Consider the following 54,917-nt stretch of genomic DNA (forward strand, 5'->3'; position numbering starts at 1 on the left):
CGGGCCGCGGGGAGGGCCGGGCCGCAGGGAGGGCCGGGCCGCGGCCGGGCCTGCCGGGAGGGCTCGGTCGTGGGGGAACGGCACCGCGGGGAGGGCTTGGCCGTGGGGGTGCGGGGAGGGCTTGGCCGTGGGGGTGCGGGGAGGGACCGGCCGTGGGGAACGGTGCTGCGGGGAGGGGCCGGCCGCGGGGCAGCGGGAGGGCTGAGGGCGGGGCTGCGCCGAGGGGAGGCAGGGCCCGGGGTGGGGGAGAAGGCTGGGTGGACGGCTGAGGAAAGTGGGGCGGGGAGGTGCTTCTTCGGTGGGAAGCGGGTAGGAGGCGATCAACAGTCCCAACGAAGGGAGACTACGGATGAGTGTCGCGGCAGAACCGGCCACCGTTGAGCAGTGCCTGCGGACCGGGGGCGGGTTTTCGCAGGGTGATCTGAACTGGATCGCCGAGCAGTTCGCAACGCTCGACGCGCGGCTGACGTCGTTCCCCGCGGAGACCACCGCGCTGGAGATCTCGGTCAAGGATCGGGAAGCGCGCGGTCAGAAGGTCACCCTCGAGTGTTTCATCGCCGGCCGGCAGACGATCGTGACGACGTCGGCCGAGGAGGATCTGCACGCCGCCCTCAATGACGTACGTGATGACCTGCGGCGCAAGCTGGACGACTCCAAGACCAAGCAGGAGCCGCGGCACAACCGGCATCTGCGGGAGGGGCGCCCCGATCTGGCGCAGGACCCGGGTCAGTTGATCTGACGGATCTGGGGCAGCATGGTCGGGTGATCGATATCCGTATCGCCCGGCCGTGCCCCGATCTTGCCGTCACGACCCGGTTCTACACCGAGGGCCTCGGTCTGGAAGTGCTCTGGCAGGGCTCCGGTGAGCACGACATCGTGATGCTGGGCCGGCGCGACGCCGCGTGGCATCTCGAGCTGGTCGGTGGTTCCGGCGCCGTGCCGGCGCCGAGTGCCGAGGACCTGCTGGTGCTCTATCTGGGCGGTCCGGTCGACGATGATCTGGTACGCCGCATCGAAGCGTCCGGCGGCCGCAGGGTCTCGCAGAGCGACTATTGGGACCGCTGGGGTGTCACCTTCGAGGACCCGGACGGTTACCGACTGGTCCTGTCCACCCGGGCCTGGTCCAACGCGGAATGAGCGACCTGCGGATCGTTGTCTGCGGGGCGGGCCCGGCGAACGAGGTGGGCCGGCTCGTCGTGGATGCTGTCGAGCGGGGATGGACCGTGGATGTGACCGCCACCGCGGCCGCGCTCGGCATGATCGATGTAGCCGAGATCGCGGAGCTGAGTGGCCGGCCGGTGCGGACGACCTACGGGTACGCCCCCGACGGCACCCGGGTCTCGCCGGCCGCCGACGCGTTGATCGTGGCGCCCGCGACGTTCAACACGATCAACAAACTCGCCGCGGGGATCGCTGACACGTACCCGCTGAGTTCGGTCGCCGAGGTGATCGGGCGAGGGGTGCCGACCGTGATCGTGCCGGTGGTGAACGTGGCCCTTGCGGCCCGGGCGCCGTACCGGAACGCGGTCGAGGGTCTGCGGGGTGAGGGTGTGCTTTTTGCCGTTGACGGCACGCAGGCGCTCGCGCTGCTTCAGGCGGCGTCGTAGCGGCTCTGGGCCTCGAGCAGGTCCGGGGTGTGGTTGCCGAACCAGCCGAGCAGTGCGCAGAGCGGTTCCGCGAGGCTCATGCCCAGGTCGGTGAGGGTGTACGTGACCTGCGGCGGGACGGTCGGCTGCACGTCGCGCCCGACGAGGCCGGCCCGGACCAGGTTCTTCAGGTTCTGGGAGAGCATTTTTTCGCTGATGCCGCCGATCTTGTCGCGCAGGGCGGCGAAGCGGTGGGGTCCGGTGATCAGCGCGGCCACGATCAGCAGCGACCAGCGGGTGGTCACCTGGCTCATCACCGGGCGCGACGGGCAGGTGCTCTCGAACGTGTCGCCGGCGAGCAGGCGGTTCGCGGTGGCCATCAGGTCGGGTGTCTCCACGGGTAGGAGCTTACTGAAAAGTACGTACTTCCCGAAAGTTAGCTGCTTTCCTAGCGTTAGCCGCATGGAGAACAACACCACTGCCATCGTCACGGGCGCCGCCAAGGGCATCGGCGCCGGGATCGCTCGCGCTCTCGGGGCCGCCGGGTACGCCGTCGTCGTCAACTACCGCAGCGACGCCGAGGCCGCCGCGGTCGTCGTGAAACAGATCACCGGCAACGGCGGCCGGGCCGTCGCCGTGCAGGCCGATGTGAGCGACAAAGAGCAGGTCACCACGCTGTTCGCCGCCGCTCGGGACGCGTTCGGGACGGTCGGCGTGCTGGTCAACAACGCGGCCATCGCCACGTTCGGCCCGCTCGAGGCGATCACCGCGGAAGACTTCCACCACCAGCTGGGCATCAATCTGCTCGGCCCGATCCTGACCACCCAGGCGTTCACCGCCCAGGCCGACGGTCCCGCGTCGATCATCAACGTGTCGACCGCCGGCACCTCGACGCTGCCGGCGTACGCGGGGCTGTACGTCGCGACGAAGAGCGCGCTGAACGCGTTCACGGTGATCGCGGCCAAGGAGCTCGCGTCGCGGAACATCCGGGTCAACGCCATGGCCCCGGGCGTCTCCGACACCGACGGGACCCGGTCGAGCGGCTTCATCGGCTCCGAGCTGGAGGCGCAGGCGCTGACGGAGATCCCGCTGGGCCGGCTGGGCGTACCCGACGATTATGGCCCGGTCGCCGTCTTCCTGGCGTCGGCGGCGTCGCGCTGGATCACCGGGGATGTCCTCCTCGTTTCCGGAGGCCAACGCTGACCCCGTAACGTTGGACGACGTGCCCCGAACCCTTCGCATCACCTCGCGCAACGCCACCTTCCAGCAGTGGCAGGCGCTGCTCACCAACCGTTCGAAGCGGCAGCAGACGGGGGAGTTCCTCGTCCAGGGCGTGCGCCCGATCTCGCAGGTCGCCGAGCACGGCTGGCGGATCCACATGCTGCTGATGTCCGACGCCGGTGGCGGCCGGTCCCGGTGGGCGCGTGACCTCGCCGACTCCACGGACGCGCCGCGGGCGCTGGTCGCCGCGGAACTGATGGCCGAGCTCGGCGGCAAGGAAGAGGAGACCCCCGAGCTGCTCGCGGTGGTCGGCCTGCCCAAGGACGATCTTTCCCGGATCACCGTACGGCCACAGCTGCTCGTTGTCGTCTTCGACCGCCCCGCCACCCCGGGCAACGTCGGCACCCTGATCCGGTCGGCGGACGCGTTCGGGGCGACCGGGGTGATCGTGACCGGGCACGCCGCCGACCCGTACGACCCGCGGGCGGTCCGGGCCAGCACCGGTTCCGTGTTCGCCCTGCCGGTGGTCCGGGTGCCCAGCCACCGCGAGGTGCTCGACTGGGTGGCGCAGTCGAAGACGCCGATCCAGGTCGTCGGCACCGACGAGAGCGGCCCGGTCGACATCGCCGAGCACGACCTGACCGGGCCGACCGTGCTCGCGGTCGGCAACGAGGCCCAGGGCCTGAGCGCGGCCTGGCGGGAGTCCTGCGACCAGATGGTTCGCATCCCGATCACCGGCGCGGCCAGCTCCCTGAACGCCGCGTCGGCCGCCACCGTCGCGCTGTACGAGACGGCCCGTCAGCGGCGCACCGTCCGATAACGGCACCGTCCGATAACCGGCACCGGCCGGGGTGGGGGTCAGAGCTTGCCGAGGACCTCGGTGAGCCGGGCGGCGGTCTCGGTGCCGAGCCGCTCGAACTCGAACTTCATCACCGGCGTGGCCAGTTTCGCCACGCCGTGCATCTCGAGCACGAGGTGGTAGGTCACCTCGCTGCCCTCCCCGGCCGGGTGCACGGTGATGGTGTCGGTGGAGGTGGCGCCCTCGTTGCGGCCGACGAAGACCAGCCGGTCGCCGTCCGCCTCCTCCAATGTGTAGGTCAGCTCGGTGGTGATGCCCATGACCTTGCTGACGTTGTGCCAGCTGGAACCGGGCACGATCGGCCCGGCGTCGTTGCGGGTGGTCCGCTGGGTGCCCGGGTCCCATTCCTCGGTATGCCCGAAATCACGCAGGTATTCCAGCACCGGCCCGGCCGGGGTGGTCACGGTGAACGTCCGGTTGATTGTGATCATCGTTGTCCAATCTAAGGGATCGGTGTCGTCCGGCATGGTGAAATCAGATCTATGCCGACGCCACGGCCGCTACGACCGGTGCTGGCCGTAGCCGATCTGATGCGGACCAGCACCCGGCTCGGCGTGCTCGTCCTGGTGCTGATGATCCCCGGTGTGACGGCCTCGTACGGGTACGTCCGGGAGATGCAGAACAAGATCGCGTTCAGCGCCAGTGAACGGGACGGCCTCGAGGTGGTCCGTCCCACGCTGCTGGCGCTGGCGGCGACGGTCGGCGGCGACCGGCCCGACCTGACGGCCGTCCGTTCCGCGGCGGCCGCCCATCCCGGGCTGGGCCTCGGCGACGCGGTCTCGGCCCTCCCGGAACCGGTCAGCACCCCCACCGAACGGCTTGCACTCGCGACCGCGCTGGCCGAGCTGGTCACCCACGCCGGTAACACCTCGAACCTGATCCTCGACCCCGATCTGGACTCCTTCTACGTGATGGACGCGCAGATCGTGCAGTTGCCCAAGGCTCTGGCCGCCGCGGCCAAGGTCGCCGCGTCGGACGCCTCGGACGGCACCGGCGCGGTCGCGGACCAGGCGGTCCGGGCCGGTGAGCTCTCCTCCGCCGCCGACAGCCTCGGGTACGACGTGCGCACCGCGACGGCCAGCACCGCCATGAACAGCCTCGACACCCGGCTCGGCGCGGTGAACGAGGCCGCCACCGCGGTCGCGGCCCTGGCCACCGGGCTCACCGAGACCCTCTCCGATCCGGGACCGGCCGATGTCACCGCGGCCGCCACCGCCCTGAGCGAGGCGGTCCTTCCGCTGGCGGCCGTGCTCGACGACCTGCTGCGTACCCGGATCGACGGTTTCGCCCGGGAACGCCTTGTCGTCCTGAGCATCACGCTCGGCGGCTTCGCCGTGGCGGCCTGGTTCGCGGCCGCGGTGATGTGGCGGACCCGCCATGACGTCGCGCTTGCCGTCCGGGGGGTCACCGCGATCGCCGACGGTGACCTGAGCGACCGGCCGCTGCCCGCCAGCCGCGACGAGGTCGGCGACATCGGCCGGGCCCTCGCCGCCGCCCGTACCCGGATGCGCGACCAGGAGCGGGAGCTCACCCGTGGACAGGCCGCCCGGGACGAGGAGACCAGGATCAGCTTCCGGCACCAGAACCAGGCCGAACGACGGCTCCGTGACCGCGCCCAGGTGATCATCGACGAGTCCGCGACCGGGATCGCCGGGGAGCTGCGCCTGGTCACCGACCAGGTCGCCGACGTTCGGGATGCCGCCGCCACCATCGGCGCCCGGATCTCCGCCGCCGAGGCGGCGACCTCGGTGGTGACCGACCACGCCCGCCGCGCGGAGCAGGTCATCGGGTCGCTCCAGCAGAGCCTGGACCGGGTGGCGGCAACGGCCGCCCTCGTCAACGGCATCGCCGGGCAGACCCGGCTGCTGGCCCTCAACGCGACCATCGAGGCGGCCCGGGCCGGCGAGCTCGGCCTCGGCTTCACCGTGGTCGCCGACGAGGTCAAGGAGCTGGCCACCCGCACCTCCGAGTCCACCGATCAGATCGCCGCCACCATCGCCGAGCTGACCCGCGACACCGACCAGGTCTCCACCACGATCGCGGCCATGGTCACCGGGATCGCCGGGGTCGGCGCCGCCGCCGTCGCGCTGCGCGAGGTCGCCGTCGAGCAGGGCAGCGTGGTGGACCGGTTGACCAGCCGGATGGCGCGGACCATCGAGGAGGTCGACCTCATGTCCGGCCTCGCCGCCCAGCTGGAACGCCGCCTGGAGGAACGGGTCGCCACGACCGGCACCGTCCACCTGAACCCGGCGGACAGCTCCGGGGTGATCGACGCGCTCCTGGTCAACATCAGCCGCAACGGGTTGCGGGTGACCCTGCCACCCGGCACCCGTCTCAACAGCGGTCAGATCGTCGAGGTCAGCGGTCTGGGCCCGGCCACCGACCCGATCACGCTTCCGGCCCGCGTACAGAACCGTACGGACGATCAGGCCGGTCTGCAGATGATGATCGGTGACCCGGCCCTCGCCACCCGGGTCGAACGCTACGTGACCGCCCTGACCGACGGGAACATCCGAACATAACGACGCTGCCAGGGCGTTTCCACTGCACGCCGGTGGTAATGCGCCCGGACGTATTCGACGGCTTCGCGAGCCGGTACGCCGTCGAGCACGGCTAGGCAGGCCAGCGCCGTACCGGTCCGGCCCTGCCCGCCCCAGCAGGCGACCTCGACCCGCTCGGTGGCGGACCGTTTCCAGACCTCGAGCAGCAGTTCCGTGGCCTGCCGGCGGTCAACCGGGAGCAGGAAGTCCGGCCAGCGTGCCCACCGGCTCTCCCAGCCGAAGCCGGGCGGGGGCCGGCCCAGGAGATAGACCCCGAACTGGGGTGCCGGCCCACTCGGCAGCGGATGCCGGAGCCCTCGGCCCCGGACCCGGCGTCCGGAGGGCAGCACCAGGACGCCCGGACTCGCCGGACCCCAGCCGGCGGACGGTTCCGGGGTCATCCGACTGCCCGTGCCACGGCCTCGAGCCACAGGACGACCGCGTGGGCGCCCGGGTCGGGGTGGCCGATCACGCGTTCGCCCAGGTAGCTGGAGCGGCCCAGACGGGCGGTGATCGACGCGATCCGCTCGGTGCCGGCGCGGGCCGCCCCGATCGCCGCGGTCAGGTCCGCTCCCGAGGTCAACGCGTCCGCCGCCGGGGCCAGGGCGTCGACCATCGTGCGGTCGCCCACCTCGGCGCCGCCCACCTCGCGGATGCCGTCGGTCCCCGCCCGCAACGCCGCTGCCCAGGCCGTCGGTCCAGCTGCCTCCAGGGCGGCCGCGGCGCGCAGGAGCAGGATGGCGTAGAGCGGGCCCGAGGTGCCACCGACACTGCGTCGTACCGTCGCTGAAGCAGCTCGCAACACCGCGGCCGGCCCCTGCTCGCCGGGGTATTCCGGCCCCTCGGCGAGGATCGCGGCCGCACCCCGCGCGAGGCTGATGCCGAGGTCACCGTCGCCGACCTCGCGGTCCATCGCGGTCAGTTCGTCGCGGTGCGCGATGAGCGTCTCGGCCACCGCCTCCAACGCGCGGCGCAGCGGGTCCGCGGGCGTCAGCGTGCCCGTCACGGCCGGCGCGGCGGGCGGTGCGGGCCGGACCGCACCCTCAGGACCGGATACCGTACGCGGCCAGCCCGGCGCCGTGGTCGCCGCGTCCAGCAGGCCCAGCAACTCCTCGTCGACCGGGAGCAGGCTGATCGACACCCCGGCCATGTCCAGCGCGGACAGGAACGTCCCGGCCCACACCCGGGACGCGGTCACGCCCCGTTTGCGCAGGTCCCGTACGGCCGCGTCGGCGACGATGGACAGCTCCATGGGCGGTGTCGAGCCCAGCCCGTTGACCAGCACCGCGACCTGGTCGCCGGCGGTGATGCCCCGGTCGTCGGCGATGGTGGCGACGAGCCGGCCGGCCACGTCCGCGGCGGGTGGCAGCGTCGCGCGTTCCACGCCGGGTTCGCCGTGGATGCCCAGACCCCACTCGGCCTCGTCCGCGCCCAGCAGGAACCCGGGCTGCCCGGCCGCCGGGACCGTGCAGGCGCTCAGCGCGATCCCCATCGAGCCAACCGTGCCGGCCGTGCGGCGGGCCAGCCGGGCCACCTCGGCCAGGGGGAGCCCGGCGGCGGCCGCGGCGCCGGCGACCTTGTGCACCAGGACCGTGCCGGCGATGCCGCGGCGGCCGGTGCCGGAGGCCTCGGCGAGCGCGACGTCGTCGGCGACCACCACGGTCTCGATCTCGATGCCCTCGGTGCGGGCCAGCTCCGCGGCGAGGCCGAAGTTGAGCCGGTCGCCGGTGTAGTTCTTGACGATCAGCAGCACCCCGCCGGGGGAGGCGACCGCGCGGATCCCGTCGAGCACCGCGTCCACCGACGGGGAGGTGAACACCTCGCCGGCGACCGCACCGGTCAGCATGCCCGGGCCGACGTACCCGGCGTGGGCCGGTTCGTGTCCGGCGCCGCCGCCGGAGAGCAGGGCCACCTGGCCCGCGGCGCGTACCTTGTCGATGTCGGAACGGACCACGGTGGTGGATCCGGCGAGCCGGGCGATGCCGGCGCTGGTGAGGGTGAGACCGTCCAGGGCTTCGCCGACCACATCGTCGGCGGCATTGATCAGCTTCTTCACCCCGGCGATTGTCCTCGCTCCGGCCGTGAATTTCGCGCTAGAATCTCGCCGTGCCCAGCATCAGTCAGGAGCGACGCCGGATCATCTCCCTCCGGCTGAGCTGACGCACGTCCTCCACCGGCGGGTTACCCGCCGGTGTCGCAGGTGACTCCCGTGGGTCCCGCCCCTCGTATCGTCGACGGGTCCCACCATGAATCTCGAAGAACTGCTCACCACCCGGCTGGCCGCGGCCTTCCCCGAGCCCGCCGTGCGCCGCTCCCCGCACGCCGACTTCCAGTCCGGGGCGGCGCTGGCACTGGCCCGTGAGCTGGGCCAGCCGCCGCGGGAGATCGCCGCCGAGGCCATCGCCGGCGTCGACCTCACCGGGGTGGCCACCGCCGAGGTGTCCGGGCCGGGCTTCGTCAACCTCACCGTCACCGACGAGCTGATCGCCGCCGCGCTCACCGCGCTCGTGGCCGATGATCGGCTCGGGGTCGCGCCGGCGCCACAGCCACGGACCGTGCTGGTGGACTACTCCGGGCCCAACGCCGCCAAGGAACTGACCGTCGGGCACCTGCGCTCGACCGTCATCGGCGACGCGGCCGCGCGGATCCTGGAGTGGCTCGGGCACGACGTCGTGCGCGCCAACCACCTCGGCGACTGGGGCACGTCGTTCGGCATGCTCATCGAACACGTCCTGGAGGTGCCGGACGGCACGTACCCCGAGGCCCGGGCCCGGTTCGCGGCCGACGAGGCGTTCCGGGACCGGGCCCGGCTGCGGGTCGTCAAGATGCAGGCCGGCGACGCCGAGACGCTCGAGCTGTGGCGGCGGCTGGTCGACGGGACGAAGCAACAGCTGCTCACCGCGTACCGTAGGCTGGGGGTGACCCTCACCGAGGGTGACTTCGCCGGGGAGAGCGGCTATCACGACCTGCTCGGATCCGTGGTCGACGAGCTGACGGCGAAGGGCCTGCTGGTCGACAGCGATGGTGCGCTCTGCGCGTTCCCGGCCGGCTTCACCGGCCGCGACGGCGGTCCGCTCCCGCTGATCGTGCGCAAGAGCGACGGCGGATTCGGGTACGCGGCCACGGACCTCGCGGCGTTGCGGCATCGCACCGGGACCCTCGGCGCGACCCGGCTCCTGTACGTCGTCGGAGCCCCGCAACAGACCCACTTCGCGATGGTGTTCGCCGTGGCCCGGGCCGCCGGCTGGTTGCACGACGCGGTCAGCGCCGAGCACATTGCGTTCGGCTCGGTGCTCGGCGCGGACGGCAAGATGTTCCGCAGCCGGGCCGGGGGCGGGATCTCCCTCGACGCCCTGCTCGATGAAGCCGAGGCCCGGCCCGCCGCCCTGAACCCCGACCCGGCCGTGGCCGCGGCCATCGGCGTCGGGGCGCTCAAGTACGCCGACCTGAGCGCCGACCGGCGCGGCGACTACGTGTTCGACTGGGACCGGATGCTCGCCCTGACCGGCAACACCGGCCCCTATCTGCAATACGCATATGCGCGGATCAGCTCCCTGCTCGACAAGGCCGGGACCTTCACCCCCACGGTGGCGATCGGCGAGCCGGCCGAACGGGCCCTCGCGCTGGAACTCCTCGCGTTCGAGCCGGTGGTGCACACCGTGGCGGAGACACTCGACTTCCACCGGCTGGCCGGCTACCTGCACGGGCTCGCGGCCCTGTTCAGCACGTTCTACGAGAGGTGCCCGGTACTCAAGGCCCCGGACGGCGTACGCGAAAGCAGGTTGACGCTCTGTCTGGTGACCGGGCGCACCCTGCGGCGTGGCCTCGACCTGCTCGGCATCGCCACCCCGGCGCGGCTATGACCGGTCCTGGCGCTCCTTCGCGACACCGAGAAGGGGCGGGTGGCTGACCGGCGGATCCCAGGTCGGGCCGTTGGCCGGCCACTCCGGACGGCCGAAACCGGGCCAGATCCGCTGGGTCAGCGCGCGGGTGGTGTGCACCTGCTCGCCGGCCCGGCGGCGGCGCTCGGCCAGGACCGCGCTGAGGAACATCCACGGCGGCACCCCGGGCGGTGCCGTCCGGGCGATCCGGGCGGTCACCTCCGCGGCCAGGCTGTGTGCGAGCCGCGCGTTCATCGGCTCCCGGATGTCGCGTACCCGGGCCAGGAAATGCCGCGCGGCCAGGGCAAGATCGTCGTCGAGGTGCGTCAGGTCCAGCTGGGTCGCCCAGGGCCCGAGATGCGGCGGCATCGCCGGCACCCACCCCCACGGCACCGGGGTCCGCTCGTGCACCACGAACGTCCCGGCGGCCAGGTCCCCGAGCCGGCGGCCCTGCGGCGAGGCGATCATCGTGGCCAGCGCCACCGCCCACGTGAACGGCGGGAACAGCAGCCCCGGCCACTCCACGGCGACCCCGACCAGGCTGCGGGTCAGCGCGTGCCGCAGCCGGATCGGCCCGCCGTCCTCCCGCACCACCCGCAACCCCATCACCCGTTTGCCCAGGCTGCGACCATTGGTCAGGGTCTCCGAAACCGTCGGGTACGCGATGAAGGCCACCACCACGGCCACGGTCGCCAGCGCCTGGATGAGCGCCTCGTCGGTGTAACTGTTCAGCACCGTGCCCGCGATCGCGCCGGTCACCAGGAAGAACGTCAGGCCCAGCCCGACCTGCACCACCATGTCGACCAGCAGCGCCAGCCCCCGGGAGCCGACCCGGGCATGCCGGACGTCGACCTCCACCGCCTCGCCGTTGACTAGCTGTTCCCCAGCGGGCACCACCACGGTCATGCGGGTAGTTAACCCGATCGGCGCCCGTTACGCTGCGCCGGTGGACCTGGACGCGTATGTCAGTGAGCGGCGCGGCGAGTGGAACCGCCTCGAGGCCCTGACCCGACGCCGGCGCCTCGACGCACACGAAGCCGATGAGCTGGTGCTGCTCTACCAGCGGGCGGCCACCCACCTGTCTGTGGTGCGCAGCCACTCACCGGACCCGATCCTGCTCGCGTTCCTGTCCCAGCTGGTGCTCGCGGCCCGATCGGCGGTGACCGGGGGCCGCCGGTTCTCCTGGCAGCCGGTGATCCGCTTCTTCACCACGACCCTGCCCCTGGAGCTGTACCGCGCACGCCGCTGGTGGCTCACCACCATGGTGCTCAACGTCCTGGTCGTCGGCGTGCTGATCGTCTATTTCTCCGGCCGCCCGGATCTCATAGAATCGTTCTCGCCGGGCGTGCTGAGCAGCACATACGCCAGCGACGACTTCGTCGACTACTACAGCGAGTTCCAGTCGCAGAACTTCGCGGCCCAGGTCTGGACGAACAACGCCATGATCGCCGGCCAATGTCTGGCCTCAGGCGTGCTCATCCTGCCGGTCTTCTACGTCCTGTGGGAGAACATGCTCGGCCTAGGACTGGCCGGCGGTCTGATGATCTACTCGGGCCACGGCGACACCTTCTTCACCTACATCCTGCCGCACGGCTTCCTGGAGCTGACCTCCATCTTCGTGGCGGCCGGCGTAGGGCTGCGGACAGGGTGGGCCTGGATCGCCCCGGGCCCGCACCGCACCCGCGGCCGGGCGCTGGCCGACCGGGCCCGGGCGGGCATGCTGGTCGCGCTCGGCCTGGTCGTGATGCTGTTCGTCGCCGGCCTGCTGGAGGCCTACCTGACCCCGTCCGGCCTCCCGGACGCCGTCCGGATCGGCGTCGGCTTCCTGGTCTGGGTCGCCTTCCTGACCTACGCCCTCGGCGTCGGCTCCGCCGCCCACCACCGCGGCGAGACCACCGACCTGGCCCCCGAACACACCGTCGCCGAAGTGCCGACGGCCTGATCCCGGCGCCACCGTCAGAACAGTCCCTGTGCCGCCTCCGTCAGCTCCTTGACCGCCGCGGCCACCTCACCGACCGGACGGACACCTGCGGCCAGCGCGCTCAGCAGCGCGGTCACGGTGAAAGCGTTGGGCTTCTCGCGGCTGAGTTCCTGGGCGATCGTGCCGGTGGCGCCGAGCAGTTCCCCGCTGTTCGGCAGTTCCGCGGTATGTGCCCGGATCAGCTCGATCAACTCGGCCAACCGTTGTGACACCTCAGCATGAACGGGATCGGCCGAGGTCTCCTGGACGACGCTGTTCGTCGCGTGTGGGTCCCTGCCGACGGCGAACGCACCGGCGTTGACCGTGGCGTCGCCGCTCATGATCACACCATGGTTGGGTACGGGCTCGGTCATGCCTTCTCCTTCTGGTTCTCCTTTATGAAGGAGCGGACGGTACGGACCGTTCGGGCCCCCGCTCCCACGGCCACGCTTTCGGCGTTGACGGTGCCGCCGGACATCATCACGCCGCTGTTGATGATGGTCACCTGTTGCTGACGGGTGCTTCTCGTGTCGATGTGGTGTCTCTCGAGGAAGGCGTTGAGTGCCTCCAGGACACGCCGCTCGATGAGCTTCGTGTGCATGTCGTGGTCGACCCGCTGGAAGTAGTGCCGGAACGCCCCGGCCATGCCTTGTTCGCGGATGCTCGGCGGCGCACCGTAGTCGGCTGAGGTATGAGATCCGGTGGACTCCGGTAGCGAGTTCGAGGCAATGAGCCGGGCTACTCGCCCCGGCGCGAGGACGAGGTTCGGAACAGTCGCGACGAGGCTTTCCATGATGACGGTCAGCGAGGACCGGAAGCCTGGCCACGAGACCATGCGGTCCACCGTCCGGAAGCTGTCCCGCAGCGGCGGGACGACGCAGTAGGCGGCCTCGGAGAAGAGATGGTCGCCGGAGATGACGAAGCGGACGAACAGCGTCACCACCATCTCGCCGCGCCAGTCCGCCACCCGCACAGCCAGGTAATGCCGGACCTGGTGCGTCGGGGCGCCCATGAATCCGGCCAGGCGATCGCTGGGAACCTGAGTCTCCGGCCGCGAGCAGTTGCGCGGGAACAGCCATCGCTGATCCCGCGCGTCCGTGCCGTTGACGAAGAGCCGGTTTTCGACCGTCAGTGCGGGGATGCGCAGATCGAGGATCTCCGCGGTAACCGAGCGGTAAAGGGCCTCGACGGTGAACGTCTCCGGGATCCGCGTTCCCTCGGGAGCGGGCGTGCCCTGGCTGAGGTCGGTGATGAAGGACCAGCTCTCGCCCTTGACGCCGGACCCGGCGAACGGTGAGAAGTCGCTGTAGACCGTCACGTTTCCCTGGGCCAGGCGGCTCATCTCGCCGAGCCTGCGGGCATCGCTCGCAGACGGTTCGGGTGCCGAGGACGCGGCGAAACGATCTCGGTGGAACTGCGGGAGTACCTGGAACCGATCGAGGCAGGCGAGAACGAGCACCACCGCCCAGGCCAGTGCCAGCAGTCGGCCGGCCGCCGCGAGCAGGGGCATCCCGGACCATGCGGCAACGATCGCGGCACCCAGGAGCAGACTCAGGACGATGTCGCGTCTGGTGCGCCGGCCGGCCGAGGCCAGGCAGTGCCGGACCACGGGCACAAGATCCACACCGTAGTGCGGAGCGACGGCCCGGGTCTCGTCGCGCAACTGCTGGACCACCGAGTCGGCGAACTTGCTGTCCAGATAGGCCGCCGCGCACAGCAGCCGGGTCGACTCGGTCGCGTGGTCGTCGTCCTGCCTCTCGGAGTGCGCCATGTCAGTCGACGACCCATCCGGAGAATACGACTTCCGATACGGCGGTGAAGTCCCGGTTTGTCTTCCGGCTCGATGCCAGGATGGTCATCTGCACCACCAACACCTCCGCGTCGACGTCATTGGCCTGTGGCTCGGCCAGGTCAGCGTAGGTCCATTCGTAGCTCGCGGCGTCGAAATCGAACTGAGCCTGTGTGACCCGTCGATTCTCCTCGAAACGGTTGATACCTGACAGGGAGTCGATCTTCGCGTATCCGGGAATCATCGCGACGGAGGTGATGTGAACCCGTTGTGGGAAGGAGAACGTGATCTCCTCACCTACCGCAGCACCCGGAGCTCGCCACGCGGTGGTGGCATCACCGTCGATCATGTTTTCCGCGGCGAAGGTGACCACCTCGCCGCCGGCGTCCTTGCCGCTGGCCGCGGTCGACGTGGCGGTTGTCGTGAGCGGGCTGATGGTGACCACGGTGGGTGGCTCGGCCGTGCGCGGCGGCTCGGCAGTCCACGGCAGATCGGTGACGGTGGGGCCCGGCGACACGACCTCCGGGGTTTCCGGTGCCGTCACGATGAACACCCCCGTGATCATCATCGCGACCACGGATGTCGCCAGACCCGCCAGGCCAGCGGCTGAGGTGAGGCCTGCCGCAGTCGGCCCCTGGACGACCGCGATCAGACTGACGGCGCAGACGAGGCCGCCCACGGTGAGCGTGATCAGCGGCATGGGCGCCGGAATGACGGCGAGTACCAAGGCGACCATGCCGCCGATGCCGCTGAACAGGCCCAACTGGATGTCGTCCCGGTGAGCTTCGGCATGGATCGTCATCGGCCCCCCCGATCGTCGTGCGCCACGTCGTCGGGAATAACGGGGGCTGGGCGGCAGATGGCATGCGCTGTGCGGAGGAGAGTTCAGAACCGTGTCGGGTCTGACTCTTCAGTCGAACCCGTTAGGGTGCCGTGTCAGTATTATCTGCGAATCGCAGATTGCACTTGGCAGTCCTCCTAGGCTGCAGGAGAGAGCGGCGGAGGTATTCGCATGGTGGTTCCCAACTGGGTCTCGGGCCCGTACGCGCAGCTCCTGACGCTGGAGCGAGAGGCCACGCAGATCCTGCAGCGCCAGCCGTTTTTCGTCCCTGGCGTGCTGCAGACCGAGCGGTACGCGGCTGCGGTCGTCGGCGAGACCACCGGGCTGGCCGCCGGTGATCCGGAGCTCGGCAAGCGGGTGGCGCTGCGGATGCGGCGGCGGGCCGGGTTCCAGGCCCGGCTCGAGGGGGAGCGGCCGCCGGCGCTGGCGGTGGTGCTGCACGAGGCCGCGTTGCGCCGCCCGGCCGTGGCGCCCGCGACGATCCGGGAGCAGGTCGAGCATCTCCTCGAGGTGATCGCCGGCTATCCGTCCGTGCGGATCGCGATGGTCTCCGCGGAGGGGCCCGGGGCCGGGGGGACGTTCGAGGTCTTCGTCCGCGACGGGGTGCCGCAGGCCGCTTTCCGTGAGGACGCCGACGGCGACCGGCTGGTGACCGACCCGGCCGAGGCCGGCCGGTTGCGCGCGGACGTCGAGGCGCTGCTGGCGTCGGCCGAGGCCAGCGAGAAGGCGTCGCAGTGGCTCGAGCGGATCGCCGCGGGGCTCTGAGTCAGGACTGTTTGACGCCGGCCACGAATGCGCGGAACGTGGCCAGGTCGAATGTCAGCACCGGCCCGTCCGGGTCCTTGGAATCGCGCATCAGCACGCTGCCGGCCTCGACTGCGACCTCGTCACAGGCGCCGCTGGCGCTGCGGGTGCTCTTCCACCACAAAAGCTCACTCCGGTCGGTCATCAATTCACAATACCCGCGATCCGGTCGTACGCAGCGGTGCGGAATGCCTTTCTTTTCCATCATGGACACTGAATTAAGCGATTCTCCGCTAGAATCCCGCAGATGGAGTTCTGCCGTTTGCGTATTGCAGATCAACACCGGGGGAGGGCGGGCCGTGGCTGACCGTGGCCCGCACCCGGCGCCGGTCGGCCCGACGGTGGCGCGCGAGCGGCTCCGGCTGCGCCTGCGGGAGTTGCGCGACCTCAGTGGCCTGGCCACCGATGCCGTGGCCCGGCGGATGGACTGGTCGCCGTCCAAGCTGAGCCGCATCGAGAAGGGCGACGTCACCATCCAGCCGATCGAGGTGCGCGCGCTGCTCGCCCTCTACGGCCGGGGCGACGAGGAGGAGATGGCCGAGCTCACCAGTCTGGCCCGCCGGTCACGGACCCGGCAGTGGTACAGCCGGCATCGGCTCAACGGCGACTATCAGCGATTCGTGGCCTATGAGAACGAGGCCTCGACCATCAACATCTGGCAGGTTCTGTTCGTCCCTGGGCTGCTCCAGACCCCCGAGTACGCGCGCGCGGTCACCGCGTTGTCCATTCGTCAGGCCCAGAACCACCCCGATGTGACGACCCGGGTGGAATTGCGTCTCGACCGCCAGCGCGCGTTCCGGGAACGGCTCACGCAGCCCCATCCGCCGCGCATTGTCGTCGTCCTCGACGAGTCGATCCTGCGGCGCCCGATCGGCGGCCCGGCGGTCATGGCGGCCCAGCTCGGCCACCTGCTCGCCCTGGCTGAGGATCCGGTCTACACGATCGCGGTCGCGCCCTTGGACCTCACCCAGCACCCGGGTCTGGCCGGCACCTACGAGCTGCTCGAGTTCGCCGGGACGGGGGATCCCGACGTGCTCTTCGTGGAGGCGGCGGCGGCCACCGACGACCTGAGCCTGGATCCCGAGATGACCGCGCTCTACCGCGACATCACGGCCGACCTGCTCGCCGCCGCGCTGACCGGCGACGCCGCCCTGGAGCTGATCAGCACGGTCCGGACGGCGATGTCAGCCGGCTAACGGGTCGCGGTTGATCTCGAGGGCCCGGATGACCGCGCGGCGGACCTGTTCGAACTCGCGACGGTCGGCGCCGCTGAACAGCTCGACCTCGCCGCCGCGGTAGGTGACCCAGAGCTCCATCCGCCGGGGGCTGCGCCGCTTGTCGATCACCAGCCCGGCGGTGACGCCCAGGGCGGCCAGCAACAGGGCGGCCGGCAGGGTCGTGGGCCGCACGAGTGCGGCCAGGGCCAGCGCGGCGGCGCCCGCGACGAGCGCGACCGTGCGGGCGGGGTGGGTGCGCACGTGGACCCGGCGCGCGCCGGCCGGCATGCCGGCCGGATAACGGCCGACGGAGTTCTGCACGTACCAGCTCGTGACGGTGATGCCCGGCCCGTCGTAGAAGACGATCCAGCCGCTCTGTCCCGGAGCCTTGAAGTTGACTGTCATGGCTGCCTCCCGTGACCCATCCAAGAGTTCATGGTCAGGGGTGACATGCGCCGACAGCAATAGGCATTCGTGAGACAGCCGTCCGCACACCGCTATCTGCGATCCGCAGTTACGGAATTCTGGGCTTAATGTCCGCTCTACCGAGATCTGAATGGTGGTTAACTAGCCGAAAGCCTACGAAGCGGCCCAGCCCAAAACAATTTTGTCCGGTTGGTGCCTTCCTGCGCGGGGAGCCCGCTCCGGCCGGGACCGGAGCGGGACCGGGCCTTACTCCCGGCGGCCGGTGAGGGCCCAGGCCACCGGGAGCAGGCCCGCCGCCAGGGCCGCCTTGACCGCGTCGCCGAGCAGGAACGGGACCAGGCCCTGCAAGATGGTCTCCGAGAACGAGAGGCCGGTGGCGACGGCCAGCCACGGCAGGCCGAACGCGTAGATGAGGACCTCGGCGGTGAGCATCGCCGGGAGCGACTTGAGGATCGTGCGGTCCGCGCCGCGCTCGGCCAGCCAGCCGGCGGCGGTGGCCGCCACCAGGAAGCCGATGATGTATCCGAAGGACGCCGACGCGTAGCCGCTGCCACCGTGGGCGAACCACGGGACGCCCGCGATGCCGACGGCGGCGTAGACGGCGACGGTGGCCGCGGCCCGGCGCATGCCGAAGGCCGCACCGATCAGCAGGACCCCGAGGGTCTGCCCGGTGATCGGGACCGGTGTGCCCGGGATCAGGATCGCGACCTGGGCGAGCAGGCCGATGAAACCGGCACCGCCGGCCACGAGCAGGATGTCGCGCGCGAGCGCGCCGGGGATCAGGTCGGCCAGGACGGGGGTGCGCGGCCGGGGTAGCGTGGCTGCCTGCGACATGGGGGCCTCCGTGAAGGGGTGGGCGGTGGTGAGTGGAAGTTATCAAGCCGACGGGCCGGAAACCGTCGCCGATCTCACACCGATGCGATTCCTGCACGGTGAGTGGTCGGTGCACCGGGAGATCAGTGATCATCGCTCGGGACAGTCCGGGGTTTTTGCCGGAAAGGCGAGCTTTGCGTGGTCCGGCGACGAGCTGAGCTACCACGAGGACGGCGAGCTGAGTTTCGGTGCCCATCGTGGACCCGCGTCACGCCGCCTGATCTATCGCGCGGCGTCCGGGTACGCGGTGGCCGTACATTTCGGGGATGGTCGTCCGTTTTATGTGCTTGATCTGAGCGACCGGAAATGGGATGCCGACCATTTGTGCGGGGCGGATCTCTACACCGTGCGGGGGCGGGTCTCCGGGCCGGATTCCTACACCGAGCAGTGGCACGCGGGTGGGCCGTCCAAGGACTACGACCTGTTCACAACCTACCGGCGGCTTTGAGCCGCAGATAGACGTCCGATACCTGCGACGCGAAGTTCTCCCGGGGCTCGTCGACGACGATCACACCCTGCTGTTCCAGCAAGGCCCGCACCCGCCCGCGTTCGGCCAGCGCCAGCTCCGCGGCCGCCGCCAGGTGTACGTCGTCCGCGGTCGCGCCCAGCTCCGGCAGTTCGGCCAGCCGGGCCGTCTCCGGGTCACGGACGCTGGCCAGCACCACCCGGTGCCGGGTGGTCAGCCGGGCCAGCATGGGCAGCAGGCCCTCGACGATCGGGGCCGCGTCCAGCGCCGAGAAGATCACCACCAGCGCCCGTTTGTGGCCTCGGCGCAGCAGGTCGGCGGCGGCCGGGCCGAAGTCCGTCTCGACCAGCCGCGGTTCCAGTGACGCCATGCCGCTGATCAGGCGGGGCAGTCTGGTGCGGTGCCCGCCGCCCTCGACCCGCGCCCGGACCTGGGAATCCACGGCCAGCAGGTCCACCCGGTCGTCGGCCTTGGAGGCCAGCACCGCGAGCAGCAGCGCCGCGTCGATCGCCGCGTCGAGGCGGGGTTCGTCGCCGATCCGCGCCGCCGAGGTGCGACCGGTGTCCAGCACGCAGACCACGCGCCGGTCGCGTTCCGGGCGCCAGGTCCGGACCATCACATCATGGGTACGCGCCGATGCCCGCCAGTCGATCGACCGGACATCGTCGCCGACCACGTACTCGCGCAGCACGTCGAACTCGGTGCCCTGCCCGCGTCCCCGGGTGACCACGGCGCCGTCGAAGACCCGCAGCTTGGCCAGCTTCTCGGGGAGCAGCCGCCGGGACGGGAAGCGGGGCAGCACCCGGAGCGTCCACTTCGGGGTGACCTGGTCGTACCACCGCTGCCGCCGTTGACGGTAGGCCAGCCCCAGGGGCCCGTACGAGCGCATGGTGATCCGTACCGCCGACCGGTCGCCGTGCCGGGTCGGGGTGAGTGTCGTGGTGAGCTGCTGTTCCTCCCCGGCCAGCAGGCTGAGGCGGTGTTCGGCGCCGTCCGCACCGGCCGAGGGCACCCACCGGTCCCGCAACCGTAACCAGATCGGCCGGCCCGCGGTGTTGCCGACGGTCAGCGTGGTGATCGCGGTGCCGCCCAGCCAGACCGTCTCCGCACCCTCGCGGCGCAGCGTCACCGCGGTCAGCGGCGCCGCGACCAGCACGTCGAGCACCGCCGCGCCGACCGCCAGGGCCAGCACCGCGGCGGTCAGCAGCCACGGCGACGGCAGCAGCGCCGGCAGGGGTATCCCCAGCGCCAGCAGCAGCGCGAAACGCCTGGTGATCATGGCCGGCTCAGCGGGGCGCCGGCACGGCGCCGAGCACGGAACGCAGCACCGAGTCGGTGGTGACGCCGTCCAGCTCGGCCTCCGCGCGCAGCCGCACCCGGTGGCGCAGCACGGGGATGGCGAACGCCTTCACGTCGTCCGGGATGACGTATTCGCGGCCGCTGAGCCAGGCCCGCGCCTTCGCGACCGCCAGCAGGGCGGTGCTGCCCCGGGGCGAGGCGCCCAGCTCAAGCGCGGGGGAGACCCGGGTGGCCCGGCACAGGTCCACGACGTACTCCAGGACCGGTTCGGTGGCGGCGACCCGGCGCACCGCCGCCCGGCCCGCGGCCAGGTCGGCCGCGGTGGCGACCGGGCCCACCCCGGCGGCCTTGAGGTCGCGCGGGTCGAAGCCCTGGTGGTGCGCGCGGAGCACACCGAGCTCCTCGGTGCGTTCCGGCAGCGGCACCGCGAGCTTGAGCAGGAACCGGTCCAGCTGCGCCTCGGGCAGCGGGTACGTCCCCTCGTACTCGATGGGGTTCTGGGTCGCGACCACGATGAACGGCTCCGGCAGCCGGCGGGTCTCGCCGTCGGTGCTGACCGTGCGTTCCTCCATGGCCTCCAGCAAGGCCGCCTGCGTCTTCGGCGGCGTGCGGTTGATCTCGTCGGCGAGCAGCAGGTTCGTGAACAGCGGCCCGGCCCGGAAGTTGAACGCGGCGGTCCGGGCGTCGTAGATCAGCGAGCCGGTCACGTCGCCGGGCATGAGGTCCGGGGTGAACTGGACCCGCTTGGTCTCCAGGTCCAGCGACGCCGCCAGTGCCCGCACCAGCAGGGTCTTGGCCACCCCGGGCACGCCCTCGAGCAACACGTGGCCGCCGCAGAGCAGCGCGATGATCACGCCGCCGACCACCGCGTCCTGGCCGATGACCGCCTTGGCCACCTCCGCCCGCAGACGCTGCAGCGCCTCCCGGGCCGCGAGGGCCTCCATCGGTACCGCAGACGTCACGTCGATTCCCCTCGTTCGGTGCCGGTGACCCACTTCACCAGACGCTGTACCCCGCTCGCCGCACGGGCCAGTTCCTCGTCGCTGTCCTCGACGCCGCCGCCGAGCGTGTGCCGTACCTCGTTCTCCGGCAGCCCGGTCCGCGCGGCCACCCGTACGGCGAGCTCGTCGATCTCCGTGTCCGGCGGCAGCCCGAAATGCTCGAGCAGACGAGCCCGCGCGGCCGCCTGCACGGTGGCCAGCGAGGTGCCGCGCGCCCGGGCCCGCCGATACAGACCACCCAGCCCGCGTACGGTCTCCGCGGCCCGGACCTGGGCCGGCAACGGTTCCGCGACCGGGGTGCCGAGCCGCCGCGCCGACGCCAGCGCCAGGGCGATCCCGGCGAGCGCGAGCAGCAGCAACGTCGCCCACACGGCCGGCGGGAAGGCCTGGGCCAGCGGACTTTCGCTGTCGCCGCCCTCGCCGTCGCCGGCCTGGGTGCCCTCACCCGGCTCGGTGTCGCGCGGCTCGCCGTCGTCCCACGGTTCGCCGGTCTGCTCCGGATCCGGTGTCTCGTCCGGTTCCACCGTCGGGTTCGGTTCCCGGGGCGGCTCCGACGGCTCGGGCGGCAGCTGCTCACGTTCGTGCAGGTCGACCCAGATCACCCGGGAGTCGCGGCCCAGCAGAGCGACGGCACCGGCCTGGTTGCTGTGCTCGCCGGCCCGGTCGTTGCGGAACGGGTCGGACGCGCCGACCAGCGTCAGGTCCGAGGTCAGCGCGGGACGGAACCGCACCACGCTGCTGTCGTAGCAACGGACCGGCTCGTCCCCGGGCACCGAATACCGCCAGCGCAGCGACGCCATCGGGCCGGATTCCGCGAACTCCTCCGCACACCCGGCCTCCGGGGCCGCGGCGGTCCAGCGGGGCCCGCCCACGGTCACGTCGACCCCGGCGTTGTCGAGCTCGTCCTGGCCCGGCGCGACCATGACCACGCTGACCCGCGCCGGCAACGTGGTGAGCATCCGCAGGTACATCGGGTGCACGAGCTCCGGGGTGGTCACGAACAGCGTCACCGGGTCGCCCTGGCCGATCGCGTCGAGCGCCTCGGCGGTGCCGGCCCGCACGTCCACCTGGACACCCCGCTGGACGAGCTGCTCGGCGAGCAGGCGCGCGCCGTCGCCCGCGTCGCTGGTGGGGGACAGGAAACTCGATTCGTACGGGTCCGGCTGCTGCACGAGGTGCGCGGTCACGGTCAGCGTGACCAGCCCCAGGACGACCGCGAACGGGGTGATCATGCGCAGGCGGCGGGGGTTCCTCATCGCGTACCCCCGTCGGTCATCCTGGTACGGACCTCGCCGGTCAGCGTGCGCATGTGCTCGTCCTGGACCCGCTGCGCCGGGCGATCGGCGTACCAGACCTGGGAGAACAGCTCGGTGGCGTCGCCCAGCGGCTGCGACAGCGCGGGCCGCTGGCCGGCCGCGTCGGCGGCGACCTCGGCCGCGGTCGCCCCCGGCAGCGGATTGATCACCCCGGCCACCGTCAGGTCGCCGACCACGTCGCGCAGCCGCTGCCGGATCGCCTCCGCGAACCGGCCCTCCGCGGCCAGGCGGTCGGCGAGCAGCATCCCGTCCGGCAGCACCACGGACGGCTCGAACGCGGGCTCGGGGACCGCCGGTACGACCTCGGGCGCCTTCTTCTCCTTCTTGGCCTTCTTCGCTCTGCGCTGCCGTTTCGGGCGCTTCCTCAGCCTCGGCAACCGGATCCGGGGCCAGCGCCGCGGCACCCACCGCGGGAACCAGTACCAGAGCGAACCGATCACCCCGGCCGCCACGAGCAGCAGCAGGAGCAGCAGTGCCGGCGGGATCCGGTCGAAGACCGACGCGGCGAACTCGTCCCAGGTCCTGGTCACAGCGTTCTCCCGGTCACGGCGCGTATGTCAGGGCGGTCGCGGGATCCTCGCCACGGCTGCGGGCCCGGCTGATCGCGATGTCCAGGCCCTCGGTCCGGATCCGGGTCTCCAGCACCAGCACGGCGTCGACACAGGCCAGCGCGGCGTACGCGACGGTGTTGGCCAGCCCCCACGCGACCGGCACCAGCCACTGCTGCCATCGCGGCTGCCCACCGGCGAAGACGTCGAACGCGGCCACCCACCCGGCTCCGAGCACGAGCCGCACCCCGAACCAGGTCAGATACGCGGCGAGCCGGGCCCGCATACCCCGCAGCCCACCACGTACGGACAACCGCGCGGCCCGCCCGAACGAACTCCCCGCCCGGTCGATCGCGATGACACCGCTGACCAGCCCGAACAGTCCGTACACGAACAGCCACCCGACGAACCCGGTGAACGCGGCCACCCCGCACGCCGCCCCGAGCACGATCGCGGCCACCAGCGTCGTGACCGGCCGCATCCGCGACCACAGCTCCCTGTTCCGCAGCGGCTGCCGGACCAGGGCGGGCCCGGCCGCGGCGGCGGCCACGGCGCCCAGCACGCAGATGATGAAACCCTCGGTGGCGAACCCGGCGGCCACCAGCGTCCACCAGGACCCGACATCGCCCCGGACCGGCCCGTACAGCGGTGGGGTCGCCCCGGCGAAGGACCGCACCGGCCACAGCACCGCCTGCTCGAGAGCGGCGAGCACCCCGGACGCGGCGAGCAGGGGCAGCGCCCGCGCCCGCAACAGCGTCATGGCGGCATCCAGCAGCTCACCCAGCGTCATCGGACGCAGCGGCAGATCGGGCTGCGCAGACATGGCGGCGATCCTATGGGATGCCCGTCACGCCACGGACACGACACGGGCCATGCGCCTTCCAGCTCCGGATTACCTCTGAGCTGGGTCACGTTCATGGTGCCGGCCTCGCCCATCGATACATTCGCGGTTATCGTGCGTCGGGTGGGTGCCCACGAGGTGCCCCGACCTCCCTTCGAAAGGCTCGGGCATGATCCTTCCCGCGGGCGTATCGCGACGCAGTGTGCTTGGTGCCGCTGCCGTCGGTGCCGCAGCTCCCGTTCTGCTTTCCGGTGCCGCCGAGGCACACGGCAAGGGACACGGCGGCGGTGGCGGTGCCGCCAGGACGTACGACCTGACCGTGCTCGGCACCTCCGACACGCACGGCAATGTCTACAACTGGGATTACTACAAGGACCTGGAGTACGACGACAGCGCGCACAACGACGTCGGCGTCGCGAAGCTGGCCGCGCTGGTGAACCAGATCCGCGCCGAACGGCGGGGCAAGGCCACGCTGGTGCTCGACGCCGGTGACACGATCCAGGGGACCCCGCTCGCCACGTACTACGCGAAGCAGGAGCCGATCACCGAGACCGGTGAGCGGCACCCGATGGCCCGGGCCATGAACGTGTTGAACTACGACGCCATCACGCTGGGCAACCACGAGTTCAACTACGGGCTGCCGCTGCTCAATCTGTGGATCCGGCAGCTCGGGTTCCCCGCTCTCGCCGCCAATGCGGTCAGCGCGCAATCGGGGCGGCCGGCCTTCACGCCGTACGTCATCAAGAAGGTCTCGCTCGGTAAGGGTGCGGCGACGCTGCGGGTCGGGATCCTGGGTCTCACCAACCCGGGCGTCGCCATCTGGGACAAGGGCAACGTCGAGGGCAAGCTCGTCTTCAACGACATGGTCGCGACCGCGGCGAAGTGGGTGCCGATCATGCGGGCCCGCGGCGCCGACATCGTGCTGATCTCGGCGCACGGTGGCGACAGCGGCACCAGCAGCTACGGCACCGCGCTGCCCAACGAGAACCCCAGCGCGCTCATCGCCGAGCAGGTCCCCGGCATCGACGCGATCCTGTTCGGCCACGCGCACAACGAGGTCGCCCAGCGGTTCGTCACCAACCTCAAGACCGGCGCGCAGGTGCTGCTCTCGGAGCCGTCGAAGTTCGGCCAGCGGCTCACCCGGATGGACTTCACGCTGGTCCGCGACCGCAACAAGTGGACGATCACGGCGAAGAAGTCGGCCACCCTGAACACCAACACGGTCACCGCCGACGCGAAGGTGCTGGCCGCGGTCAGGTCCCAGCACGCCAAGACCGTCACCTACGTGAACCAGGTCGTCGCGACCTCCACCGAGGAGCTCTCCGCCGCCGAGTCACGCTACAAGGACACGCCGATCCTGGACTACATCAACAAGGTCCAGACCGACACAGTCACCACAGCCTTGACGGGTACGCCGTACGCGTCCCTGCCCGTCCTCTCGATCGCGGCGCCGTTCAGCCGGACCGCGGTCTTCCCCCAGGGCGATGTCAAGATCAAGGATGTGGCGGGGCTCTACATCTACGACAACACGCTCGAGGCGGTCGTGCTGACCGGTGCCGAGGTCAAGGCCTACCTCGAGTACTCGGCGAAGTACTTCGTCACGCTGCCGGCCGGCGCGACCCCCGACCCGGCGACCATCAGCGACCCGGCCGTGCCGGACTACAACTACGACGTGTTCTCCGGCGTCGACTACGACATCGACATCAGCCGGCCGGTGGGTGCCCGCATCACCCGCCTCGAGATCGCCGGCGTCCCCGTCGCCGCCGACGCGCAGTTCGTGGTCGCGGTGAACAATTACCGCCGCAGCGGGGGCGGTGCCTTCCCCGGCATCGTCAAGACCCAGGTCTACAACGCACAGCAGGAGATCCGCCAGCTCCTGATCGACTGGGCCCAGGCCAAGGGCGCGATCGACCCGGCCGACTTCTTCACGCCGAACTGGCGCCTCGTCCGGGCCGGCGTCCCGGTTTTCTGACCCGGTCCTGCTGACGCTTTGGTGGTGCACCCGGCCCCCCGGCCAGGTGCACCACGGTCCATCAATCGGTCGTCAACGGCTTCCAGTTCCCCGCCTTGTCAGCGGTCACCATGACCTGACCGTTCTTCCCGCTGCCGAGCGTCAACCGGCACAGATAATCCCGCGTACCATCGGCCCGCCGATCACTCGACGCCCGGCACTCGGCAGCACTGGCGGTAATATTCGCCTTGGCCAACTGCCCATCATGGAGCACATTGCTCTCCACCGCCTTGAGCCGGGCACCCTCGATATAATTGTCGACGGCGGGCACGATGACGGTGGCGGCCAGCACCATCCAGATAAAATGCGCGGCGACCACCGAGATCGCCCACGTGATCCAATACGGCGCGGCACTGTTGCCGCCCCGCTTGGCCCGCCCCGCCCGCCGGACCGCCGAGACGATCCCCAGCAGCCCGAACGGCACAAAGGCAAAGGTCAGCACGGCAACCGGCCAGACCGTCGGCGCTTGCGCCCGGGACACTTTCCCCATCTCCTCCGGGTACGGAACAAGCAGCCCCCCGACGACCGGAGCAGCACCCCCACCCGGCTCGGCCCCGGCCGGCCCGCCATCATCCGACGCCTCAACGGCCGGGGCGGTGGCCCACGGCGGATTGGTCGGATAGACAGCCGGCTGCGGGTAAGGAGTCGGCTGCGGATACCCGGCAGCACCTTCCTGAGGATAGAACGGCTGCTCATAACCGGGCTGAGCCTGCTGCTGCCCCGCCTGAGCCGGTCCTGCCTGCGCCGGACCGTGCTGCTGAAGCCCCGACGGAGCCAGGGAAACCGCAGGCCCCGCCGCCTGATGACCGGGCTGCCCGATACCCATCTGCCCCGAGCCTGCCTGCCCCGAGCCTGCCTGCCCCGAGCCTGCCTGCCCCACCGTCGGCTGCGGCTGCGCTGCCTGGTTGATGTCTTCCTGCGACTGAGCGAACGCCTGCCCATACCGCTGCGGCTGATGCGTAGCGGCCCGCTCGTACGTCGGCTGCGACCCGTCCACCTGCCCATACCCAGCCTGCCCGCTGCCGATCAACCCGCTGGCGGCCTGCCCGTGCCCAGCCTGCCCGCCGGTGGCCTGCCCGTACTCAGCCTGCCCGCCGGTGGCCTGCCCGTACTCAGCCTGCCCGCCGGTGGCCTGCCCGTACTCAGCCTGCCCGCTGGCGGCCTGCCCGTACTCAGCCTGCTCATAGCCGGTCTGCCTGCTGCCGGCCTGTCCATATGCGGCCTGCCCAGACCCGGCCTGCCCGCCGGCGGCCAATCCACTGCCGGCCGGCCCCCACCCGGCTTGTCCGCTATCGGCCGACCTACTCCTGGCCTGCTCCCAACCGGCTTGCGCGCTGCCGGCCAACCCGCTGCCGTGCTGCCCAGACCCGGCCTGCTCGTACCCGGCCTGCCCGCTGCCGGCCCAACCCTGGTACGCCTGACCACCGCTGGTCTGCTCGTAGCCAGCCTGCCCGAGGCCGGGCGGTGCGTGACTTGTCTGCCCATATCCGGCATGTCTGTAGGCGGCGTTCCCCGCGCCGGCCAGCCCGTGGTCGTTCTGTGCCACCCCGTTCGGCGTGTACCCGTTCTGGCCGTACCCGCCGCCCTGCCCGTGGCCGCTCGGTGCGTTGCGGTGGCCGGCCTGGTCGTTGCCGTTCTGGCCGTATCCGCCCTGTCCGTATCCGTTCTGGCCGTATCCGTTCTGGCCGTATCCGTTCTGGCCGTATCCGTTCTGGCCGTACCCGCCCTGGGCGTACCCGCTCTGACCGTGCCACCCCTGTGTGCCGCTCGCTTGCCCGTGACCCGTCTGCCCATCGGCGGGACGGTCGTAGGCCGGTTGGTCGTGTGTCGGCGGCTGTGGAGTGGCGTGCCCGGATGTCGGTTGCTGCTGGTAACCGGCCGGCGGATACTGCGCGTGACCCGCGGAGAACTGCGGATACTCCACGTTGTCGGGGCCGTACGGGACCTGCGTCGTCATTCGGGGGGCCTTTCCAGTAGCGGCCGGGGTGCAGATCCGAGCCGAGGACAACTGGATCGGCCGCGATCGCGCCGATCTGAGCGGATTGGATGTCACTGCCGTCCGAGTGCGTAGAACTTGCTCACCTGGTCGGCGGTCAAGGCTTTGTTCCAGATCGCGACCTCGTCCACGGAACCGTTGAGCCCGGTGGAAGCGTTGTCCTCGGAAACCGTCAGCGGAATCGTGGGATCCGATGCGAGGGCGCCGGTCGCCGCTTTACTCGCGGTCTGGACGCCGTCGATGTAGAGCCGGATGAACGAACCGTCGTAAACGCCGACCACGAAGTGATACTTGCCGTCGGTCGGCCACTTCGACCGGGCCTCCTGCCGGGTCCCCGCCGCGTCCACCAGGAATCGCATGTCGACACCGGAGTCGCTGCTCCAGGAGAGCAGATAATTGAGCTTGCTGGCATCGGGCTTACCTTTGAAGACCAGTCGCCAGTTCGTGTTGGCCGTTCCATCGGTCCAGGCCGCGACCGACATCGGGCCGGCTATGGAGAGTGCGGTGTTGCTGGCCCCGGGAATGGCGGCGTAGGACCGTGCCGAACCGTTCTTGAACTTGAGCGCGGTGTCCGGATCCACGCTCACCGCCCCTACGGCGCCGGCGGTCGGAGCACCGTACAGCGTGAGCGCGGCCCCGCCCATCTCGTCGGGGGCCAGGGTGGTGCTGGTGCCGCCCATCCGCCAGTATGCGACGGGGACGGTAGCTTTGATCGCGGCTTGATAGAAGTAGGTCGATTTCCAGGCGTTGGGCTGGGTCGGGGTGGTCGCGGTGTACAGAGCCGCGGTCCCCGGCCGGCTGATTCCGGCCACGGTGGCGACAATCAGCACCACGGCGATCGCAACGGTGACCCGACGGCGCCCGGCCCGCCCCACCCGGATGGGAGTACGCCCCCGGGGCCCGGTCGTCGTCAGAGCCCCGTTCCGAGACGCGGTCCCCGCCCCGACCGCGGCCGGCAGACCACCAAGAACCGTCCCACCAAGAACCGTCCCACCAAGAACCGTCCCACCCTGTCTCGTCCCGGCCCGTCCCGTCCCGTCCTCGTACGACTCGGAACCGTCCGGTCCGGAACCGTCCGACTCCTGGTCGTCCGACTCCTGGTCGTCCGACTTGTAACCGTCCGGTCCGGGACCGTCCGAGTCCTGGTCGTCCGACTTGTAACAGTCCGACTCGTGACCGTCCGACTCGTGACCGTCCGACTCGTGACCGTCCGACTCGTGACCGTCCGACTCGTGACCGTCCGACTCGTGACCGTCCGACTCGTGACCATCCGGGCCGTGACCATCCGGGCCGTGACCATCCGGGCCGTGGTGGTCCGGGCCGCCATCAGCATGCAGGCCGTGATCGGTCGGGTCGTCTTCGGCTGGGTCACCGTGCTTCGAGGCTTCTCGGCTCTCACCGTTTGCGTAAGTGTGCAGTTCACCATCGGCGGACCCTTCCTCCGCAGGTGAACCCGGGTCCGACGAGAGCGGAGGCGCCGGGTCGTGCTGGGGCTGAACCGCGGTCCGGCCCCGGAAACGGGGGAGCCGTCGCCGGGTCAGGGCGAACGTGACGAGGGCCAGGCCGGCTAGCGTGGGGGCGATCGGTCCGCCGTGGAGGCGTACCAGACCGGCCAGCGGGACCACGACGTGGCCGACGCCGATCAGCTGGTCCTTGGCGACCAGCCGGGAGTCCGGTTGGGCGTTGGCGTCGCCCCGGGTGCGGTAACGACCGTCGGGGAGCTGCTCGACCACGCGGTGGGTGACCGGTTCGCCGCCGGGGGTCGCGGGCCCGATCACGACGACCTGGCCGATCCTCGGGCCTGAGCCGACGTGGGGCGATGCGATCACCACGTCGCCCGGGCGGACCAGGGGGGACATGGAACCCGAGGTCACCGTGTACGCCTGCCAGCCCCACAGCAAGGGCACCACGGTCCACGCCGTGAGGGTGAGCACGGTGGTGACAACCATGATGAGCAGACCGCGCCCGATGGCGCCCGGCCAGGTCACGATGCCTGGGCCTCCCAGTTGAACACCGCGGTCCCGTTGCCGTTCTGTGCGCCGGCCACGTTCTGCACGGTGACGGTGAAGCGGTAGGTCAGCGAGTTGTTGAGCGTCGCGTTCCACGCCCCGAGCCCGTTGGTGTAACTGTTGTTGGCCGATCCGAAGCTCGCCACCGTGCCGCTGTTGAACAGGGTGGCGCCGCTGACGAAGTTGGTGCAGTCGTTGGCCGTACCCGTCCCGGTCTCGATCTTGAGGTCGAGGTATCCGGTCAGGGCGCCGGAGACGCTGCTGCCGTAGAGCTTGATCTGTGCCGGGGAGTTACCGGTGTACTTGACCGCGATGCATTTTGTCACCGTCTGACCGCCGGCGAGCAGGCTGTCGTTGGCCTGGCTGAACACGGCGCTCGCGGAGATGGCGCCGTCGTTGCTGATCGCGGCGCCGCCGGTGGTCCAGGTGTTGGCCTGGGTGGCGGTGTTGCTGGTGATCACCGCCTGGGTGGTGCGGACCACCATCGTGGAGGTCAGGGCAAAGCCCAGCAGAACGCCGGCGACGGTGGCGACGTGGGTTCGGCTGAGCTGCATTGTTACTCCCGGTGAGTCCGTGGGCATCTGCCCGACGGGGATCGGCACGCGGGAAAGCATCTTGAGAGGTCCCCGGACCCGGAGTAATCCCGGTGACAGGGATCACAAAAGTTAATTACTGGGAGTAATTGGGGACCTGACAATGCGTGGCGACGGGAGTCTTGTCGGCCGGGAGGGCTCGACGGTTTAGACCTTTTGCCCACCCAGCCGCACAGCCCGGCAACGCCGGGAGCAACGGCCGGCGGAAGAGGTCAGCCGATGCCGAGGATGGTGCCGGCCGCGCCACCGGCTCCGTCGTCGTCGCCACCGCCGGTGCCCACGCTCGGGGTGTTTCCCGGCGGGCTCGAGGTCTCGGTCTCTTCCGGGGCGGGGGACGAGGTCACCGGGTCCGCCGGCTTGCTGGTGGTCGGCGGCGACGAGCTGGGCGGCGGGGACGACGACGCGGTGGTCTTCGACGGCGTCGGGGAGCTGGAGCTGGTGGGGCGGCTCGTCTGCGGCGGGAGCGGGAGCTGGTTGTCGGGCTGCTCGGGAGCCTGGGTCTGTTCGTCGGCCGTGGGGTCGGTCGTCTCGGGCGTCTCCTCGGGCGTCTCGGACTCGGCCGGGATGATGCCGGTGCCGGGGGACTGACGCTCGCCCGCGTTGCTGTCGCCGGACAGGTAGATGGCGACGCCGAGACCGCCCGCGAGGACGAAGAGGGCGATGACCGTGATCAGCACCGCGAGTTGGCTCCGGGACTGGCCGGAGCGGGGCGGGAGCTGCGGTGGCGAGGGCTCCAGCAGGTTGCGCTGCGAGGGCAGGACACCGCGGGGGCCGGCCGGGCTCATCGGGCGGGTCAGGGCCGTGCCGGTGAGGGACTGGCCGGGCATGGGCTGACCGCGCAACGGCTGGCCGTGCAGGGACTGGCTCGGGATGGGCTGGCCGTGCATCGACGAGCGGGGGTCGAGGCGGGTGCCGCTGGTGTACGGGACCGAGCCCGTTCCGGACAGCCCGGTGCCGGTGGTCGAGGGGCGGACCAGCGCGGTACGGGACATCGAGGTGCCGGTGCCGGTCTGGGTGCGCCAGTCGAGGGCACCGGTCGCGGCGAGCGCCGCCGCGGCGAACTCGGCACCGCTCTGGAAGCGGTCGGCCGGGTTCTTGGCCATCGCCCGGGCGATCAGGTCGCGGACCGCCTGCGGGGCGAGGCTGTCGGGCAGCGGCTCCGGCTCGTCCTCGAGGTGACGCAGCGCCACCTGCAGGGCATTGTCACCGTCGAAGGGCGGGACACCGGAGATGCAGTGGTAGGCGACCGCGCCGAGCGCGTAGATGTCGGTGGCGGGGGAGACGTTGCCCTTCGCGACCTGCTCGGGGGCCATGTACAGGGCGGTGCCGACGATCGCGTTGAGGCCGGTCACGCTGGTGACCTGGGCGGAGCGGGCCACGCCGAAGTCGACCAGGATCACGGTGCCGTTGGGCTTGACGATCAGGTTGCCGGGCTTGACGTCGCGGTGCACCGTGCCGTTCTCGTGCGCCGCGTGCAGCGCCTCGGCGGCCTGGGCGACGACCGACATCGTCTCGGCCACGCCGAGCCGGCCCTGGTCCTTGAGGCGGGCGGACAGCGGCTCGCCGTCGACGAACGCCATGACCAGGTAGGCGCAGCGGTCCGCGTCGCCCTCGTCGCCGGCGCTGTAGTCGTAGACCTCGACGACGCCGGGGTGCCGGAACGCGGCCATCATCCGGGCCTCGCCGTAGAACCGCGCGGCGAACTCGGGGTCGGAGAGCATCGCGGTGCGCAGCACTTTGACGGCGATCGTCCGGCCGAGGACCACATCGGTCCCCCGCCACACGTCACCCATGCCACCGCTGGCGATGTTCTCGTCCAACCGGTAGCGGTTGTCCAGGAGACTTCCCGAACCAAGCACCAGTTGACCTATCTACTCAAGTGTCGCCACAAGCTGTCATAAACGGACCAGGAACCGCCCTACCATCGAGCCGCGCACAACTGTACAGATTCCCCGCCCGTCACGGCGAGGTCGGTGCGTTGCTAAACGGGCACGGGGAGAGGCTCCTGGTCATCGGCGCGATAGGGCGGAGAAGGACGCCTCGGGTACGACAGAAGCGGGCCGCGGATGTCCGCGGCCCCGCCAGATGAAGCAGCTCAGTTGTCGTACGTGGGGGTGGTGATGATCGCCGTCTCGGCCAGCTCGAGCTCCTCGAGCTCGGCCCGGCGCTCGGCCGCGGCCCGCAGCGTCGTCGCGGCCAGCCAGCCGGTGGCCACCCCGATCAGGCTCGCGCCGATGATCAGGCCCCACGGCAGGCCCGGGCGGCGTCCGGCCAGCGCGTCGGCGGCCCGGTTGGCCCGCGTCCACGCCTCGTCGGTCACCGCGTTGACCCGCGATCCCGCCTTGCCGGCCAGCTCATAGCTCTTGTCGGACGTCTTGCCGACCAGCTTCTGGCTCTTCTTCGACGTGACCCCGGCCAGCTTGTGGCTCTTCTTGGAAGCGACCCCGGCCAGCTTGTGGCTCCGCTTGGAGGCCGCCCCGGCCAGCTCCTGGCTCTTCTTCGAGGCGGTCCCGGCCAGCTCCTGGCTCCGCTTCGACGTGGCCCCGGCCAGCTCCTGGCTCTTGCGGGAAGCGACCCCGGCGAACTCGGACGCCTTACTGCCGGCCAGGCCCCCGGCGTCCTTGACCGTCGCTCCGGCCGTGGCCATCGCGGACGACAGGTAGTCCCAGGCCTGAGCCGTGGTGCGCTCGGCAGTGCTCTTACGCGAGAACATGTCTTGTACCTCCTGCGATCGCCGTCGGCGGCGCTCGGTCGACGTAGATCGCTGTGCCCACCTGCCCCGATCCGCAAACGTCGGGTGTACATCGGGTGCCGGTCGGATGTGGACGCGGCGCGGCCGGGAAACTGGTGGACATCACTGGGTACGCTTGTCGCGGTTCACGGGTGGCACACAGCCACCTGCCAGGTTCGGCCACTAGTGTCCGGTGCAGTTTCACCGGACCCGACGGGGGTAGTCAACGCCGCCCCCGGCGAGACGGCGTCGCAGGTCAGCGCCTCTCGTACTAAGGAGAAGACGCCCGGGTTCAGCCCGGGTGGGTGGAGGTAAAGGCGTGACGCTGTCGATAACGACGTCGATGAAGGCAGTCGGTGTGGTGGAGGTCTCACCCGCCGGCGAGATCGACGTCGAGAACGCGTACGAGATCAAGGAAGCAGTGGCGGAGCAGCTGGCCGCCGGGACACCGGAGCGTATCGAGCTCGATATGCACGGCGTCTCGTTCATCGACTCCGTGGGCATTTCCGCCCTCGTGGCCGCTTTCCAGCTGGCGAGTATCAGCGGGGTGAAGCTCGTGGTCACCCGGCCGAGCAGGTTCGCCCACCGGCAGTTGTGGGTGACCGGCCTGCTGGGGCTCTTCGGCGCCCCGGAGCCGTGTCTGGACTGCGGCGACCCGGCGCACCGCACACTCGTTCCCTAGACCGGACGACCGAGCCGTCGGTCGCGTCATCAACCTGACGCGACTGGCGGCTTTTGCGTGCCCGTGCGGCGTGGCTCGCGCGGCGTGCACGCCGGTGTGCCCGCGCGGCGTGGCTCGCCGGTCAGATCGCGGGCGTCTGCACCACGATGTTCTCCAGGTTGATCTTCACGTCGGTGGCCTCGCCCGGCGCGCGGATCGGGGTGACCACCGCGAAGCCCTCCGCGAGCGCCGCCAGGTCGGTGCCCGGCTCGAGGGGTTCGTCGGCGGCCTGGACCGCGGTCCGCACGAAACCCTCCCCGGCCTCGGCGATGCTCATCTGGACCTGGCCGAACCGGGCCAGCGACGCCCGCCGCAGCCCGCGGATGCCGTCGACGTGCAGGTCCGGGACGTTCACGTTGAGGACCGTGCCGGGCGGGGTGTGGGTCAGGGTGGGCAGCAGCTTCACCGCGAGCTCGGCCGCGCTGGTCCAGTGCCGCTTCTCGTCGTCGGCCTTCTCCAGGTCGGCGATCGCCTGCCCGCCGCTGGCCGCGGTGCCGTTGGCGGGGTTGAGCACGTCCAGCGAAACCGCCATGCCGTGCAGGCCGGCGTGCGAGGCGGTCAGCGTCGCTCCCACGGTGCCGGAGTGGATCACCGCGGCGCCCGCGTTGGCGCCCCGGTTGATGCCGGAGAGCACGATCTGCGGCGGGGCGCCGAACGCGTCGCGCAGGGCGAGCAGCACGATGAACGCGGGGGAGGCCGCCACCCCGTACGCGGGAACGTTCTTGACCCCGGGCAGTTCGCGGGGCTGCACCACGATCTTGCCGTGCTGCTCGACCGCGGTCATGGCCGCGCTGCTGCCGCTGGCCTCGGTCAGCGGGGCCGCGACGACCACGTCGAAGCCCTGGCGGGCCACCGCACGGGCCAGCCACCTGATCCCCGGCGCGTCGATCCCGTCGTCGTTGGTGATCAGAATGCGTGGCGTCATGCGGGCACCTTCGCGTCGACGGGGGTCAGCTTCACCCGCTCGGTCAGAACCTGGACGGCGTCGATGCGGCCGGTCCCGAGGCCGTGGCGGGTGACGTTCAGGGCACCGGCGGCGGCGCCCGTACGCACAGCGTCACACAGCGTGCCGCCCTGGGCCAGTACCGCCGCCACCCCCGCGGTCATCGAGTCACCGGCGCCCCGCGACTCGGCCGCGACCATCCTCGGCATGTCGACCTCGTAGACCCGGTTGTCGATCAGGGCCAGGGCACCCTCGTCGGCCCGCGAGACCAGGGCCATCTCGGCACCGTCGTCGTGCAGCTTGTGCAGCGCCTTGGTGAGGCTGCGGGTGGTGCCGTCCTTGACCATGCCGTCGCGGATCAGCTCCTCGTGGCTGACCTTGACCACGGCCGGGCGGCCCTCCAGCGCGGCCGCCAGATGGGCCGCGGAGAGGTCGACGATCACCTTGCAGCCGTTGGCGCCGAGGTCGGTGGCGAGCCGGCGATAGACCTCGGCGGGTACGACGGACGGGTGGGCCGGGCCGCTCAGGACGGCGATACCGGCGCGCAGGCCCTCGGCGAGCGCGAGGCTGTACAACTCGTCCATCTCGTGGCGGGACAGCGGATGCCCCGGCTCCTCGGCGAGTTCCTGGCGCTGGCCACTGCGCCGGTCATGGACGTACCAGCCCGTACCCGTGTCGCGCTTGATGGTCTTGAGGGTGACGCCGTGGAATTTGAGCAGGGGTTCGAGCACCCGCCCGACCTCGCCGCCGACCGCCGCGCAGAGCGTGACCGGCGCGCCGAGCAACGTGATCATCCGGGCCTGCCAGACGCCCTGGCCGCCCGGATGCACGTGCAGTTCGGATTTGTCGTGCTGCTGCTCGATGGTCACCGTGAGCTGGGGCGCGGGCACGAAAACCATCACCCCTTTGTTACTCATACGCCCAGTATCAGGCACGCCCACGGGCGAAATGAGGGTTTTTACGGTTTGCGGCCCAGGACCGCGCCGTTGGCGCCGGGTGCGTCGAAGTGGACGGTACGGAGGTCGGTGAAGCCCGCTCCGGCCAGCCATGCCGAGTACTCGGCGTCCGAGTAGTTACGCCCGCCGACGGTCTCGACCAGCATGTTCATCCCCATCAGCGCGGCCGGGGCCGGTCCGGTGCGCTCCTCGTTGAGCAGCAGCTCCGAGATGATCACCAGCCCGCCGGACGGCAGCGCCGCATACGCCTTGGCCAGCAGCTCGCGGTTCGCCGGCTCGTCCCAGTCGTGCAGGATCATGCTGAACAGCACGACGTCGTGGCCGCCGGGCAGGTCGCCGGCGAGGAAGTCGCCCGCGGTGGTGGCGATGCGGTCGCCCAGGCCGGCCGAGGCGATCTTGCGGGCGGCGATCTCGCACACGTGCGGCAGGTCCAGCACGGTCGCGCTCAGCCCGGAAAAGATCTGACAGAGCTCGATCGGGAAGGCGCCGGATCCGCCACCCACATCCAGGATCCTCCGGTACGGCGTGAGCTCCACCGCCCCGGCCAGAGCACGCGCCGTGAAGATCGACGTGGAGTACATGGCCTCCCAGAACGTCGCCAGCATCTGCGGGTCCTCGCTGGTGAACATGGACTCCTGGGTCTGCGGATCCCAGGTCAGCGGCTTGTCGCCGCGCAGTGCCTCGCCGACCCGGTGCCAGGGCAGATAGGTGCGCTGATCGCAGTAACTGACCTGGCCGCCGAAGTAGTACGGCCGGCCGCGGACCAGGAACTCCTCCGCCAGCGCGGTGTTGCGGTATCCCTCGCCCGCCCGTTCGAGCAGCCCGAGCGACGCGCAGGCGGTCAGCAGCAGGTCGGCGGGGCGCTCGGGCAGGCCGAACACCTGCCCGGCGTCGGCGACGGTCAGGGTCCGGCCGCCCGCGAGGCGGGAGAACAGGTCCAGCTCGACCGCGGCGGCGAAGGTCTTGAAGCTCCAGAAACCGGTGACGAGGTCCATCAGGGGCGTCGGCGTCAGCATGCCGCAGATCATGGCAGCCGGACGGACGGCACCAAAAGGTTCGACGGGTATGAATTCAGGCGAGGGTCGCTCACCAACCGACAGGGGTGCACCGGCCGCCGCCGACCCCGACCGGCTCGACCTGCAGCGTGGCGTGCTCGATGTGGAAGTCGTCGTGCAGCGCCTCGCGGGCATGGGTGAGCACGTCGCCCAGCTCGGCGGACGGCTCGAGGCTCAGGTGCGCCGAGGCCACGTCCATGCCCGAGGTCAGGGTCCAGACATGCAGGTCGTGCACGTCGCAGACGCCGGGGACCTGGGCCAGCCGGTCGCGCACCTCGGTGATGTCGAGGTGCTCCGGAGCGGCCTGGACCAGGATGCGGACCGCCGAGCGGCCCAGGGCGAAGGTGCGCGGCAGGATCATCAGCGCGACCACCACCGCGACGATCGGGTCGGCGTAGGTCCAGCCGGTGACCGCGATGATGCCGGCCGCGACGATCACGCCGACCGAGCCCAGCAGGTCACCGACCACCTCGAGGTAGGCCCCGCGCACGTTGAGGCTCTCCTGCGCGCCGGAACGCAGCAGCGCGAACGCGACCAGGTTGATCAGCAGACCGCCCACCGCGACGATGAGCATCCACCCGGCCGGGACCTCCTCGGGGTGCGAAAAGCGACTGACCGCCTCGATCAGCACATAGACGGCAACGCCGGTGAGCAGCAGCGCGTTGGCGAGAGCGGCCAGCACCTCGAGCCGGTAGAGACCGAACGTGCGCTGCGAGTCGGTGGCCGCGCGTCCGGCAGCATGGATCGCGGCCAGGGCCATCGCGATGCCCAGCACGTCGGTGAACATGTGCCCGGCGTCCGACAGCAGCGCCAGCGAGCCGGTCATGAGCGCGGCAACGGTCTCGACCAGCATGAACGCGGCCAGCAGGCCGGCCGCCCACCACAGGCGGGAACGGTGCCGCTCGCCGGCGCGCAGCGCCTGCCCTCCGTGGTCGTGCCCGGCTCCCATGCGCCCACCTTCCGTCGCGGCTCGTCGCCTCCGCCAATATATGTTCACATTGCTATGTGTGCAATCTGAACGGTACCCCGCGTCCCGGGGTATGGACTGGTTGACAACCCGACCCCGCCTGGAGGGATCCACCCCGTGTCCAGACGCACCATCGCGATTGTTGCCCTGACCACCCTCGCCGTAACGGCCGCCACCCCGGCCGCCGCAGCCGCCCCACCAGCCCGGTCCGCGCTGCCCGGCCAGCCCGCCCTCTCCGGCCAGCCCGCCCTCTCCGGCTCGGCTCGGCACGGTTCCTGGCCTGCCGTGTTCGACCTTCCCGCCGGCTTCCAGCCCGAGGGAATCGCTATCGGCGAAACGCCGTTTGCGTATTTCGGCTCCCGCGTGGACGGCGACATCTACCGCGCCGGCCTCGCCACCGGTAAGGGAAAGGTGATCAGCGAAGGCCCCGGCACCCCGTCCCTCGGCCTCAAGATCGACGGTCGGGGCCGGCTGTTCGTGGCCGGCGGCAGCGGTGGCGACGCCCGGGTCCTCGACGCCGCGAGCGGTGCGGTGCTCGCGTCCTACAAGCTGCAGACCGTGCCCGCGTTCATCAACGATGTCGTGCTCACCCGGGACGCGGCCTGGTTCACCGACTCCACCAACCCGGTGCTGTTCAAGCTGCCGCTGGGCCGGCACGGCAAGCTGCCCACCGCGGCCACGCGGGTGCCGATCACCGGAGACCTCGTCTACGCGACCGGCAACAACGCCAATGGCATCTCCCGGACCCCGGACGGCCGCGGCCTGATCGTGGTGCAGTCCAACACCGGCAAACTGTTCAAGACGTCGTACGAGGGTGTCACCACCGAGATCGACCTGGGCGGCGAGTCGGTGCCCAACGGTGACGGGCTCTGGCTGCGCGGCCGCACGCTGTACGTGGTGCAGAACCGGCTCAACGTCATCGCCCGGATCGAACTGGACCGCGCCGCGACGTCGGGCACCGTGGTCACCCGCACGACCAGCCCGGCGTTCGACGTCCCGACGACGATCGCGGAGTACGGCAAGCGTTTCTACCTGCCGAACGCCCGCTTCACCACGCCCCCGACCCCGGAGACCACCTACACCGCGGTCAGCGTGCCCCGCCCCTGAGCGACGCGCGCCGGCCGTCCTGATCACGGACGGCCGGCGTGTTCCCAGCCCAGGTGCGTAAGCCGAGCGAGTCAGACTGGGCACGCTCAGGCCGGGTGCGCTCAGGCCGGGTGCGCTCAGGCCGGGTGCGCTCAGGCCGGGTGCGCTCAGGCCGGGTGCGCTCAGATTGGGTGCGCTCAGATTGGGCACGCTCAGGTCGAACGCGCTCAGGTCGAACGCGCTCAGGTCGAACGCGCTCAGGTCGGGTGGCTCAATCCGGGTGCGTGAGGCCGGAAGTGCTCGGGGCGGGTTTGTTCGTCAGGTCTGGCGCCGCCGTCGGGTGCCGAGCATCAGCATGAGGCCGGCGATCAGCACCGAGACGCCGGCGACCGCGATCCCGGCCGCGGGTGCCCCGGTGATCGGCAGCGAGCCGCCGCCTTCCCCACCGCTGCCGGTGTCCGGATCAGAGCCGCCGCCGGCGTTCGGGCCGGAGCCGTCTCCGGGTGCGGAGCCGGGGCCGCTGCCCGCGCTCGGGCCGGGGTTCGTGGCTTTCTTGCCGATCAGAGTGGTGGCGATGTCGTTCGCCCTGGTCGGGTCGTTCGGTAGCCCGGAGGCGGCCACGATGACCCGGCCCCTCGTGCCGGCCGGCGGGCGTACGTCGAAGTCTGCCCGGAAGGAACCGCCGACCGTCAGATCCTGCCGGCCGACGCAGCGGTAGACGAGGCCCTGCGGTTTGCCCTGCTCCCGGATCGAGGCCGGCCACAGCGGGCGGCCGTTCACCACCGGTGCGCACCAGGCGTCGTACTCCGGATTGAAGTTCTTGATCGTGACGACCGTGGTGCCGGCCGGGAACGTCACGGTGAGCGCCAGGAACATCGTCGCACCCGCACGGCCGGCCTTGGCGAAAACGTGGGCCGGACCGTGGTTCGTCGCCGCCACCGTGACGGTCGACAGTGCCGGGTTGTCGAGCGACTCCTCGGACGCGGACACGGTGGCGCCGGCGTCGGCCTTGTTGGGGCCGGTGCGGAAGCGGAAGCGGGCGTCACCGTCGTAGATGTCGGCGTCCGGCGGGTCGAGCGCGGCGCGGCTGCCGGGTAACGGCTCGAACGCCAGGTCGGGCCCGTCGCCGAACTCCCGGCCCCAGGACTCGCCCAGCGCGGTCTCGGCGCCCACGTAGTAGCGCACCCCGGCGACCGCCTTGTGCGGGGCGGATCCGCGCAGCGTCAGGCCGATCGGTGCGGTCGCGCGGACGGACTCGCCGGGCTGGATGACCAGCGGGAGGTAGCACTCGGCGGAGTCGTAGTCGTCGTACTGGGTCCAGTAGTAGCAGTTCCCGTAGTGCGAGTCGAAGTCTGCGAAACGCTGCGGGCCGTCGACGGTGGTGTCGTAGGCGTTGTCCAGGTAGAACCCCACCCAGGTCGTCGGCCGGTCGCCGACGTTGGTGAGCACCGGCCGGAACGACGTGTGCCCGCCCGGCTGCACGGTGCCGGTCGCGCTGGTGTCTTGCGTACGCAGGTCGGGGCCGTGCCCGGTGACCTCGATCGGGCCGCTGACACCGCTCCAGGCGGCCAGCTCCGGGCCCTGCACCGTGAACGCGTACGAGGCTCTGCCGCCGACCGCCGCGTCCGGAGCGGCGGCCGCGGTCAGCATGATGCCGGTGTCGACGATCGTGGCCGCGGTCATCGGGACGCGGCAGGTCGTGACGGTGCCGGCGGTCGTGCAGCCGGGGCCGGACACCGTGGTGGTCAGCACGCCGGCGGCCCCGGCGGCGTCCACCGTGACGGTCAGCTGCCCGGTGTACGCGACGGGCTGGCCCGCGCCTGTGCAGCAGACGCTGGTACGGACCGGGATCGTCTTCGTGGCGCCGAGCGCGACGGCCGTGGCGTCGATCGTGGCGACGCCGTGCTGATCGGCTGCCCGGGCGAGCGCCGGGGCACCGGACAGGCCGGCAAAGGTGAGGAATATGGACAGAGCGAGAGTGAGCCGGATTCGCAACACCGCGAGCACGGTAGTGAGCCGACCGGACAAGCGCGCCTACGCGAGCGTGAACGCCGAGCGAACCACTCACGCAGAATGAGAGGCGAACCACTCACGCAGAATGAAGGGCGAGGGCCAGCGAATGCTGGGCCCCCGCCCGGCCTCGGCGTGAGCGACGGTCCGCACCCACCACCGAGCTACGACATCTGCCTTACCAGTCTTTCGATCCTACGGTCGTCAGACGTTGCGTCGCTCGCGAAAGAGCGACGTACAGCGTCCGCACCCCGCTGGCGTCGGTCGCGATCTCCGCGGGCTCGGCCAGCACGACCGCGTCGTACTCCATGCCCTTGGCCTCGAGCGCGGTCACGACCTGGACGCGTTCCGGGAGCCCGGCCACCCACCCGGCCATCTCGTCGCGGCGCGGGACCGGCGTGATGACCCCGATCGTGCCGTCGACGTCGGCCAGGTGTTTCTCGGCCGCGTCGCGGACCACCTGGGCCAGCTCGGCGGCCGCCACCATGTGCTCGACCGGCTCGACGCCGGTGCTGCGGACCGCCCGGGGCAGCCGCAGATCGGGCATCAGCTTGCGGATCACCCGGGCGGCGACCTCGAAGATCTCCGACGAGTTGCGGTAGTTGGTGGTCAGCTCGTAGGTCTGGCGCTTGCGGGTCGCGAGCGCGCGGTCCCGCGCCGCGTCGAGCTCGGCCAGGTCACCCGGCCACGCGGTCTGGGCGGGGTCCCCGACGATGGTCCAGGAGGCGTACTGCCCGCGCCGGCCGATCATGCGCCATTGCAGCGGCGACACGTCCTGGGCCTCGTCCACGACGACGTGCGCGTAGTCGCGGTAGTCCTCCTCGCGCTCGGCCCGCTGCTGGCCGGCGTTCTGGCGCTCGATGGACATGCTGACTTCCTGGACCCCGTCGCGCACGTGGAACGGGCTGCCGGTCCGGCGCTGCTGCGGCTTGCGCGGCCGGCCCATCAGCTCGTCCAGCTCGTCCAGCAGGGCCACGTCGGAGATCGTCGGGCCGTGCTCGGCGAGCGCGTCGAACGAGCCCTGCAACAGCGTGATCTCTTCCTTCGAGAGCAGACCGTTGGTGTACGACCGGAGCCGCGCCGGGTCGGCCATCCAGCGCAGTACCCGCATCGGGGTGAACCGGGGCCACCAGGCCTTCAGGAAGTCGCGGAAGTCGGTGCGGTCGGCGAGCTCGGACTCGAACTCCTTCTTCTCGGGCATGGTGCGCACCGAGCCCTTGGCCTGCGCCCAGAGCGCGTCGAACAGCCGGTCGAAGCCGACACCGCGCATCTCGTTGCGCCGGGCGCCCTTGGTCAGCACCTTGCGCCGGATCCGCTCGAGGTCGGCCGCGTCGAGCCGCAGCAGCGCGCCGCGGTACAGCAGGCGCAGCTCGGTCGGGGCGCCGGGCACCGCGTCGTGCGAGGCGCGTTCGAGCACCCGGCGCATCCGCAGCGAGCCTTTGATCGCCGCGACGTCGGTCGGGTCGACCCGGGTCGCGTCGTAACCGGGCACCAGCGAGCCGAGCGACCGCAGCGTGGCGGTGTCCTCGCCGAGCGACGGCAGCACCGTCGCGATGTAGTTGACGAAGACCCCGGACGGGCCGACGACCAGGATGCCGCCGCCGGCGAAGCGGTTGCGGTCGGCATAGAGGAGGTACGCGGCGCGGTGCAGCGCCACGGCGGTCTTGCCGGTGCCGGGGCCGCCGGTCACGATCGTCACGCCGGACGCGGGGGAGCGGATCGCGTCGTCCTGCTCCCGCTGGATCGTCGAGACGATGTCCCGCATGCCCTTGCCGGTGGCCTTGGAGAGGCTGGCCAGCAGCGCGCCGTCACCGACGATGCGCATGTCGTCGGGGGCGGCCTCGGGGTCGAGCAGGTCGTCCTCGATCCCGTTGACCTTCTCCCGGGCCGACTGGATCATGCGCCGGCGGACCACCCCGAGCGGGTCGGCCGGGGTGGCGCGGTAGAACGCGGCGGCGGCCGGTGCCCGCCAGTCGACGACCATGGACTGGGACTCCGCGTCACGGATGCCCATCCGGCCGACGTAGTGCTTGGCGCCGGTGTTCATGTCGAGGCGGCCGAAGACCAGGCCTTCGTACTCGGTGTCGAGGGCATGCCGGCGCCGCGCGGCGTGGAACACCATGGCGTCGCGTTCCACCAGGGCGCCGAAGGTGCCGACCCCGGCGAGCTGGTAGCCCTCCTTCTCGGCGCTGGACGCCTCCCGGCGCAGTTCACCGAGACGCTTGTACACCCGGTCGACGTGCTCCTGCTCGACAGCTATCTCCTGCTGCAGGACGTGGGCGTCGCTCAAGTCGGTCATGCTCCCCGCTGGTGGTTCTGAAAGTGCCCCCCCTGTGTGCAGGGGCAATCGAATTTACTCCTGCACGGTCAGCTACGTCGACGGCGGCACGCCCGTCAGCGGCTATGCGGCCTTCTCGTAACCACGGCGGCGCCCGGGTTGTTCCAGGACGACCTTCTCGAGCACGCCGTTCAGGGCGGCGGTGACCTCGTCGCGGCGCTCCATCATCAGCATGTGCCCGGCGCCCGGGAAGACCGTCAGGTCGGTGCCGGCCAGCGCGCCCGCGATCGCTTCGGCGCAGGCCGGAGGCGTCAGACGGTCCCGGTCGCCGACCAGGGCAGCCGCCGGGACACCGGCGAGCGCGGTCAGGGTGTCCACCCGGCGCTGGGCGCTGACCGAGGGCCGGAAGCCACCGATCGAGCGCAGCGACGCCTGTCCGAACGCCGACATGGTCGTGGCCAGGTCGGCGGGGTCGTATTCGTCGCCGAACAGCAACCAGCGCACCACCGGCTGCAGCGCGGGACGCATCGCCTGGTGCGGGCGCCACGCCCCGAGCCGGGCCAGGATGCCCGCCCCGGTCTCCTCCAGCGGCCGCAGCAGCGGCGTGAGCTGGGTGGGAAGCCCGTAACAGGTGCGCGACGACCCCTCGGCGGTGGTGGAGACCAGCAGCAGGCCGGCGACCCGGGCGGCGAACTCGTCCGGGCGCGACGCCGCGTACTCCATGATCGTCATGCCGCCCAGGGAGTGCCCGGCGAGCACGACCTTGCGGCCCGGCGCGTACGCGTCGAGCACCTCGGCCAGGTCGTCGCCGAGTTGCGCCAGGGTGGCCGAGCCCAGCCGGGTGCTGCCGGAACGCCCGTGGCCGCGGGCGTCGTACGTGATCACCCGGGTCCTGGTGCCGCGCAGCGCGTCGGCCTGATGCCGCCAGGTGCGCTGGTTCAGGCACCATCCGTGCAGGAAGACAACGGTGACCGGCGCGTCGACCGGTCCGGATGTCTCGACGGACAGACGGACACCGTCGGCGAGCGTGAACTCCGAACGCTCGGGCATGGGCACCTCCGTGGATCGCACGGCCCCGTAGTACCCACGGGTAATAAGCGTCACTCCCGTACGCCCGAAATGCCATCCGCCACATGGATCATGCTTTTTGCGACGTGATGTGGATCCCACCCGGTGCCCGGCGGCGGTCACTCGTAGAGAATCAACGCCATGACGGGCCCCTCACCTGCAGATTCCCCCACGCGGATCGTGCGACCGGCCGACGCGCTGGCCGAACTGCTCGCCGGTAACCGCCGTTTTGTCAGCGGCAAGCCGGTGCACGGTCATGAAGTCGCCGCCGCGGCGTCCGCGTCGGGCGGGCAACTGCCGCACGCGGTCGTGCTCGGCTGCATCGACTCCCGCGTGCCCCTGGAAGCGATCTTCGACCAGACGTTCGGCTCCATCTGCGTGATCCGCTCCGGCGGTCACGTGGTGGACCGGGCGGTGCTCGGCTCGGTCGGCTTCGCGGTCTCGGCGCTGAACGTCCCGCTGATCGTGGTGCTCGGCCACGTCCGCTGCGGCGCCGTGGACGCCACGGTGTCGTCGCTGCGGGCCGGCACCCGCCCCGAGGGCGACGTGGGCTACCTGGTCGACGAGATCGCGCCGGCGGTGCTCGGCGTCGGCCTGGGCGACCCCGACGTGGGGGCGAAGGCCATGCGGGCCCACGTGAACCGCACCGTACGACGCATGCGCGACGTGGCCGGGGTCCCGGAGGCGGTGGCGGCGGGCCGGGTCAGCATCGCGGGCGCGGTGTACGACCTCGACACCGGTTGCGTCGACCTGCTCACCTGATCCGTCCGCCCGTGACGCGGGCACGACAAAAGGCGCTCCGGGTCTCCCGGAGCGCCTTTTGGTGCATAGGGCCGATCAGGCCTCGAAGACGCCCGCGTCCACGAGGCGCTTCTCGGTGGCGTCCCAGCCGTGCTTCGGGAAGGACGTCTGGTAACCCTGCAGCTCGGCGCGGATCTTGGCACCGTGGCCCGCCGCGGTGAGGGTGCGGATCTCCTCGACGAACGCGTCGGAGTCGGTCTTCATGCGGTTGGTCTTGCCGTTGGTCAGGTTGCGCACGTACGCGAAGCGGCCGTCGGCGAGCGGGATGAGGTACTTGAACTCACCGAGCACGCTGAGGGCGCCACCCGCGCCTGCCTGGCCGGCGCGGACGGATGCGCGGGCGGTCTTTGAGGTGTTGCCAGCCACAGCGGTACTCCTTGAGAAGGACGGGTGTCGGCAGAAAATGCCGCAGCCAGCCTACACGATTTACCCCGGGCCATACCGGGGACCAGGCTCGGGACGTTAGGTCTGATGTGCCACTACGGCAATCCCCAAGTCGATATTGCGGTTTCTCTGGCGCACCATCCGTACCACGCGGCATCATGGAGCACGATCAACCGCGGTCGAGGTCGTAGGGGAAGACGCACCTCGGTCTCCGGGAGGTCACCGTGCCAACGTGTGGCGTCGTATACGTCCACTCGACCCCACTCGCCGTGTGCCAGCACGTCGAATGGGCGATCGCGCGCGTCCTGACCGCGCCGGTCAATTTGCACTGGAGCGCGCAACCGGTCGATCCCGGCATGCGACGCTCGGAGTGCAGCTGGACCGGACGGCCAGGAACTGGCGCAGAGCTGGCGGCTGCCCTCCGGCAGTGGCCCATGATCCGTTTCGAGGTCACCGAGGAACCGAGCCCCGGCGTCGACGGGGAGCGCTTCATGCACGTGCCGGGCCGCGGCCTGTTCCGCGGCACGATCGGCGCCTCCGGTGACATCCAGATCGGCGAGGACCGGCTCCGCTCCCTCATGGCGGCGGCCCGGGCTCCCGAGGCGCTGTCGCATGCCCTGGAAAAGGCACTCGGCACGGCCTGGGACGCGGAGCTCGAGCCCTACCGCTACGCGGGCGACGGCGCCCCGGTCACGCTGCTCACCAGGGTGGGCTGATGGCGGCGTCCCTGCTCGGCTTCGTCGCGGTGATCGCTCTGCTGACCGTGACCCCGGGCATGGACACCGCACTCATCCTGCGGACCGCCGCGGCCGGCGCGCCCCGGCAGGCCTGGGGCGTGGTGCTCGGCATCCAGAGCGGCACCCTGATCTGGGGCGTCCTCACCGCGGCGGGGGTCACCGCGATCTTCACCGCGTCCCACGTCGCCTATGAGACGTTGCGCTGGGTCGGCGCGGCCTACCTCGTCTGGCTGGGTCTGAGCCTGCTGTGGAGCACCCGTCGCCGGCCGGCCGCGTCGATCGCCGGCCCCCTATTCGCCGGGCCCCTGTTCGCCGGGCCCCTGTTCGGTGGCGGCTTCCGCCGCGGGCTGCTCACCAACCTGCTCAACCCGAAGATGGGCGCGTTCTATGTGGCGCTGCTCCCGCAGTTCATCCCCGCCGGGATGCCCGTCTTCCGGTTCGGTGTCCTTCTGGCCCTGATCCACGTCGTCCTGGGCACGGCCTGGTCGGCGCTGCTCGTGGCGCTTGCCCACCGCCTGCGCGGGGTCCTCGGTCGTCCCCGCGCCCGGCGCGTCCTCGACCGGGTGACCGGCACGGTCCTCACCGCGTTCGGCGTCCGGCTGGCGTTGGGCGGCCCCTGAGGTTGTCCACAGGCGGGACGGCGCCGGTTTGTGGTCGATCGGTCCCTGCTGATCCAATGTCGGCCATGACAAGGGCGTTGCGCGGGGCTACGGCAGTTTCTCTCGGGTTCCTTCTGGCTGCCTGCGGTAACGACACCCCGGTCAGCCGACCCTCGGCCGCGGCCCCGGTTCCGTCCGGGTCCGCGGCTACGTCCGCTTCTCCGGCTGCTGCCGCTGATCCCGCGAGTGCCCTGGCCGCGATGAGCGACGCCGACCTGGCCGGCCAGGTCCTGATGCCCTACGCGTACGGCGACGACGCCGTCACTGTTGACAAGGGTGCCGCCGCGGGCAACCAGGGCATCGCCGGGGTGGACACCCCCGCCGAGATGATCGCGAAATTCCGGCTGGGCGGCCTGATCCTGGTCGCGTTCGCGCCGGACGACCCGACCGGCGCCACCAACCCGGCGACCAACGTCGACAGCCCGGCGCAGGTCCGCGCGCTCACCGACGGCCTGCAGGCCGCGGCCCGCGCGCTGCCCGGCGGGGCGCCGTTGCTGATCGGCACCGACCAGGAGTTCGGCGTGGTGACCCGGGTCCGCACCGGGGTCACGCTGCTGCCGGCGGCGATGGCGTTCGGCGCCGCCGGCAGACCCGAGCTCACCCGGGGCGCCTGGGGTGCCGCCGGTGCCGAGCTGGCCGCGATGGGCATCAACCTCGACTTCGCCCCGGTCGCCGACACCCTCGGCCCGCAGGGCAACGCGGTCATCGGCTCCCGCTCGTTCGGCGCCGACCCGGCCGGCAACGCGGCCCAGACCGAGGCGGCCGTCCGCGGTCTGCAGGGCGCCGGGGTGACCGCCGCGCTCAAGCATTTCCCCGGCCACGGCCACACCACCGGCGACAGCCATGACGACCTTCCGGTGGTGAAGCAGTCCGCCGACAAGTGGAAGCGGGAGGACCTGCCACCGTTCCAGGCCGGGATCGACGCGGGCGCCGGCGTGGTCATGTCCGGCCACCTCGACGTCGAAGGCCTCGACAAGGGCGTCGCGGCCACGTTTTCTCACAAGATCATGACCGACGTGCTCCGCAAGGACCTCGGCTTCAAGGGCGTCGCCGTCACCGACGCGATGAACATGGCCCCGGCGATGAAGTGGCCGGCCGGCGAGGCGGCGGTCCGGGCCCTCAACGCGGGCAACGACATGCTGCTCATGCCGCCGGACCTCGGCGCGGCCCGCGACGGCATCCTGGCCGGCCTCGAGAACGGCACCCTCAAGCGCGAGCGCCTGGTCGAGGCGGTCACCCGCATCCTGACCCTGAAGTTCAGCCGGGCGGCCCACCCCCAGCCGGCCCTCACCGTCCTGGACTCCCCGGCGCACCACGAGGCCGTGAGCGCGGCCGACGCGGCCTCCGTCACCATCCTGCGCGGCGCCTGCACCGGCCCCCTGATCACCGGCCCGGTCACCGTGACCGCCTCCGGCGGCCGTGAGGCGGCCCGTGCCGCCCTCGTCGCGTCCCTGCAGGAGGCGGGCATGAAGGTCCAGGCGGCCGGCGGCTCCGTGGTCCACCTCGTCGGCTACGGCGACAAGGCCATCGACCTCAGCCCCGGCGCGGCGGTGACGGTCAGCATGGACACCCCCGGCCTCCTGGCCCGGGCCACGTCCCCGGCCCTGCTCGCGACCTACTCCTCCAGCCCGCTGTCGCTGCGGGCCCTGGCCGCGGTCATCGCCGGCAAGGCCACCGCACCCGGCACCTCCCCGGTCCAGGTCGGCACCCTCCCCCGGACGGCCTGCCCCTGATCCGGCCGCCGCTGATCTGGGGGATAGCGTTCGGGTGTGAGTGAAGACGAGGGCTCGGTATCGGTCAAGCAGTATGTGTACTTCGCCCTGAAGAGCGACGCCACGACGGCGGAAGAGATAACCACGAGACTGGGGTTCAAGCCCGACCGGGTCGGGGTCCGAGGCGCCCGGCAGTCGTCCCCGCCGGTGCCGGCCACCCACACGTGGGCGGTGGAATGCCGCAAGCCGCGGATGACCGTCGACGAGCAGGTCACCGAGGTCCTCGACCGGATCCGCCCGATCGCCAACGGGATCCGCACCCTGGTGGAGCCGGGCGAGATCGAGGCCGCGCTGCACATCGTCCGGTATTTCGAGGTCGACGACCTCGAGCCGGAAGCCGCCGAGGACGGCCCGCCGGAGTCACTGCTGGGCTGGCATCTCACCATCGCCGACCTGGCGTTCCTGGTGTCCATCGACGCCGACGTGGACATCTCCGAACACAGCGTCTGACCGCCGGTAACGGCCCGGTGGGACCCCGTGGTGGCGGCGGAAGGCCGTCGTGAAGGCAAACTCGTTGGCGTACCCGGCGGCATGGGCGACAGCCGCCACGGTGTCGGCCGACCCGCGCAGGCGCCGGGCCGCCAGGGTCATCCGCCACCACGTGAGGTAGGCAAGCGGCGGCCGGCCGGCCCGGGCGGTGAAACGGCGGGCGAACGCGGCCCGGGAGACGCCGGCCAGCGCGGCGAGCTGGGCCACGGTCCAGGCCCGGCCCGGGTCACCGTGCAGGGCTTCCAGCGCCGTCGCCACCGCCGGATCGACCAGCGGACCGTGCCGTCCGGTGAGGCGCTCCCGCAACAGGTAGGCGAACATCGTCTCCAGCAGCGCCGGGACGACGGCACCGGTGCCCGGCCCGGGGTCACGCAGCTCGGCGGCGAGCAGTGCGGTGACGGACCGCAGCTCCGTGGCCGGGGTGACCATGATGCACTCGGGCAGCCGGCGCAGCAGCGGGTGGGCCTGGCCCGTGCCCAGCTCGTACGCTCCGCACAGCAGCTGCGTCCCCGAGCCGCGTGGTGCGGGTCCGGGTGCCGGGGTGCAGGGATCGGGTGTGGCGTCGAGGGAGGTCGCCAGCGCGTGCGGGCGGCCGTGCGGGCGGAAGACGATGTCGCCCGTGTTCAGGGCGACCGGCCGCCCGGCCGGCGGGAGCAGCCAGCAGCCGTCCCGCAGGACCGCCTGGAAGCCCATCGCGCCGGGCGGGGCCGCGAACTGCTCTGCCCAGGGCGGATTCCAGCCGAGCAGCATCGAGCGCGGCCGCCCGGTGCGGTGCACGGCCAGGACCTCGCTCAGCACATCCATGCCAAGACTCTGACGAAGGTTTTCGCGCTTTTCAAGCATGGTCCGTCGCACGCGGTCTGCTTACGGTCGGTGCATGAGAGCTGCGCGCATTTATCGGTACGGCGACCCGGGCGTGATTCGCGTCGAAGAGCTCGACCTGCCGGTGGCCGGGGACGGTGAAGTGCTGATCAAGGTGGCCGCGACGTCGATGAATCCGACCGAGGCGGCACTGCGGTCCGGGGCGCTCGCGGCGTTCCTGCCGGTGACGTTGCCGGTGACCCTGGGCTGGGACGTGGCCGGGGAGGTGGCGGGGGTGCCCATGATCGGCCGGCTGGACCGGGGTGCCGCCGCGGAGTTCGCGGTCGTACCCGCCGGACGGCTGGTGCCCGCACCGGTCTCGGTCCCGCTCGCCGACGCGGCGGCGCTGCCGTTGGCCGGGCTGACCGCGTGGCAGGCCGTCGTCGAGCATGCTCGGGTGAGAGCGGGCGAGCGGGTGCTGATCAACGGGGCCGGCGGCGGGATCGGCGGGTTCGCCGTCCAGATCGCCAAGCACCGCGGCGCCTACGTGATCGCGGCCTCCCGTGGTGCCGCGAGGGGCGCCGACGAGGTGCTGGACTACACGGCCGGCCCGTTGCGGCCCGGCGAGCCGGTGGACGCCGTGGTGAACTGCGCTGCTATCGGGGATGCCGCGGCCGCCGCCCTGCCCGCACTGGTCCGGCCCGGCGGGCGGGTGGTCACCGTGGCCACCCCGGTGCCCGCTACGGACGACGTGGCGGCCTGGCACATGGTCGTACGCCACGATCCGGCCGGCCTGGGAGCGCTCGTCGCGCTGGTCGACGGCGAGGTGATCAAGCTGGACATCACCGGGCGCGGCGACCTCACCGACCTGCCGGAGCTGCACCGGCTCGCCGAGGGTGGCGGGCTGCGCGGCAAGGTCGTCGTGACGCCGTGAGACGGCTGAGGGCGCCCCCACATGGGGACGCCCTCAGCCGGAAGTACCAGGTCAGAAGCGGGTGAAGACCAGAGCCACGTTGTGACCGCCGAAGCCGAACGAGTTGTTCACCGCGGCCGGGATGTCGAGCGGGCGGGCCTTGTGGGCCGCCACATCCAGGTCGAGGCGTTCGTCCGGGTCGTCCAGGTTGATCGTCGGGGGTACGACGCTGTCCCGGATGGCCAGGATGGTGGCGATCGACTCGAGTGCGCCGGCCGCGCCGAGCAGGTGGCCCGACATGGACTTGGTCGAGGTGATGACCGGGTGGGTGCCGATGGCCGCCCGGATGCCCTTGATCTCGCCCATGTCACCGGCCGGTGTCGAGGTGGCGTGCGCGTTGACGTGGGCGATGTCGGCGCCGGTCAGGCCGGCGTCCTGGATCGCCTTGGTCATCGCCCGGATGCCACCCTTGCAGTCCGGGTCGGGCTGGACGATGTCGTATCCGTCCGAGGTGATGCCGGCTCCCGCGAGGCGGGCGTAGATCCGCGCACCGCGGGCGATGGCGTGGTCGGCCCGTTCGAGGACCAGCGCGCCGCCGCCCTCGCCCATGACGAACCCGTCGCGGCCCTTGTCCCACGGCCGGGAGGCCGCCGTCGGGTCGTCGTTGCGGGTCGACATGGCCCGCATGGACGCGAAACCGGCGATCGGGAGCTGGTGGATGACCGCCTCGGTGCCGCCCGCGACGACCACGTCGGCGCGGCCGGAGCGGATGATGTCGAGGGCGAGGGACATCGCCTCGGCCCCGGTGGCACAGGCGCTGGCCATGGCGTGCACGCCGGCCTGGGCCCCCAGGTCGATGCCGATCCAGGCGGCGGGCCCGTTGGGCATGAGCATCGGCACGGTGTGCGGGCTGACCCGGCGCGGCCCGGAGGCCTCCAGGATGTCGTCCTGGTTGAGCAGGGTGACCGCACCGCCGATGCCGCTGCCGAAGCTGACGGCCAGGCGTTCCGGGTCGAGCCCGGAGTCCGCCAGGCCGGAGTCGGCCCAGGCCTGCTTGGCGGCGATCAGCGCGATCGCCTCGGAACGGTCGAGCTTGCGCAGCCGGACCCGCTCGATGATCTCGGACGGGTCGACGGCGAGCTGACCGGCGATGCGTACGGGCAGTTGCGCGGCCCACTCCTGGGTGAGCGCAGTCACCCCGGAGCGGCCGGCGAGCATGGCGTCCCAGGTGGACGCGACGTCCCCGCCAAGCGGGGTCGTCGCGCCGAGCCCGGTGACGACGACGTCTGTGCTGCTCATGTCAGTGGTTCGCCTCGATGAAGGAGACGGCGTCGCCGACGGTCTTGAGGTTCTGGACCTCGTTGTCCGGGATCTTCACGCTGAACTTCTCCTCGGCGGCCACGACGACCTCGACCATGGAGAGCGAGTCGACGTCCAGGTCGTCGGTGAAGCTCTTGTCCACGTTGACGTCCTCCGGGTTCACCCCGGCGACCTCTTCGAGGATCTCGGCGAGGCCTGCGGTGATCTCTTCGCGAGTTGCCATCAGTGGTTCTTTCCTTTCAATGGGTCTTGCTCTGTGGATGGGTCGTGCTTACGGACAGCGGATGACCTGTCCGGCGTAGGTGAGGCCGCCGCCGAAGCCGAAGAGCAGCACCGGGGCGCCCGAGGGCACCTCACGCCGCTCGATGAGCTTCGACAGGGCCAGCGGCATGCTCGCCGCGGAGGTGTTGCCGGACTCGACGAGGTCCTTGGCCACGACGACCTCGGGACCGAGGCCGAGCCGCTTGACGATGCCGTCGATGATCCGGGTGTTCGCCTGGTGCGGCACGAACGCGGCCAGCTCCGAGGGCTTGATGCCGGCCCGCTCGCACGCCTGCAGCGCGAACGGCGCCAGCGCGGTGGTCGCCCACCGGAAGACGCTCTGGCCGTCCTGCTTGATGTACGGCTGCCAGCCCTCGATCCGCAGGACATCGCCTTTGTCCGGGGCGGATCCCCAGAGCACCGGGCCGACGCCGACCTGCTCGCCGTCGGCGACGGGGCTGACCACGGCCGCTCCGGCACCGTCACCGAACAGGATGGCGGTGGTGCGGTCGGTCCAGTCGATCAGGTCGGACAGCTTCTCGGCGCCGATCACGAGGGCGTTACGGGAGGCCCCGGCGCGGATCGCGTGGTCGGCGGTGGCCAGGCCGTACGAGAAGCCGGAGCACGCGGTGTTCACGTCGAACGCGGCCGGTGCGGTGATGCCGAGCCGGGCCGCGACCCGGGTCGCGACGTTGGGGCAGCGGTCGATCGACGAGCAGGTGGCGACGACGACCATGTCGATGTCGGCGGCGCTCAGCCCGGAGGCCGCCAGGGCCTTCTCCGCGGCGAACGTGGCCATGTCGGAGACCGACTCGGCGTCGGCGACCCGGCGTTCGGCGATGCCGACCCGGTCGCGGATCCACGTGTCGTTGGTGTCGATGATCTGGGCCAGGTCGTCGTTCGTGACCACCCGCGAGGGTTGATAGTGGCCCATCGCCACAATGCGGGAACCCGCGGTCATGGTCGTGCTCCTTCGGTCGCAGTCGGGTCGGTCGCACCGTGGCGCGCGATGAGGTCGCGGGCGGCGTCCAGGTCGGCGGGCGTGTTGAGGGTGACGATCTCGGGGAGGCCGTCGCCCTTGAGCTCGCGCTTGACGAGTCCGGCCAGGGTGCCGGCCGGGGGCAGTTCGATGACGCCGGTGACGCCCCGTTCGCGCAGCGTCCGCATGACCAGGTCCCAGCGGACCGGTGCGGTGACCTGGCCGACCAGGCGCCGCAGCATCTCGGCGCCGTCGGTCACGGCGGTGCCGTCCAGGTTCGACAGCAGGATCCGCGCCGGGCCGGCGACGGGGGCGCCGGCCGCGACGATGCCGAGGGCCTGCTCGGCCGGGGCCATGTACGGCGTGTGGAACGCCCCGGCGACGGCCAGTGCCCGGACCCGGGCGGACGCGGGCGGCTCGGCGGCCAGTCCGGCGAGCGCGTCCAGGGCGCCGGCGGCGACGATCTGGCCGGTGCCGTTGCGGTTGGCCGGGTACAGCCCGTGCGCCTCGATCGCGGCGACCACCTCGTCGGCGTCACCACCGAGGACGGCGCTCATGCCGGTGGGTTCCAGCGCGCAGGCGGCGGCCATCTCGCGGCCCCGGATCCCGGCGAGCGTGATCGCGGTCTCCGGGGTGAGCACCCCGGCGACGGCCGCGGCACCGAGCTCACCGACGCTGTGGCCGGCGACGAGGCCGACGCCGGCCAGCGGCAGGTGCTCGGCGGCGAGCAGGGCGGCGGCCACCAGCAGCGGCTGGGTGCGCGCGGTGTCCTTGATCTCCTCGGCGTCCGCGAGCGTGCCGAGGTGGACCAGGTCGACGCCCGCGAGCGCGGACCACCAGGTCAGCCGGGCCTCGGCGCCAGGGAGTTCGAGCCACGGAGAAAGGAAGCCGGGCTTCTGGGAGCCCTGGCCGGGCGAGAGTACAGCGAGCACGGGGACGACTCTTCCGGATCGGGGGTGGATCCGGTGGTGTCGCACTGCACGAAACCCTACGACCAACATTGTGGGATTCCTACAACGGCCCCGCGATTTGTCGTCCTACGGATGATTTCCGGTACTTAGTTCGCGGGGTCCAGGCGTCCCACGGCGAGCGCCGTCCGTAGCGCGAACGCGTCCCGTCCGTCCAGCGGGGAGAGCCCGACGACCTCGGTGATCCGCTTGATGCGGTAACGGACCGTGTTGGGATGCACATACAGCTCGCGGGCTGCGCTCTCCAGCACCCCGCCCGCGGCGAAGAACGCGTCGAGCGTCTCCAGCAGGCCGCCGCCGGCCCGGGCGAGGGAGCCGTACACGTCGTGACGCAGTGCCCGGCGGGCCTCGGGGTCCCCGGCCAGCACGCGTTCGGGCAGCAGGGCGTCGGCGGCCACCGGCTTCGGTGCTCCCGGCCACGCCGACGCGGCCCGGAAGCCGGCGAGCGCGGCGCGGGCCGACTCGGTCGCCTGGTCCAGCGACGGCACGGCCGGCCCGACGACGATCGGCCCCTCGCCGAACGCGTCGGCGAGCTGCCCGGCGATGGCGATCGGGTCGGCGGCGCCACCCATCACCACCACGATCCGGTCGCCGTGCACGCCACCGATGATCTCGACGCGGGCCCGGCGGGCGGCCCGGTAGACCGTGTGCAGCACCACGGCGTGGTCGCCGCCGGGGGAGCGGCCGACCACGACCGCCACCGGCGGGGCGTCGGCCCAGCCCAGGGCCGCTGCCCGGCTGGCCAGCACGTCGGAGGAGTCACCGCGCAGCAGTGCGTCGACCAGCAGGGCCTGCAAGCGGGCATCCCACGCACCCCGGGTCTCGGCTGCCCGCGCGTACACCCGGGCCGCCGAGAAGGCGATCTCCCGGGAGAACTTGAGGATCGCCCGGTCCAGCGCGTCCTCCTCGCCGGGTGCGGCGAGCACCTGCACCTCGGACTC

At 71.3% G+C, this 54,917-nt stretch carries 55 protein-coding genes (1 of these 55 cut by a window edge); 20 read left to right on the top strand and 35 right to left on the bottom strand.

Annotated elements, in window-relative coordinates:
• Positions 1–349 precede the first annotated feature (349 nt).
• Genes ACIA6A_RS13180 through ACIA6A_RS13190 form a run of 3 tightly spaced genes read left to right on the top strand, consistent with a single transcriptional unit; the run spans position 350 to position 1,607 of the window.
• Positions 350–739 (top strand): HPF/RaiA family ribosome-associated protein, encoded by a 390-nt coding sequence (locus tag ACIA6A_RS13180; protein WP_396097787.1) that lies wholly within the window; start codon positions 350–352, stop codon positions 737–739.
• A gap of 23 nt (positions 740–762) precedes the next feature.
• Positions 763–1,137 carry a VOC family protein gene (locus tag ACIA6A_RS13185; protein WP_396097789.1) on the top strand — a complete coding sequence of 125 codons (375 nt, stop codon included), beginning with the start codon at positions 763–765 and terminating at the stop codon, positions 1,135–1,137.
• On the top strand, positions 1,134–1,607 hold the full coding sequence (locus tag ACIA6A_RS13190) for a flavoprotein (RefSeq protein WP_396097791.1): 474 nt from the start codon (positions 1,134–1,136) through the stop codon (positions 1,605–1,607). The genes ACIA6A_RS13185 and ACIA6A_RS13190 overlap by 4 nt, the downstream gene beginning before the upstream one ends.
• On the opposite strand, the gene ACIA6A_RS13195 is transcribed toward ACIA6A_RS13190, so the two are convergent.
• Complete coding sequence (locus ACIA6A_RS13195; protein WP_396097793.1) at positions 1,592–1,984, bottom strand: winged helix-turn-helix transcriptional regulator; 393 nt, start codon at positions 1,982–1,984, stop codon at positions 1,592–1,594. The genes ACIA6A_RS13190 and ACIA6A_RS13195 overlap by 16 nt on opposite strands.
• Before the next feature lie 64 nt (positions 1,985–2,048).
• On the opposite strand from ACIA6A_RS13195, the gene ACIA6A_RS13200 reads away from it, so the two are divergent.
• Both ACIA6A_RS13200 and ACIA6A_RS13205 read left to right on the top strand, forming a co-directional pair.
• On the top strand, positions 2,049–2,789 hold the full coding sequence (locus ACIA6A_RS13200; RefSeq protein ID WP_396097794.1) for an SDR family NAD(P)-dependent oxidoreductase: 741 nt from the start codon (positions 2,049–2,051) through the stop codon (positions 2,787–2,789).
• Between the two features lie 19 nt (positions 2,790–2,808).
• Positions 2,809–3,627, top strand: a complete 819-nt coding sequence (locus tag ACIA6A_RS13205) for a TrmH family RNA methyltransferase (protein ID WP_396097795.1) — start codon at positions 2,809–2,811, stop codon at positions 3,625–3,627.
• A 38-nt stretch (positions 3,628–3,665) separates the two neighbouring features.
• Here the strand turns inward: ACIA6A_RS13205 and ACIA6A_RS13210 are convergent, their stop codons facing one another.
• Positions 3,666–4,097, bottom strand: a complete 432-nt coding sequence (locus ACIA6A_RS13210) for an SRPBCC family protein (protein WP_396097796.1) — start codon at positions 4,095–4,097, stop codon at positions 3,666–3,668.
• 51 nt (positions 4,098–4,148) lie between these two features.
• On the opposite strand from ACIA6A_RS13210, the gene ACIA6A_RS13215 reads away from it, so the two are divergent.
• The gene (locus ACIA6A_RS13215; RefSeq protein ID WP_396097797.1) at positions 4,149–6,188 is read left to right on the top strand and encodes a methyl-accepting chemotaxis protein; all 2,040 of its coding nucleotides are present in this window, start codon (positions 4,149–4,151) and stop codon (positions 6,186–6,188) included.
• Here ACIA6A_RS13215 and ACIA6A_RS13220 read toward each other — a convergent pair.
• The gene (locus ACIA6A_RS13220) at positions 6,149–6,607 is read right to left on the bottom strand and encodes a protein-tyrosine phosphatase family protein (RefSeq protein WP_396097798.1); all 459 of its coding nucleotides are present in this window, start codon (positions 6,605–6,607) and stop codon (positions 6,149–6,151) included. The two genes, ACIA6A_RS13215 and ACIA6A_RS13220, sit on opposite strands and share 40 nt — an antisense overlap.
• On the bottom strand, positions 6,604–8,262 hold the full coding sequence (gene dhaL, locus ACIA6A_RS13225; protein ID WP_396097799.1) for a dihydroxyacetone kinase subunit DhaL: 1,659 nt from the start codon (positions 8,260–8,262) through the stop codon (positions 6,604–6,606). Before dhaL ends, ACIA6A_RS13220 begins: the two co-directional genes overlap by 4 nt.
• 190 nt (positions 8,263–8,452) lie before the next feature.
• On the opposite strand from dhaL, the gene argS reads away from it, so the two are divergent.
• Complete coding sequence (gene argS / locus ACIA6A_RS13230) at positions 8,453–10,069, top strand: arginine--tRNA ligase (RefSeq protein ID WP_396097800.1); 1,617 nt, start codon at positions 8,453–8,455, stop codon at positions 10,067–10,069.
• Here the strand turns inward: argS and ACIA6A_RS13235 are convergent.
• On the bottom strand, positions 10,064–10,993 hold the full coding sequence (locus ACIA6A_RS13235; RefSeq protein WP_396097801.1) for an RDD family protein: 930 nt from the start codon (positions 10,991–10,993) through the stop codon (positions 10,064–10,066). The two genes, argS and ACIA6A_RS13235, sit on opposite strands and share 6 nt — an antisense overlap.
• A 40-nt stretch (positions 10,994–11,033) precedes the next feature.
• Between ACIA6A_RS13235 and ACIA6A_RS13240 the strand changes: the two genes are divergently transcribed.
• Complete coding sequence (locus ACIA6A_RS13240; protein ID WP_396097802.1) at positions 11,034–12,029, top strand: stage II sporulation protein M; 996 nt, start codon at positions 11,034–11,036, stop codon at positions 12,027–12,029.
• A gap of 14 nt (positions 12,030–12,043) precedes the next feature.
• Here ACIA6A_RS13240 and ACIA6A_RS13245 read toward each other — a convergent pair whose 3' ends face one another.
• Genes ACIA6A_RS13245 through ACIA6A_RS13255 form a run of 3 tightly spaced genes read right to left on the bottom strand, consistent with a single transcriptional unit; the run spans position 12,044 to position 14,638 of the window.
• A complete protein-coding gene (locus ACIA6A_RS13245) occupies positions 12,044–12,421 on the bottom strand; it encodes a hypothetical protein (RefSeq protein WP_396097803.1) in 378 nt (125 codons plus the stop codon).
• On the bottom strand, positions 12,418–13,818 hold the full coding sequence (locus ACIA6A_RS13250; protein ID WP_396097804.1) for a hypothetical protein: 1,401 nt from the start codon (positions 13,816–13,818) through the stop codon (positions 12,418–12,420). Before ACIA6A_RS13250 ends, ACIA6A_RS13245 begins: the two co-directional genes overlap by 4 nt.
• A gap of 1 nt (position 13,819) precedes the next feature.
• Entirely contained in the window at positions 13,820–14,638 is an 819-nt protein-coding gene (locus tag ACIA6A_RS13255) for an NADase-type glycan-binding domain-containing protein (protein WP_396097805.1), read from the bottom strand.
• 210 nt (positions 14,639–14,848) lie between these two features.
• Between ACIA6A_RS13255 and ACIA6A_RS13260 the strand changes: the two genes are divergently transcribed.
• Positions 14,849–15,442 (top strand): DUF5753 domain-containing protein, encoded by a 594-nt coding sequence (locus ACIA6A_RS13260; RefSeq protein ID WP_396097806.1) that lies wholly within the window; start codon positions 14,849–14,851, stop codon positions 15,440–15,442.
• A 1-nt stretch (position 15,443) separates the two neighbouring features.
• Here ACIA6A_RS13260 and ACIA6A_RS13265 read toward each other — a convergent pair whose 3' ends face one another.
• Positions 15,444–15,626, bottom strand: a complete 183-nt coding sequence (locus tag ACIA6A_RS13265; protein ID WP_396097807.1) for a DUF397 domain-containing protein — start codon at positions 15,624–15,626, stop codon at positions 15,444–15,446.
• A gap of 154 nt (positions 15,627–15,780) precedes the next feature.
• On the opposite strand from ACIA6A_RS13265, the gene ACIA6A_RS13270 reads away from it, so the two are divergent.
• The gene (locus ACIA6A_RS13270) at positions 15,781–16,677 is read left to right on the top strand and encodes a helix-turn-helix domain-containing protein (RefSeq protein WP_396097808.1); all 897 of its coding nucleotides are present in this window, start codon (positions 15,781–15,783) and stop codon (positions 16,675–16,677) included.
• Here ACIA6A_RS13270 and ACIA6A_RS13275 read toward each other — a convergent pair.
• Positions 16,666–17,103 (bottom strand): DUF6232 family protein, encoded by a 438-nt coding sequence (locus ACIA6A_RS13275; protein ID WP_396097809.1) that lies wholly within the window; start codon positions 17,101–17,103, stop codon positions 16,666–16,668. The two genes, ACIA6A_RS13270 and ACIA6A_RS13275, sit on opposite strands and share 12 nt — an antisense overlap.
• 267 nt (positions 17,104–17,370) lie before the next feature.
• Positions 17,371–17,958 carry a biotin transporter BioY gene (locus ACIA6A_RS13280; protein WP_396097810.1) on the bottom strand — a complete coding sequence of 196 codons (588 nt, stop codon included), beginning with the start codon at positions 17,956–17,958 and terminating at the stop codon, positions 17,371–17,373.
• Here ACIA6A_RS13280 and ACIA6A_RS13285 point away from each other — a divergent pair.
• Positions 17,942–18,445, top strand: a complete 504-nt coding sequence (locus tag ACIA6A_RS13285) for a DUF6314 family protein (RefSeq protein ID WP_396097811.1) — start codon at positions 17,942–17,944, stop codon at positions 18,443–18,445. The genes ACIA6A_RS13280 and ACIA6A_RS13285 overlap by 17 nt on opposite strands.
• Here the strand turns inward: ACIA6A_RS13285 and ACIA6A_RS13290 are convergent.
• Genes ACIA6A_RS13290 through ACIA6A_RS13310 form a run of 5 tightly spaced genes read right to left on the bottom strand, consistent with a single transcriptional unit; the run spans position 18,423 to position 23,450 of the window.
• Entirely contained in the window at positions 18,423–19,742 is a 1,320-nt protein-coding gene (locus ACIA6A_RS13290) for a DUF58 domain-containing protein (protein WP_396097812.1), read from the bottom strand. The two genes, ACIA6A_RS13285 and ACIA6A_RS13290, sit on opposite strands and share 23 nt — an antisense overlap.
• A 7-nt stretch (positions 19,743–19,749) precedes the next feature.
• Entirely contained in the window at positions 19,750–20,706 is a 957-nt protein-coding gene (locus ACIA6A_RS13295; RefSeq protein ID WP_396098534.1) for an AAA family ATPase, read from the bottom strand.
• A gap of 14 nt (positions 20,707–20,720) precedes the next feature.
• Entirely contained in the window at positions 20,721–22,019 is a 1,299-nt protein-coding gene (locus ACIA6A_RS13300; RefSeq protein ID WP_396097813.1) for a DUF4350 domain-containing protein, read from the bottom strand.
• The gene (locus ACIA6A_RS13305; protein WP_396097814.1) at positions 22,016–22,609 is read right to left on the bottom strand and encodes a DUF4129 domain-containing protein; all 594 of its coding nucleotides are present in this window, start codon (positions 22,607–22,609) and stop codon (positions 22,016–22,018) included. Before ACIA6A_RS13305 ends, ACIA6A_RS13300 begins: the two co-directional genes overlap by 4 nt.
• A gap of 13 nt (positions 22,610–22,622) precedes the next feature.
• Positions 22,623–23,450, bottom strand: a complete 828-nt coding sequence (locus ACIA6A_RS13310; RefSeq protein WP_396097815.1) for a hypothetical protein — start codon at positions 23,448–23,450, stop codon at positions 22,623–22,625.
• 187 nt (positions 23,451–23,637) lie between these two features.
• On the opposite strand from ACIA6A_RS13310, the gene ACIA6A_RS13315 reads away from it, so the two are divergent.
• A complete protein-coding gene (locus ACIA6A_RS13315) occupies positions 23,638–25,440 on the top strand; it encodes a bifunctional metallophosphatase/5'-nucleotidase (RefSeq protein ID WP_396097816.1) in 1,803 nt (600 codons plus the stop codon).
• A gap of 61 nt (positions 25,441–25,501) precedes the next feature.
• Here ACIA6A_RS13315 and ACIA6A_RS13320 read toward each other — a convergent pair whose 3' ends face one another.
• From ACIA6A_RS13320 to ACIA6A_RS13340, 5 genes are all read right to left on the bottom strand, one after another.
• Entirely contained in the window at positions 25,502–27,436 is a 1,935-nt protein-coding gene (locus tag ACIA6A_RS13320) for a hypothetical protein (RefSeq protein WP_396097817.1), read from the bottom strand.
• Positions 27,437–27,528: 92 nt separating this feature from the next.
• A complete protein-coding gene (locus tag ACIA6A_RS13325) occupies positions 27,529–29,463 on the bottom strand; it encodes a signal peptidase I (RefSeq protein WP_396097818.1) in 1,935 nt (644 codons plus the stop codon).
• Positions 29,460–30,038, bottom strand: a complete 579-nt coding sequence (locus ACIA6A_RS13330) for a hypothetical protein (protein ID WP_396097819.1) — start codon at positions 30,036–30,038, stop codon at positions 29,460–29,462. Before ACIA6A_RS13330 ends, ACIA6A_RS13325 begins: the two co-directional genes overlap by 4 nt.
• Positions 30,039–30,289: 251 nt before the next feature.
• Entirely contained in the window at positions 30,290–31,936 is a 1,647-nt protein-coding gene (locus tag ACIA6A_RS13335; protein WP_396097820.1) for a serine/threonine-protein kinase, read from the bottom strand.
• Between the two features lie 236 nt (positions 31,937–32,172).
• Positions 32,173–32,790, bottom strand: coding sequence for a hypothetical protein (locus ACIA6A_RS13340; RefSeq protein ID WP_396097821.1), 618 nt, complete (start codon positions 32,788–32,790; stop codon positions 32,173–32,175).
• Between the two features lie 337 nt (positions 32,791–33,127).
• On the opposite strand from ACIA6A_RS13340, the gene ACIA6A_RS13345 reads away from it, so the two are divergent.
• Positions 33,128–33,490, top strand: a complete 363-nt coding sequence (locus ACIA6A_RS13345) for an STAS domain-containing protein (RefSeq protein ID WP_396097822.1) — start codon at positions 33,128–33,130, stop codon at positions 33,488–33,490.
• A 121-nt stretch (positions 33,491–33,611) separates the two neighbouring features.
• On the opposite strand, the gene surE is transcribed toward ACIA6A_RS13345, so the two are convergent.
• The 4 genes from surE to ACIA6A_RS13365 form a co-directional block, all read right to left on the bottom strand.
• Positions 33,612–34,454, bottom strand: coding sequence for a 5'/3'-nucleotidase SurE (surE, locus tag ACIA6A_RS13350; RefSeq protein ID WP_396097823.1), 843 nt, complete (start codon positions 34,452–34,454; stop codon positions 33,612–33,614).
• A complete protein-coding gene (locus tag ACIA6A_RS13355; protein WP_396097825.1) occupies positions 34,451–35,389 on the bottom strand; it encodes a 1-phosphofructokinase family hexose kinase in 939 nt (312 codons plus the stop codon). Before ACIA6A_RS13355 ends, surE begins: the two co-directional genes overlap by 4 nt.
• Positions 35,390–35,430: 41 nt before the next feature.
• The gene (locus ACIA6A_RS13360) at positions 35,431–36,444 is read right to left on the bottom strand and encodes a methyltransferase (RefSeq protein ID WP_396097826.1); all 1,014 of its coding nucleotides are present in this window, start codon (positions 36,442–36,444) and stop codon (positions 35,431–35,433) included.
• A gap of 70 nt (positions 36,445–36,514) precedes the next feature.
• Positions 36,515–37,432, bottom strand: a complete 918-nt coding sequence (locus ACIA6A_RS13365; protein ID WP_396097827.1) for a cation diffusion facilitator family transporter — start codon at positions 37,430–37,432, stop codon at positions 36,515–36,517.
• Positions 37,433–37,567: 135 nt separating this feature from the next.
• On the opposite strand from ACIA6A_RS13365, the gene ACIA6A_RS13370 reads away from it, so the two are divergent.
• Positions 37,568–38,557, top strand: coding sequence for an SMP-30/gluconolactonase/LRE family protein (locus ACIA6A_RS13370; protein WP_396097828.1), 990 nt, complete (start codon positions 37,568–37,570; stop codon positions 38,555–38,557).
• Between the two features lie 297 nt (positions 38,558–38,854).
• On the opposite strand, the gene ACIA6A_RS13375 is transcribed toward ACIA6A_RS13370, so the two are convergent.
• From ACIA6A_RS13375 to ACIA6A_RS13385, 3 genes are all read right to left on the bottom strand, one after another.
• Positions 38,855–40,534 carry a hypothetical protein gene (locus ACIA6A_RS13375; protein ID WP_396097829.1) on the bottom strand — a complete coding sequence of 560 codons (1,680 nt, stop codon included), beginning with the start codon at positions 40,532–40,534 and terminating at the stop codon, positions 38,855–38,857.
• 190 nt (positions 40,535–40,724) lie between these two features.
• On the bottom strand, positions 40,725–42,836 hold the full coding sequence (locus tag ACIA6A_RS13380; RefSeq protein ID WP_396098535.1) for a HelD family protein: 2,112 nt from the start codon (positions 42,834–42,836) through the stop codon (positions 40,725–40,727).
• Positions 42,837–42,947: 111 nt separating this feature from the next.
• Positions 42,948–43,874, bottom strand: coding sequence for an alpha/beta fold hydrolase (locus ACIA6A_RS13385; RefSeq protein WP_396097830.1), 927 nt, complete (start codon positions 43,872–43,874; stop codon positions 42,948–42,950).
• Positions 43,875–44,033: 159 nt separating this feature from the next.
• On the opposite strand from ACIA6A_RS13385, the gene ACIA6A_RS13390 reads away from it, so the two are divergent.
• The gene (locus tag ACIA6A_RS13390) at positions 44,034–44,654 is read left to right on the top strand and encodes a carbonic anhydrase (protein ID WP_396097832.1); all 621 of its coding nucleotides are present in this window, start codon (positions 44,034–44,036) and stop codon (positions 44,652–44,654) included.
• 75 nt (positions 44,655–44,729) lie between these two features.
• Here ACIA6A_RS13390 and ACIA6A_RS13395 read toward each other — a convergent pair whose 3' ends face one another.
• Positions 44,730–45,059 (bottom strand): hypothetical protein, encoded by a 330-nt coding sequence (locus ACIA6A_RS13395; RefSeq protein WP_396097833.1) that lies wholly within the window; start codon positions 45,057–45,059, stop codon positions 44,730–44,732.
• 242 nt (positions 45,060–45,301) lie between these two features.
• On the opposite strand from ACIA6A_RS13395, the gene ACIA6A_RS13400 reads away from it, so the two are divergent.
• From ACIA6A_RS13400 to ACIA6A_RS13415, 4 genes are read left to right on the top strand one after another with little or no spacing between them, the layout of a single operon-like run.
• Positions 45,302–45,793, top strand: coding sequence for a DUF3145 domain-containing protein (locus ACIA6A_RS13400; protein ID WP_396097834.1), 492 nt, complete (start codon positions 45,302–45,304; stop codon positions 45,791–45,793).
• Complete coding sequence (locus ACIA6A_RS13405) at positions 45,793–46,434, top strand: LysE family translocator (protein WP_396097835.1); 642 nt, start codon at positions 45,793–45,795, stop codon at positions 46,432–46,434. The genes ACIA6A_RS13400 and ACIA6A_RS13405 overlap by 1 nt, the downstream gene beginning before the upstream one ends.
• Before the next feature lie 56 nt (positions 46,435–46,490).
• Entirely contained in the window at positions 46,491–48,206 is a 1,716-nt protein-coding gene (locus tag ACIA6A_RS13410) for a glycoside hydrolase family 3 protein (RefSeq protein ID WP_396097836.1), read from the top strand.
• A 36-nt stretch (positions 48,207–48,242) separates the two neighbouring features.
• A complete protein-coding gene (locus tag ACIA6A_RS13415; RefSeq protein WP_396097838.1) occupies positions 48,243–48,695 on the top strand; it encodes a DUF4279 domain-containing protein in 453 nt (150 codons plus the stop codon).
• On the opposite strand, the gene ACIA6A_RS13420 is transcribed toward ACIA6A_RS13415, so the two are convergent.
• On the bottom strand, positions 48,606–49,538 hold the full coding sequence (locus ACIA6A_RS13420; RefSeq protein ID WP_396097839.1) for an AraC family transcriptional regulator: 933 nt from the start codon (positions 49,536–49,538) through the stop codon (positions 48,606–48,608). The two genes, ACIA6A_RS13415 and ACIA6A_RS13420, sit on opposite strands and share 90 nt — an antisense overlap.
• Before the next feature lie 73 nt (positions 49,539–49,611).
• Here ACIA6A_RS13420 and ACIA6A_RS13425 point away from each other — a divergent pair, with 73 nt between their 5' ends.
• On the top strand, positions 49,612–50,469 hold the full coding sequence (locus ACIA6A_RS13425) for an NADP-dependent oxidoreductase (RefSeq protein ID WP_396097840.1): 858 nt from the start codon (positions 49,612–49,614) through the stop codon (positions 50,467–50,469).
• Positions 50,470–50,520: 51 nt separating this feature from the next.
• Here the strand turns inward: ACIA6A_RS13425 and fabF are convergent, their stop codons facing one another.
• From fabF to ACIA6A_RS13450, 5 genes are all read right to left on the bottom strand, one after another.
• Positions 50,521–51,747 carry a beta-ketoacyl-ACP synthase II gene (gene fabF / locus ACIA6A_RS13430; RefSeq protein ID WP_396097841.1) on the bottom strand — a complete coding sequence of 409 codons (1,227 nt, stop codon included), beginning with the start codon at positions 51,745–51,747 and terminating at the stop codon, positions 50,521–50,523.
• Position 51,748: 1 nt separating this feature from the next.
• Positions 51,749–51,991, bottom strand: coding sequence for an acyl carrier protein (locus ACIA6A_RS13435; RefSeq protein ID WP_396097842.1), 243 nt, complete (start codon positions 51,989–51,991; stop codon positions 51,749–51,751).
• A 48-nt stretch (positions 51,992–52,039) separates the two neighbouring features.
• Positions 52,040–52,990 (bottom strand): beta-ketoacyl-ACP synthase III, encoded by a 951-nt coding sequence (locus ACIA6A_RS13440; RefSeq protein WP_396097843.1) that lies wholly within the window; start codon positions 52,988–52,990, stop codon positions 52,040–52,042.
• Complete coding sequence (locus tag ACIA6A_RS13445) at positions 52,987–53,940, bottom strand: ACP S-malonyltransferase (protein WP_396097844.1); 954 nt, start codon at positions 53,938–53,940, stop codon at positions 52,987–52,989. Before ACIA6A_RS13445 ends, ACIA6A_RS13440 begins: the two co-directional genes overlap by 4 nt.
• 125 nt (positions 53,941–54,065) lie before the next feature.
• Positions 54,066–54,917, bottom strand: partial view of a PucR family transcriptional regulator gene (locus ACIA6A_RS13450; RefSeq protein WP_396097845.1) — the 3' portion only. Its footprint extends 333 nt past the window's final position; only the last 852 of its 1,185 coding nucleotides appear in the window; the start codon falls outside the window, past its right edge; its stop codon occupies positions 54,066–54,068.

Source organism: Actinoplanes sp. NPDC051494 (assembly GCF_044454705.1).
Lineage (GTDB): Bacteria > Actinomycetota > Actinomycetes > Mycobacteriales > Micromonosporaceae > Actinoplanes.

What these genes read in the sequence shown, in the direction of transcription:
- ACIA6A_RS13180 (WP_396097787.1), top strand. Translation starts at nt 350, where the DNA reads ATGAGTGTCGCGGCAGAACCGGCCACCGTTGAGCAGTGCCTGCGGACC.
- ACIA6A_RS13190 (WP_396097791.1), top strand. Translation starts at nt 1,134, where the DNA reads ATGAGCGACCTGCGGATCGTTGTCTGCGGGGCGGGCCCGGCGAACGAG.
- ACIA6A_RS13200 (WP_396097794.1), top strand. Translation starts at nt 2,049, where the DNA reads ATGGAGAACAACACCACTGCCATCGTCACGGGCGCCGCCAAGGGCATC.
- ACIA6A_RS13210 (WP_396097796.1), bottom strand. Translation starts at nt 4,097, where the DNA reads ATGATCACAATCAACCGGACGTTCACCGTGACCACCCCGGCCGGGCCG.
- ACIA6A_RS13215 (WP_396097797.1), top strand. Translation starts at nt 4,149, where the DNA reads ATGCCGACGCCACGGCCGCTACGACCGGTGCTGGCCGTAGCCGATCTG.
- ACIA6A_RS13220 (WP_396097798.1), bottom strand. Translation starts at nt 6,607, where the DNA reads ATGACCCCGGAACCGTCCGCCGGCTGGGGTCCGGCGAGTCCGGGCGTC.
- argS (WP_396097800.1), top strand. Translation starts at nt 8,453, where the DNA reads ATGAATCTCGAAGAACTGCTCACCACCCGGCTGGCCGCGGCCTTCCCC.
- ACIA6A_RS13235 (WP_396097801.1), bottom strand. Translation starts at nt 10,993, where the DNA reads ATGACCGTGGTGGTGCCCGCTGGGGAACAGCTAGTCAACGGCGAGGCG.
- ACIA6A_RS13245 (WP_396097803.1), bottom strand. Translation starts at nt 12,421, where the DNA reads ATGACCGAGCCCGTACCCAACCATGGTGTGATCATGAGCGGCGACGCC.
- ACIA6A_RS13250 (WP_396097804.1), bottom strand. Translation starts at nt 13,818, where the DNA reads ATGGCGCACTCCGAGAGGCAGGACGACGACCACGCGACCGAGTCGACC.
- ACIA6A_RS13255 (WP_396097805.1), bottom strand. Translation starts at nt 14,638, where the DNA reads ATGACGATCCATGCCGAAGCTCACCGGGACGACATCCAGTTGGGCCTG.
- ACIA6A_RS13260 (WP_396097806.1), top strand. Translation starts at nt 14,849, where the DNA reads ATGGTGGTTCCCAACTGGGTCTCGGGCCCGTACGCGCAGCTCCTGACG.
- ACIA6A_RS13265 (WP_396097807.1), bottom strand. Translation starts at nt 15,626, where the DNA reads ATGACCGACCGGAGTGAGCTTTTGTGGTGGAAGAGCACCCGCAGCGCC.
- ACIA6A_RS13275 (WP_396097809.1), bottom strand. Translation starts at nt 17,103, where the DNA reads ATGACAGTCAACTTCAAGGCTCCGGGACAGAGCGGCTGGATCGTCTTC.
- ACIA6A_RS13280 (WP_396097810.1), bottom strand. Translation starts at nt 17,958, where the DNA reads ATGTCGCAGGCAGCCACGCTACCCCGGCCGCGCACCCCCGTCCTGGCC.
- ACIA6A_RS13290 (WP_396097812.1), bottom strand. Translation starts at nt 19,742, where the DNA reads ATGATCACCAGGCGTTTCGCGCTGCTGCTGGCGCTGGGGATACCCCTG.
- ACIA6A_RS13295 (WP_396098534.1), bottom strand. Translation starts at nt 20,706, where the DNA reads ATGGAGGCCCTCGCGGCCCGGGAGGCGCTGCAGCGTCTGCGGGCGGAG.
- ACIA6A_RS13300 (WP_396097813.1), bottom strand. Translation starts at nt 22,019, where the DNA reads ATGAGGAACCCCCGCCGCCTGCGCATGATCACCCCGTTCGCGGTCGTC.
- ACIA6A_RS13310 (WP_396097815.1), bottom strand. Translation starts at nt 23,450, where the DNA reads ATGTCTGCGCAGCCCGATCTGCCGCTGCGTCCGATGACGCTGGGTGAG.
- ACIA6A_RS13315 (WP_396097816.1), top strand. Translation starts at nt 23,638, where the DNA reads ATGATCCTTCCCGCGGGCGTATCGCGACGCAGTGTGCTTGGTGCCGCT.
- ACIA6A_RS13320 (WP_396097817.1), bottom strand. Translation starts at nt 27,436, where the DNA reads ATGACGACGCAGGTCCCGTACGGCCCCGACAACGTGGAGTATCCGCAG.
- ACIA6A_RS13330 (WP_396097819.1), bottom strand. Translation starts at nt 30,038, where the DNA reads ATGCAGCTCAGCCGAACCCACGTCGCCACCGTCGCCGGCGTTCTGCTG.
- ACIA6A_RS13340 (WP_396097821.1), bottom strand. Translation starts at nt 32,790, where the DNA reads ATGTTCTCGCGTAAGAGCACTGCCGAGCGCACCACGGCTCAGGCCTGG.
- surE (WP_396097823.1), bottom strand. Translation starts at nt 34,454, where the DNA reads ATGACGCCACGCATTCTGATCACCAACGACGACGGGATCGACGCGCCG.
- ACIA6A_RS13355 (WP_396097825.1), bottom strand. Translation starts at nt 35,389, where the DNA reads ATGAGTAACAAAGGGGTGATGGTTTTCGTGCCCGCGCCCCAGCTCACG.
- ACIA6A_RS13360 (WP_396097826.1), bottom strand. Translation starts at nt 36,444, where the DNA reads ATGCTGACGCCGACGCCCCTGATGGACCTCGTCACCGGTTTCTGGAGC.
- ACIA6A_RS13365 (WP_396097827.1), bottom strand. Translation starts at nt 37,432, where the DNA reads ATGGGAGCCGGGCACGACCACGGAGGGCAGGCGCTGCGCGCCGGCGAG.
- ACIA6A_RS13385 (WP_396097830.1), bottom strand. Translation starts at nt 43,874, where the DNA reads ATGCCCGAGCGTTCGGAGTTCACGCTCGCCGACGGTGTCCGTCTGTCC.
- ACIA6A_RS13390 (WP_396097832.1), top strand. Translation starts at nt 44,034, where the DNA reads ATGACGGGCCCCTCACCTGCAGATTCCCCCACGCGGATCGTGCGACCG.
- ACIA6A_RS13405 (WP_396097835.1), top strand. Translation starts at nt 45,793, where the DNA reads ATGGCGGCGTCCCTGCTCGGCTTCGTCGCGGTGATCGCTCTGCTGACC.
- ACIA6A_RS13410 (WP_396097836.1), top strand. Translation starts at nt 46,491, where the DNA reads ATGTCGGCCATGACAAGGGCGTTGCGCGGGGCTACGGCAGTTTCTCTC.
- ACIA6A_RS13420 (WP_396097839.1), bottom strand. Translation starts at nt 49,538, where the DNA reads ATGGATGTGCTGAGCGAGGTCCTGGCCGTGCACCGCACCGGGCGGCCG.
- ACIA6A_RS13425 (WP_396097840.1), top strand. Translation starts at nt 49,612, where the DNA reads ATGAGAGCTGCGCGCATTTATCGGTACGGCGACCCGGGCGTGATTCGC.
- fabF (WP_396097841.1), bottom strand. Translation starts at nt 51,747, where the DNA reads ATGAGCAGCACAGACGTCGTCGTCACCGGGCTCGGCGCGACGACCCCG.
- ACIA6A_RS13435 (WP_396097842.1), bottom strand. Translation starts at nt 51,991, where the DNA reads ATGGCAACTCGCGAAGAGATCACCGCAGGCCTCGCCGAGATCCTCGAA.
- ACIA6A_RS13440 (WP_396097843.1), bottom strand. Translation starts at nt 52,990, where the DNA reads ATGACCGCGGGTTCCCGCATTGTGGCGATGGGCCACTATCAACCCTCG.